The sequence below is a fragment of the Arthrobacter sp. CAN_A2 genome, from assembly GCF_015752045.1.
In the GTDB taxonomy this organism is placed as follows: Bacteria; Actinomycetota; Actinomycetes; order Actinomycetales; family Micrococcaceae; genus Arthrobacter_D.
The window spans coordinates 1-55,796 of sequence record NZ_JADOUS010000010.1 but is presented as its reverse complement, the minus strand read 5'-3'; the positions used below and the strand labels follow the sequence as shown (position 1 = coordinate 55,796).

The window sequence follows — 55,796 nt, the reverse complement described above, 5'->3', positions numbered from 1 at the left end:
CGGCGAGGGGGTTGTTCTGGTCCATGAACTGCGAGAGCTGGGAGGTTCCGAAGAACTCCTTGATCGCGGCCACAACGGGGCGGATGTTGATCAGGGTCTGCGGCGTGATCGCTTCGACGTCCTGCGTGGTCATGCGCTCGCGGACGACGCGCTCCATGCGGGACAGGCCCGTGCGGACCTGGTTCTCGATGAGCTCGCCCACTGCGCGGATGCGGCGGTTGCCGAAGTGGTCGATGTCGTCGACCTCCACGCGCAGCTCGACCTCCCCGCCGTCGCGCTTGCCGCCGAGGGTCTTCTCGCCGGCGTGCAGCGCGACCAGGAACTTGATCATCGCGACGATGTCGTCGATGTTCAGGACCGACGCGTCGGAATCCGTGAGAGCCTTGTCGATGCCGAGCTTCCGGTTGATCTTGTACCGGCCGACCTTCGCGAGGTCGTAGCGCTTCGGGTTGAAGTACAGGTTGTCCAGGAGGGTCTGGGCAGCCTCGACCGTGGGGGGCTCTCCCGGTCGCAGCTTGCGGTAGATGTCCAGGAGGGCGTCCTCGCGGGTCTCCGTGGCGTCCTTCTCCATGGTGGCGCGGATGGAGTCGTACTGGCCGAACTCCTCGAGGATCTGGCCCTCGGTCCAGCCGAGCGCCTTGAGGAGCACGGTGACGGACTGCTTGCGCTTGCGGTCGAGGCGGACGCCGACCTGGTCGCGCTTGTCGATCTCGAGCTCGAACCAGGCACCACGCGACGGGATGATCTTCGCGCTGAAGATGTCCTTGTCGCTGGTCTTGTCGGCGGTGCGCTCGAAGTAGGCACCCGGCGAACGGACGAGCTGCGACACGACGACACGCTCGGTGCCGTTGATGACGAAGGTGCCCTTGTCGGTCATGAGGGGGAAGTCACCCATGAACACGGTCTGCTGCTTGATCTCACCCGTGTTGTTGTTCATGAACTCGGCCTTGACGTACAGCGGGGCGGAGTAGGTCGCGTCGCGATCCTTGCACTCGGCCATCGTGTACTTGGGGTCGGCGAACTCGGGCTCGGAAAAACTCAGGGACATGGTGCCCTGGAAGTCCTCGATCGGGGAGATCTCCTCGAAGATGTCCGCGAGGCCGGACGTGGTGGCGAAGCCCTGCAGCCCCTTCTCGAGCGCTTCCTCTACGCGGGCCTTCCAGCGCTCGTTGCCGACGAGCCAGTCGAAACTGTCCGTCTGGAGCGCGAGGAGATTGGGAACGTCAAGCGGTTCGTGAATCTTTGCGAATGAGAGCCGTGGTGCGGCGCCGTCGGCGTCGACCTGGCTGGTAGCGGTTGCATTATTAGAGGTGCTCGGGGCGACCAAGAGGGGATCCTTCCACAGACCGTCAGGCTTGTCAGCGCTTTCACCTCAGCACCGCCACCGCAGGATGCTGCGGGGATCTCAGTGCTCACCCGAGTCTGCTCACATCCGTCCCAACCGTGTGGCCAGGTTAAACGACGAGAGCAGAGCAAAGCCCACCGCTATATGAAGGCTGAGGTTAGAGGGAAGACGCAAAGACCTACATTACGGGAACGGCAGGGGAAAGTCCAATAGCCCCTCTCCCCCTTTTCCGTCAAGCCCGCCGCGCCCGCCTTCTTGAAACAGGTGCCCAGGGAAGTCGGTGCGTGGAGACGCCGGTGCATGACCCGGTCCCGTCGGGTGGCCTCCGTCCCCGGACAGGATCCCTAGCCAGCGGCGGGCTCGGGCAGCGGCCCCGTGCTCACGTCGCCGCGCAGCCTCTTGACGATCAGTTCGGCACTGATCAGGCACATCGGGATGCCGATGCCCGGCACGGTGGAACTGCCTGCGTAGAACAGGTTCCCGACCTTCGCGCTGCGGTTGGAGCCGCGGAAGAACGCGCTCTGCTTCAGGATGTGCGCAGGCCCGAGGGAGGTCCCCCGCCAGGCGTTGAGGTCGTCCGCGAAGTCCTGCGGGCCGTAGCTCCGCCGGACGACGATGCGCTCGGCGAGATCGGGGATGCCCGCCCATTCGGAGATCTGGCCGATGACGGCGTCGGCGAGATCCTCGACCCGCGGGTCTCCCCCGCGCTCGAGCCCGCCCTTGCCGATCCCGACGTCCGCCGGGATGGGCACGAGCACGAAGACGTTCTCGTGGCCTTCCGGCGCCACGGAGTCGTCCGTCGCGCTGGGACGGCAGACGTAGAGCGACGCCGGAGAGGGCACCGAGGTCTCCTTGCCGAAGATCCGCCCGAAGTTGTCCCGCCAGTCCGTGGTGAACAGCAGCGTGTGGTGTTCGAGCTGCGGGAGGGCACCGCGCACGCCCAGGTACAGCAGCAGCGCGCTCGGTCCGGGGACGCGCTTCTGCCAGTACTTCTCCGGGTAGGTCTGCAGGTTCTCCGGCAGGAGGGTGGTCTCCGTGTGGTGGAGGTCCGCTGCGGAAACCACGATGTCGGCGGCGATCGACGTCGTCGTGCCCGCGGTGCGGTAGGTGACCGCCCGCACCGTCGCCACCTGACGATCCAGTGGCGACCGCCCGGGCGTGCGTGCGTCGGTGTCGATCGAGACGACGCTCGCGCCGGTGCGGATCTCGACGCCGGCTTCCGTGGCGACGCGGCGCATCGCCTCGATGAGCGTCGTGAAGCCGCCCATCGGGTACAGCACGCCGTCGTCGAGGTCGAGGTGGCTCATCAGGTGGTACATGCTCGGGGCGTCGAAGGGCGAGCTGCCGAGGAAGACCGCCGGGTACCCGAGGATCTGCTGGATGCGGGGATCCTTGAACTGCTTCTCGACGAACGACTGCAGCGGCTGCAGGAGGAGTGTCCCGATGCGGGGCAGTCGCTTGAGGACGTCGGGACGGATGAACGGGAGGAAGGACTGGAAGGTCGAGTAGAGGAAGCGCTTCTTGGCGATCTCGTAGGCGTCCTCGGCGGAGTCGAGGTACTTCGAGAGCTGCGCCCCGGCCCCTTCCTCCATGGACTCGAAGAGCTTGGTGACGGCCTCGCGGTCCGCAGGGACGTCGACGGCGTCGAAGCCCTCCTCGAAGATCACGCGGTAGCCGGGGTCGAGCCTGACCAGCTCGAGCTGCTCGGCGGCACTCGTCCCCATGAGGGTGAAGAAGTGGTCGATCACCTCGGGCATCAGGTACCAGGACGGGCCGGTGTCGAAACGGAAGCCGTCCTGCTCCCAGGACCCCGCCCGGCCGCCGACCTCGTCCTGCTTCTCCAGCAGGGTGACACGGTGGCCCTCCCGCGCCAGCAGGGCCGACGTCGCCAACCCCCCGATCCCGCCGCCGATCACGACGACGTCCTTCGCCCCCACGCGTGCGCGCCTGCTGTGCTGTGCGGTCATGCCGTCCTCTCCTGCGCGGCTGGTTCCGGTACCGCGCGACCGGTGAAGGCTTGCGCCATGATGCGGAACTTCACCGGGTTGGGAACCCGGATCCGTGCCCGCAGGAGTTCGTCGGCGGGTGTGCGCCGGAGGCGCGCCGCGAGGTCGGTGAACAGGCCCTGGGCGAGGGCGACGGCGCGGCGCGGCGTCGGGGGCAGCCCCGGCAGCGCGACGGCCGAGATCCGCAGGTCCTCGTCGATGTCGTCCAGCAGGCGGTTCTTGTCCGCCTCGGTGAAATTGCCGGGCCGGATGCCCGGGAAGTAGCTGCGTCCGAGGGTCGTGAAGTCCTCGGCGAGGTCGCGCAGGAAGTTGATCTTCTGGAAGGCCGCGCCCAGGTGCCGGGCGCCGTCCACCAGGACGGCGTCCTCCTCGGGTGTGACGGCCCGGCCCACCAAAAAGGTCTTCAGGCACATGAGTCCGACGACCTCGGCGGAGCCGTAGACGTACAGGTCGAAGGATTCCTGGGTGTGTTCCTGCTGGGTGATGTCGGCGCGCATCGAGGCGAAGAAGGGCCGGGTGAGATCGACGTCGATCCCGGTGCTCCTGGCCGTGATCGCGAACGCGTGCACCACGAGGTTGGTGCTGTAGCCCGTGGCCATCGCGGTCTCGGTGTCCCGCTCCAGGTCGTCGAGCAACCGCTCGACGTCCGCGTCGGAGAGGCCGGCCCCGGCAGCGGCGCCGTCGACGATCTCGTCCGCCACGCGCACGAGGGCGTAAACGGCTTCGATGGAGCTGCGCGTGGTGCGGTCGAGGATCCGTGAGGCCAGGCCGAAGGAGGTCGAGTAGCTGCGGATGACCTCGGCGGAGGTCTTCAGCGCGGCGTCACTGTAGCGCGCGAGCGAATCGTCCACGCCCACTCAGTGCACCCTGTCCACGACGGCCGTCACCACGGGTTCGAGCGCGGAGCGCAGCGCGTCCGGCACCGCGGCGGAATCGAGGTGCATGCGGGCCCGGGACGCGTACTGGGCGGCGAGATCGGCGGAGTAGTCCCTCGCCCCGCTGTCGACCAGGATGCGCCGGACGAAATCGGCGTCGGACGCCGACATGCCGGGGCTACCGACGAGCGAGGAGATGCTCTCCCACTCGGGGCGCGCGGACACGTAGGACAGGAGCGCCGTGCGCTTGCCCTCGCGGAGGTCGCCCCAGTTCGTCTTCCCGGTGCGGGTCTCGCTGCCGAAGACGCCGAGCAGGTCGTCGGCGATCTGGTAGGCGATCCCGGCGTCGCGCCCGAAGTCGCCGAGCCGTTCGACCACTTCCTCATCCGCTCCGGCGAGGACGGCGCCGGCCTGGAGCGGTCCCTCGAACGAGTACACCGAGGTCTTGAGGCGGGCCATCTGGACGATGTCCTCGAGCGGGGGGACGTCGGCGCTGAGGGAGGTCTCGACGTCGAGGAACTCCCCGGCCGCCGAGGCGAACACCGCCTCGTCGAGGATGTGCCCCAGCCGGCGTCGCGTGACGGGCGCGGCCGTGACCCGGTCGAGCAGGCGGTAGGCGTTGGACAGGGCGAGGTCGCCGGCGATGACCCCCGCGGAGAGGCCCACGTGACGGGCGCCGTCCGGGGACAGGCCGGCTGCCTCGGCCACGCTGCGGTAGCGGCCGGACACGTTCGGGATGCCTCGGCGGACGAAGTCGCGGTCGATCACGTCGTCGTGCACGATCAGGGCCGTGTGGAGGAGCTCGAACGCCGCGCCGAGCTCGGCCGCGTTGTCGAGGTCACGTCCGCCGAGCATCTGATACGCGGACATCACCAGGCGGGGGCGGAAGCGCTTGCCGCCCGTGGTGCAGCGCTCGAGGGTCTCCCACAGGGCGTGGTAGCCGGGGCCGATCTTCGCGGCGCGGTTCTTGGACTCCTCGAAGAACCTCCCGAGGGCATCCTCGACCTGTTCCAGCCCGGCGGGCTCGACCAGCAGAGTGTCCATGTCCATAGGTAAAGTAAACAACGGAAAGTGCGCCGTTGACGACACGCGAGGGCGGATGCAGCCGGACCGGACACCCGGCGACGCCGCGCCCTGCGGGGCGCGCGGACAACCAGCGGAAAGAGAGCCATCATGGCGAGCGAAACAGGAACCATTCAGCAGGGTGGGGCCGAAGGGGGCCGGACGCGCGGGGACGCAGAACTCGTCGTGCTGCTGGCGGAGGACGGCACGCCGCTCGGGACGCAGGAGAAATCGACCGTCCACACCCTCGACACGCCGCTCCACCTGGCGTTCTCGACCCACGTGTTCGACGCCGAGGGGCGAATCCTCGTGACGCGGCGCGCGCTCGGCAAGAAAGCCTGGCCCGGCGTGTGGACCAACTCCTTCTGCGGGCACCCCGCTCCGGGGGAGGATTTCGAGGACGCGGTGCATCGCCGTGCCGCGCAGGAGCTCGGATTCAGCGTCCGTGACATCCGGGCCGCACTGCCGGACTTCCGCTACCGGGCCGTGGATGCCGGCGGGATCGTCGAGAACGAGATCTGCCCCGTCTACACGGCGGTCGCCGACAGCGCCGTCGCTCCCCTGCCCGAGGAGGTCATGGACTACCAGTGGGTCGACGCAGCCGGGCTGGTGCGCGCCGTGACGGCGACCCCCTGGGCGTTCAGCCCCTGGCTGACGCTGCAGCTCCCGCTGCTCTACCCGCAGGGCGTGGACGGTCCGGGTCCGCTCGACCGCGGCTGAGCCCGGTCGGGGGCGGAGGGGCCAGGCCCTAATCTGGTAGCGGCACCATTTCAACGACGAAAGAGAGTTTCGCCATGGCGACACCCACGCCAACCCCCGACGACGTCGTTCTCGTCGGCGGAGCCCGCACACCCCTCGGGCGCCTCAACGGACAGCTCGCCTCCTTCACCGCCGTCGACCTCGGTGCGCTGGCCATCGCCGGTGCGCTGGAGCGGGCGGGGGTCGACCCCTCCGCCGTGGATGCCGTCATCATGGGCCACGTGGTGCAGGCCGGGTGCGGGCAGAATCCCGCACGGCAGTCGGCCGTCAAGGCGGGGATCCCCTGGAACGTCCCTGCGGTCACCCTGAACAAGGTGTGCCTCTCCGGTCTCACGGCCGTGATCGACGCCGCGCGGCTGGTCCGCAGCGGAGAGGCGCGTGTCGTCGTCGCCGGCGGGCAGGAGTCCATGACGCGCGGGCCGCACCTGCTGCCGGGCTCCCGCCAGGGCTGGACCTACGGGTCCCTCCAGGCCCTGGACTCCGTGGCCCACGACGGCCTGACCGATGCGTTCGACCAGGAGTCGATGGGAGCCTCGACCGAACGCGGCAACGTGCGGCTCGAGATCGACCGCACGGCCCAGGACTCGGTCGCGGCAGCCTCGCACCAGCGGGCGGCCGCCGCGACGGACAGCGGGGTCCTCGCGGAGGAGATCGTCCCGGTGACCGTGCGGCAGCGCAAGGGCGACGACGTCGTCCTCACGGCCGACGAAGGCATCCGCCCGACGACGAGCGTGGAGTCGCTCGCGAAACTGCGTCCGGCGTTCAACCCGGACGGCGCGATCACGGCCGGCAATTCCTCCCCGCTCTCCGACGGCGCAGCAGCGCTCGTCGTCACCACCCGGGCCTATGCCGAGGAGCTCGGGCTCACGGTGCTCGCGGTCGTCGGGCGCCCCGGCCAGGTGGCGGGGCCGGACAACTCGCTCCACTCGCAGCCCTCGGCCGCCATCAGGCAGGCCCTCGACCGCGCTGGCTGGTCCGCGGCCGACCTGGACTTCATCGAGATCAACGAGGCGTTCGGTTCGGTCGCCGTGCAGTCGCTCAAGGACCTCGACTATCCGCTCGAGAAGTGCAACATCCACGGCGGGGCCATCGCGCTCGGCCACCCCATCGGGGCCTCGGGTGCCAGGCTGGCCCTCCATGCAGCCATGGAGCTCACCCGCCGCGGCACGGGGAAGTCCGCGGTCAGCCTCTGCGGCGGAGGCGGCCAGGGCGAGGCCCTCCTCCTCTGGCGCTGACCCGTTCCCCCGCGGATCTCCGCGCAGAACACGAAAGAGCCCCGCTTCGCGAGAAGCGGGGCTCTTTCGTCCTGCGGAGGGTCCGGCGTGAACCGGACCCGGGCGCAGCGGGTGTTACTTGAGGGTGACGGTGGCGCCGGCGGCCTCGAGGGCCTCCTTGGCCTTCTCTGCGGCTTCCTTGGTGGCGCCTTCGAGGACGGCCTTGGGGGCGCTGTCGACGACGTCCTTGGCTTCCTTCAGGCCCAGCGAGGTGAGCGCGCGAACTTCCTTGATCACTGCGATCTTCTTGTCGCCTGCAGCCTCGAGGACGACGTCGAATGCGGTCTGCTCCTCTTCGACGGCCTCTGCGGCACCGGCGGGGCCGGCAACTGCAACGGCGGCAGCGGTGACATCGAAGGTCTCCTCGAACAGCTTCACGAAGTCCGAGAGTTCAATGATGGACAGTTCCTTGAAAGCTTCAATGAGCTCTTCGTTGGTGAGCTTCGCCATGGGTGGCGTCCTTCCTTTAGTGGTGCGATGCACCGGAGTGTGTGGGGCGAGGCGAAACTAGTTCGCTTCGGGTGCTGCGGCTTCCTCGACGGGAGCCTCCGGGGCAGCTTCTGCGGGAGCAGCGGCTTCCTCGGTGGCAGCGGGAGCGTCGGCATCGGCTGCAGGTGCAGCGTCGCTTCCCTCCTCGAGCTTGATGCGCAGGGCATCGACCGTGCGTGCCAGGGAGGACATCGGTGCCTTGAGGACACCTGCCACCCGGGCGAGCTGGAGTTCACGGGACTCGAGGGCCGCCAGGGCGATGACCTCGGAGGCGTTGAGTGCCTTGCCCTCGAAGATTCCGGTCTTGATGATCAGCTTCGGGTTGGCTTTCGCGAAATCCGTGAGGCTCTTTGCTGCAGCAACGGCGTCACCCTTGATGAAAGCGATCGCGGTGGGTCCGGAGAGCTGACCATCGAACGCGTCGATGCCCGCTTCCTTCGCCGCGATGCCGGTCAGGGTGTTCTTGACGACGGAGAACTTGTTGTCGGTGCCGAGTGCACGACGCAGGTCCTTCAGCTGAGCAACAGTGAGCCCGCGGTATTCGGTCAGGACAGCGGCGGTGGAATCCTTGAAATCGGTGGCGATCTCATCCACTGCAGAAACCTTTGTTGGCGTTGCCATAACCCTCCTTCCGGGGGAATATGCGCCGGCTTTCCAGCTCCCATAAAAAACGCCCCGCGCAGATGCACGGGGCTTTGCTCGACACGGGCCGTAACCGGTGGAGAGGAGCTTCGTTCACCTACGTAGGCCGTCCCTCACGGGAACTTTCGGATCCTGATCCTTCTTCCCTGCCGCACACGGGTGAGCAGCTGGGAAGTGGAGGTGGATCGACCGACGGTCTTTGGTACCACCAGCCTACGCGACGGCGGGAGGCTCTCCAAATCGGCCTCGACGCAGCACCCGTGGGCAGCCAGTCGGAGGGATCGTCGGGCCGTCGTCGGCCGGGAGGAGCCTGTCGCAGGCCGTCCCTGACGGCCGTGTGTCGCTCGAGGACAGGATCATCGCGGGACTCCTCTGCGGCCACCGTGGCCGGACATGAAGAAGCCCCGCGGCTGACGCCGCGGGGCTTCTTCATGATCGACACTCAGACGGCGAAGACCTTGGTGACGTTCGGGTCGACGGAGATGCCGGGACCGAAGGTGGTCGAGACGGTCGCCTTCTGGATGTAGCGGCCCTTCGAAGCGGAGGGCTTCAGGCGGAGGATCTCCTCGAGCGCAGCGGCGTAGTTCTCGCCCAGCTTCTGCTCGTCGAAGGACACCTTGCCGATGATGAAGTGGAGGTTCGAGTGCTTGTCGACGCGGAAGTCGATCTTGCCACCCTTGATGTCGGTGACGGCCTTCGCGACGTCGGCCGTGACCGTTCCGGTCTTCGGGTTGGGCATCAGGTTGCGGGGGCCCAGGATCTTTCCGAGGCGTCCCACCTTGCCCATGAGGTCAGGCGTCGCGACGGCTGCGTCGAAATCGGTCCAGCCGCCGGAGACCTTCTCGATCATGTCGTCGGAGCCCACGAAGTCGGCGCCGGCCGCGATGGCAGCCTCTGCCTTCTCGCCGGTCGCGAAGACCAGGACACGGGCGGTCTTGCCGGTGCCGTGGGGGAGGTTCACGGTGCCGCGGACCATCTGGTCCGCCTTGCGGGGGTCCACTCCGAGACGGAAGGACACCTCGACCGTGGCGTCGAACGTGGAAGGGTTGGTCGCCTTCGCGAGGACTACTGCGTCGAAGGGGGCGTACTGCTTGTCCGCCTCGATCTTCGCGGCAGCTCCCTTGTATGCTTTGCTGCGCTGTGCCATCTGCTTGTTCTCCTTATGCAGTCGTGGTCTGCGGACCGCGCTGGGCCCTGCCACTCACGACGTCGTCCGCGGGAGCGTCGCCGTCGTGCCTTGAAATGGTGGTGTGCCCTGTCCGTCGGGGACGGACCGGGCGGGGTGGGGCTGGTCAGCCCTCGACCGTGATGCCCATGGACCGGGCGGTGCCGGCGATGATCTTCGCGGCTGCCTGGACGTCGTTGGCGTTGAGGTCTTCCATCTTCATGGTGGCGATCTCTTCGACCTGGGCGTTGGTCAGCTTGGCGACCTTGACCGTGTGGGGCGTTCCCGAACCCTTGGCGACTCCGGCCGCCTTCTTGATCAGTTCGGCTGCCGGCGGGGTCTTGGTGATGAACGTGAACGAGCGGTCCTCGTACACCGTGATCTCCACGGGGATGACGTTGCCGCGCTGGGATTCCGTGGCGGCGTTGTATGCCTTGCAGAATTCCATGATGTTGACACCGTGCTGGCCAAGTGCGGGACCGATGGGAGGAGCCGGGTTGGCGGCACCTGCATTGATCTGCAGCTTGATGAGGCCGGTGACCTTTTTCTTGGGGGCCATGAAAGGGTCCTTCTCTTGCATTGCGATCCCGCGGACAGGAGCGTCCTGCGGGGTGGTGGCCGTCATGGCGTGACGGCCTTCACGGTACTTCCCGGCCAAGCACGCCGGGCCGCACCGAAGCTTTACTGGATCTTGGTGACCTGGCTGTAGGACAGCGTGACCGGGGTCTCGCGCTCGAAGATCGAGACGAGCACGACGAGCTGCTGCGACTCGTGCTTGATCTCGGAGATCGTCGCCGGGAGGGTCTCGAAGGGGCCCTCGTTGACGGTGACGGACTCGCCGACCTCGAAGTTGACCGTGGCGGGGGTGAACTGCGGCTGGACGGGCTTGCCCGACACCGCATCCGTGTGCACGATGGTGTGCTCGAGCATCGAGAAGACCTCGGAGAGGCTCAGCGGGACCGGGTTGTGGGCGTTGCCCACGAAGCCGGTGACACCGGGAGTGTGGCGCACGGCGCCCCAGGACTCGTCGGTCAGTTCCATGCGGACCAGCACGTAGCCCGGGATACGCACGCGGTTGACGATCTTCCGCGTGGTGTTCTTGATCTCGACGACCTCTTCCATCGGGACCTGGATCTCGAAGATGAAATCTTCCATGTCCAGTGTCTGGATGCGGGTCTCGAGGTTCGCCTTCACGCGGTTCTCGTAACCGGCGTAGGAGTGGATGACGAACCAGTCACCCTCCTGGCGGCGGAGCTTCGCCTTGAAGTCGGCCACGGGGTCCTCGGCGGGAGCCTCCTCGGCGGCATCGGCGTCCTCGTCGGTCGATGCGGAAGCATCGGCGTCCTCGTCGGTCGGCTCGGAAGCATCGGCGTCCTCGGGGACGGTAGCTGCGTCGGCAGCGTCGTCACCATCTGCGGTGTCGGCGTCGGAAGCGGCAGCCTCGTCGATGGCATCGACGGCCGTGGCCTCGATGGCGGGATCAGCCTCGTCGGAGTCGGTCCCGGCGGAGTCCTCGACAGCGTCGGAGCCGTCAGCAGGCACGTCGATGTCGGCGGAGTCTGCCTCCGTCCCGTACTCCTCGTTCTCCAGACCATCTTCGGGAGTGATCTGCCGTTCGAGTTCTTGCTCGGACACCTAGCCGCCTGCTTTCTGACATTCTTCGAAGGTTGTTCTGCTTGCCTGCACTCCGCGCGATGTACCGACTCCGGCACATCGGCGGGGCATTCCCCGGGGCAGCGTCAGCTGCCGGCGAAGACCCACAGCGCGCCGGCCCCGAACAGGAGGTCCAGGCCGGTCACGATGAGCATCATGATGACCACGAAGACGAGGACGGTGATGGTGAAGCGGACCAGTTCGCGACGGGTCGGCGTAACGACCTTCCCGAGTTCCGCGAGGACCTGGCGGATGAACAGCATGATGCGTCCGAAGAAGCCGCGCTCGGGAGCCTTCTTCTCGGAGGGGCTTCCCTTGGAGCTGCTCGCAGCCGTATCGGTCACCGTCAACCTCATCAATCTGTGTGGTGTTCCAGCCGGACCACCAGTGGCGCGTCCAGCTGATCATGTTTACCGCCGCGCGGAACCGATGCCTGCGCCGGGACTTCGTGATCTGTTTCTGCCGTGCCTTCGCCGTCGTTCTGCGAAGGCCACGCGCAGGGCAGACAGGACTCGAACCTGCAACCTGCGGTTTTGGAGACCGCTGCGCTACCAATTGCGCCACTACCCTTTGGTCTTGAACCGGTACAGCCCCACTCCGGACGGCCCGGGGAGGGCACGAACCATCATGGTGTTTCAACACCGAGGATAAAGTCTACGCATTCACCGCCGGAACGTCGAACCGGCTGCGGAGAGCCCTCCTGCACGGCGTCGTCCGGGCGGGGTGGGCGGTGCGTCCGCATCCGCGTTACGGCGTCGCCGCGCCCCTGTTCGGGTGCGGGCAGGTGCCACCGCCTAAACTCGGAAGAGACACTTGCCCCCCACGGAACGGGACCCGATGAACGCGACGACCGATGACTCCGCCCGCGCAGCACTCCCCCGGATCTCCCGACGGATCGGCTCGATCGCGGAGTCCGCGACACTCGCCGTGGACGCCAAGGCCAAGGCCCTGAAAGCAGCCGGGCGCCCCGTGATCGGCTTCGGCGCGGGCGAGCCCGACTTCCCCACACCGGACTACATCGTCGAAGCTGCCATCGCGGCTGCCCGTCAGCCGCGATTCCACCGCTACTCCCCTGCGGCGGGCCTGCCGGAACTGAGGGAAGCGATCGCCGCCAAGACGCTGCGCGATTCGGGCTACGCCGTCGATCCCTCCCAGGTGCTGGTGACGAACGGCGGCAAGCAGGCCGTGTACCAATCCCTCGCCGCGCTCCTCGACCCCGGGGACGAGGTCCTCGTCCCCACTCCGTTCTGGACCACCTACCCCGAGGCCATCCGCCTCGCCGGCGGCGTGCCGGTCGAGGTCTTCGCCGGCCCCGAGCAGGGCTACCTCGTGACGGTCGACCAGCTGGCGGCGGCCCTGACGCCGCGCACCAAGGTGCTCCTCTTCGTCTCGCCGTCCAACCCCACCGGCGCGGTGTACGGCCCGGAGTCCGTGCGGGAGATCGGAGAATGGGCCGCGGCGCGCGGACTGTGGGTCGTCACGGACGAGATCTACGAGCACCTGACATACGACGGCGTCCCGTTCACCTCGATCGCGACGGCGGCCCCCGCCCTCGGCGACAAGGTGGTGATCCTCAACGGCGTCGCGAAGACGTACGCGATGACCGGGTGGCGCGTGGGCTGGATGATCGGGCCGAACGATCTCGTGAAGGCGGCGACCAACCTCCAGTCCCACGCGACGTCGAACGTCTCCAACGTGCCGCAGATGGCCGCCCTCGCCGCGGTATCGGGTCCGTTGACGGCGGTCGACGAGATGAAGGTGGCGTTCGACCGACGGCGCCGTGCCATGGTCTCGGGGCTCAACGCGATCGAGGGCGTCGAATGTCCCACGCCGCACGGCGCCTTCTACGCCTACGCGGATGTCCGGGGCCTGCTCGGTAGGAGCTTCGACGGCGCCACGCCCACCACGTCCGCCGAACTCGCCGCGCTGATCCTCGAGAAGGTGGAGGTCGCCGTCGTTCCCGGCGAGGCCTTCGGACCCAGCGGTTTCCTCCGGTTGTCCTACGCCCTCGGGGACGAGGATCTCGCGACGGGCGTGCGTCGACTGCAGGAGTTCCTTGGCTCCGCCCGCTGACGGTACTGCGAACCGTCCGGGCCGCGCGGGCGCACGGCCGGCGGCTGGTCAGAGCAGGCGGCGTTCCGTGGCCCAGCGCGTGAGTTCGTGGCGGGAGGACAGCTGCAGCTTGCGGAGGACCGCGGACACGTGGGTCTCGACGGTCTTGACGGAGATGAACAGCTCCTTGGCCGTCTCCTTGTAGCTGTAGCCCCGGGCGATCAGCCTCATGACCTCCAGTTCGCGGGCGGACAGACGATCGAGCTCGTCGTCGACGGCAACCGACGCCGTCCCGAACGCATCCAGGACGAAGCCGGCGAGACGCGGCGAGAAGACGGCGTCGCCCGAGGCGATGCGCTGCACGGCATCGGTGATCTCCGGGGCGGAGATGGTCTTGGTGACGTACCCGCGGGCCCCCGCGCGGATGACGGCGACGACGTCCTCCGCCGAGTCCGACACGCTGAGGGCCAGGAAACGGGAAGGGACACCGAGCCGGGAACACCGGTGGATGACCTCCGCGCCCCCTCCGCCGCGACCGCCCGGCAGGTGCACGTCGAGGAGGACGACGTCGGGCCGCGTGGCATCGATCACGGCTTCCGCCTCCTCGACCGTCGCCGCTTCACCGAGGACGCGGATCACGGGTCCGAGCGCCGCGCGGAGCCCTGCGCGGAAGATCCCGTGGTCATCGACGATGACCACGGAGACGGTTCCCGGCGCTGATGCCTCCATCAGTGCGTTCTCGCGGTCCATGTGTCTCCCCTCCGGCCGTCGGCCGTCCGTCCTGCCGTCGTCGTACTGGGCTGTGGTCCCATCGTGCCGGATCCTGCCGCCGGGCGGCCCGGGAACCCGGCGGAGGGCAGCGTCCTCATGCGGGGATGCCGGTGGCCCGGGGCAGGCGGAGCCGCACCTCGGTGCCATCGGCGTCGCTGCGGAGTTCCGCCGTTCCGCCGTGGCGCTGCATCCTGCTGTGGATCGACTCCCGGATGCCCAGGCGGTCCGCCGGGACGTCCGCCGGGTCGAAGCCCGGGCCGCGGTCCCGCACGAAGACCTCAACGGTCTCCGGCCCCGCCTCGAGGTACACCGACACGGCGACCCCCGCGTGCTTCGCCGCGTTCAGCATGGCTTCCCGTGCCGCCTGGGCGAGGGCGTCCTCGGCGGGACCCAGGCCGGCGTCGCCCACGGCGACGACGGTGACCGGGTGCCCGTACAGGTCCTCGATCTCGCCGGCCATGGCGCGGAGCCGCTCGGCGAGGCTGACGGGGTCCCGCCCGGGATCCGCGAACAGCCACTGGCGCAACTCGCGCTCCTGGGCCCGGGCCAGGCGCAGCACGTCCGTCTCCGAGTCCGCCCGGTTCTGGATGAGCGCCAGGGTCTGCAGCACCGAATCGTGGAGGTGGGCGGCGATCTCGGCACGCTCCGTCTCCCGGACGCGGGCTGCCTGCTCGCTTTCCAGGTCGCGCCAGAACTTGAGGCCCCACGGGGCGAGGACCAGCCCCACCCCCGCGAGGACGGCGAGGACGGCGACGAGGGTGGCCATGGTCAGGGTCCACGAACCGCTGCTGGAGAGAGCGACGAGGACCCCCGCGATGACGAGGACCATGCCCGCGAACAGGCGCAGCGCGCCGCCCGCCCGCTCGGCACCGGCCCGGTTCATCACCCGTGCCCGGCGGACGTCGTCGAGCTGGGACCAGGCGAGGGCAGCGCCCGTGGCGACGACCGCGATCGGGACGAGGAAGCCCCAGTCGACCCGGACACCGAGCAGTTGCACCACGACGACGGCCGCTGCGACCAAGAGCGCGGTCCCGAACAGGATCTCCCGGTGCCCCGAGCGCTCCGTCCTGTCACGCCAGGAGTCCGTGCCGAACGGGTCGGCGTCGACGGGCAGTGCTCCCGCTGGGACCGGGCCCGAGGGATTGGTGTCGGAGGGGGCCGCTCCCGGGCCGGCTCGCCCGGCGAGGGAGTCCGTGGTCCGGCCCGCACCGTCGGCACCAGCCTGCGGACCCGTCGCGCCGACGTCGTGCATGAACGCGGCGGGACCCCTCCGGCGTCCCGCCGCCGCGGCCCTGTCCGACGCCGTCGGGACGAAGATCCAGAGCCATGCGTACAGGAAGACGCCGGCGCCCGAGGCGAGGGTCAGGACCGCCATGCCGACCCGGACCCAGGACCGGGGAATCCCCAGATGAACTGCGAGGCCCGCACAGACGCCGGCGATGACGCCGTCGGACGTGCGGAGCAGCGGGGGTCTCATGCCCTCATCAAAGCACGCTGCGGTCCGCTCCGGGACGGTCCCGGAGCAGATTCAGGGCACACTCAGGGTTCGATCAGGGTAGGCCCCGATAGCCCTGTCCCGGCGGCGGCGGGAAGGATGGGGGCATGACCTCAGAACCACCACCAGGCGGGCCGTCCTGGCACGAAGAACCGGCCGCATCGCACCCTGCGGGACCTCCCGACTCGTCGTCGTTCTTCCGCTGGTTGCGGGGCCTCGACATCACCCGGGCCCCCGACCGATGGGTCGGCGGAGTCGCCGGCGGCGTGGCCCTGCGCACGGGCCTGGACATCGCACTCGTCCGCGGACTGATCGTGATCCTCGCAGTCTTCGGCGGTATCGGCGTGCTGCTGTACGGGCTCGCCTGGGCACTGCTCCCCGAGCCCGACGGGCGCATCCATGTGGAGCAGGCCGGCCGTGGCTCCTGGACCTCGGGCCTGACCGGCGCGGCAGCGTTCGTGGCGATCGGCCTCTGGCGGCCGAACCTGCCCTTCCTCGATGGCGGCGGCACGGGTGGCCTGCTGTGGACCCTCTTCTGGATCGGCGCCGTCGTCCTCTTCGTCTACTGGATCATCAACCGCTCCGCGGGAGGACAGGCCCGCCGGGACCTCCGCGGCGGCCCGTCGGACCCCGACAGGCCGGGGAGGGGACCAGTGCCACCGCCAGGACCCGGACCGACGCCGGGCACGCCGGGCCGTCCGGCCCCCACCGGACCGCCCTCGGCTGGCCCCGACGGTGAAGGACCCGCGGGCCCCCCTGCGGATATCGGCGGACCTGCAGCACCTTCCGATGCGCACTCGCCGAGGGACGGCTCCCCCGGCTCCCCCGGCTCTTCCGCATCGTCCGCCGGCCGCATCGGATCCGTCCCGGAGCGCGTCGGCGGAACGGACGGGGCCGGGGATGACGGGGCCGGCGACCGCGCTTCCGACGCTTCCGACGCTTCCGACGCTTCCGACGCTTCCGTGCACCGCACCGTCCCCCTGCCGTACCGGCCCCGCACCTGGGCCACGGCGGACCCGTGGACGGAGCAGGCGCACGCGACGCCGCCGTTGCCCTACGAGCCCGGCGCATCGTCCTGGTCCGGCTCCACCTATCCGGTGTCCTACCCCGGTCCCGTCACCGGCCCCCCACCGGTCGGCCGGTTCCGGCCGCCCCGGCCTTCCGGTCCGGCCACCGCACTCCTGGTCGGCGGCGCCCTCATCGCCGGGACGACCCTCCTCGCCCTCGACTACGTCGGCATGCTGAACCTCGCCGATCCGGTCGTCGTCGCCCTCGCAGCGGCCTCCATCGTCCTCGCCCTCGGCGTCATCGGGCTCGGTATCCGCGGGCGGACCTCCGGGTTCGTGGGATTCACGGCGGCACTCGCCGTCATCGGCGCACTGGTCGCGTCCTTCACGATCGGCGGCGGCGCGTGGATCATCACGCAGGAGTCGAGGATCGGGCCGGCTTCGCCGCAGACCGCCTCGAACGGTTACAGCGTCCTCGCCGCGCAGGCCACCATCGACCTCACCCGTATGCCCCCTCTGTCCGGGGATCTCGTGGTGCCGGTGAACTCGCTCGCCGGCGCCGTCACCGTGGTGGTGCCCTACGACGTCCCCGTCGAAGTCCGCACGCGGATGGCACTCGGCAGCGTCGGCACAGGCGGCACCCTGGAAGGGCCTGACGGCTCGTCCGCGGAGCCACAGAGCGACGGCGGTGTCCTGCAGGTGCAGAACGGGACACTGAACCCCGATGCCACCGGATCCGCGATCATCCTCGACGTGCGGGGCGCGATGAGCGACGTCAGGATCGTCACCGCACCCGGGACCGACGACACCTCACCGAACGGCCGTCCTACCCCGACCGGAGACACACCATGAGCACCGCCCTGAACGGACCGAAACGCCGTCCCCGCCTCGTGACGATCGTCTGGGGGTCGGTGATCCTCGCCATCGCCTCCCTCCTCCTGGTCAGCCAGTTCGTGCAGCTGTCCGTCGACCCGGTGATCGTGGCCCTGGGCCTGCTCGTCGGCGTCGGCCTGGCGCTCGTCACCGGCGGCATCCTGTCCCTGCGCTCCGGGCCGACCGAGAACGGCCTGGACGAACGTCACGACGACACCCTGTCCGGATACTGATCCCAGCCGGAATACTGATCACGACCTACCCATTCGCCCCAGAACCGAAAGGCATGCCATGCAGTCCTTCTACCGTATCCTCCGCTCCTCGCCCATCAAACGCGCTCCCGGGGGCCTCCTCGGGGGGATCGCTGCCGGCATCGCACTGCAGTACGGCTGGCGCGTGACCTACGTCCGCATCGCGATCCTGCTGAGCTTCCTGCTCCCCTTCATCGGCCTGCCGCTCTACCTCGTCCTCTGGCTCCTGCTCCCCACGACGGAAGGCAGCATCGCCCTCGAGAAGCTCCTCGCCGGAGGCTAGGAGCGGCCGGCCATCAAGGGGCACCCGCCGCACAGCGGGTGCCCCTTCCTGCTGCCTGACCTGCAAGGATGGATGACGTGCCGAAGACTCCCGCTACCCGTAGCTTCCCCCGCCTGCTCATCGCGTCCTGCGCCTTCCTGTTCGTCTCCGGCTACTTCGTGGTGCGGTTCCCGGACGTCGAGGGCGCGAGTTACGCGTCCTACGGCTTCAACCTCCTGATCGCCCTGCCGGCGTTCGTCGCGCTCGTGCACCAGCTCGGTGCCGCGCGGGGCGCCGCGGCCCTCGCGGCCGTGTCCGTCTTCGGCTACCTGATCGAGGGCTTCGGCGTCGCGACCGGCATGCCGTACGGCGAGTTCTACTACGGCGAACCGCTGGGCCCCACCATCCTCGGGCTCGTCCCCTACCTGCTGCCCCTCTCCTACGTACCGCTGGTCATCGGCGCGGTGGCCGTCGTCTCGGGCGGCGGGAGCGCCCTGCGGAGGATCCTGCTCGGCGGGCTGCTGCTGGTGGTCATCGACGGCGTCCTCGATCCCGGGGCGGTGTCCCTCGGCTTCTGGATCTGGCCGGGCGGCGGCCCCTACTACGGGGTCCCGCTCTCGAACTACGGCGGCTGGCTCATCTCCGGGCTCGTCGCCTCCGCCCTGGTGACCTGGATCGGCGGGCGACGCCTGACCGATCGCCCGCTCCGCCCGGGCCTGCTCGACAGCCTGCTCGTCTCCATGTTCCTGTGGCTCGGCGTCTGCATCTTCTCGGGACTCGTCTTCCCGGCGGTGCTCGCCGCTGCCCTGATCGTCCTCGTGGCGCGCCGACGGCTGCAGCTCACGCGAGCCGCGATGTCGTCCGCGCCGGCCACGGGCGACACGACGGTGGACGCCGCACAGCAGGCCTGAGCCCCTCCGCCCGAAGACGACGGCCGGGCGGCCGGGAGTCAGGCGTCAGGCGGTCCGGCAGCCAGGCCGACCAGCAATCAGGCGGTGGGCCCCAGGCGGGTCAGCAGTTTCTGCGTGGACATCATCGCGCCTCCGAGGACCGCGGGCAGGCCGCCGCCGGGGTGGACGGACGCCCCGACGCGCCACAGCCACGGTCGTAACGGATCCGAGTAGGGCGGGAGGTGGAACGGCCCGCTCATCCACGTCGGCCGCACGGCTCCGTAGAGCGCCCCGCCGGCCGAGCCGCGCTCGCCGAAGTAGCCGGGGTCGAGGATCTCGTGGCCGGCGAAATAGTCCTCGATGGGGTCGGGCAGCCCGAGGACGCGCGTCGTCCGATCGAGCTCACGTCGCACGAACGGGTCGTCGAGCGAGTACTTCCTGCCGTTGGCCGGCGCCGTGAGGAGCAGTGCGAGCGTCGCCGACTCGTTGGGGTAGACGCCGTGCGCGGGGTAGTAGTTCGCGAAGGCCATGGTCTGCTCGGGCTCGTGCCCGGCCTCCAGGCTCGCGTAGAGCGCCGCCGGGTCGTCCGGCATGACCACGCCGTGGCGGGCCGTCCCCTCGGGAAGGGGCCGGGCCAGGACGGCGTAGATCCCGACTGCCGAGCAGGTGAGCTTCCGCGGCGTCCGTGGGGTGCGCCCGGCGAGGAGCCCCGACAGGCGGTGCGCGTCGAGGCCGCTGACGACGGCGTCGGCCGGGTAGCTGCCCTCGGTCGTGGTGACCCGCCGTCGTCCGATGCCCTGGACGGGCTCGCCCGTGCGGATCTCCACGCCGGCGTCCTCGGCGAGGCGCTGGAGTGCCAGCACGAGTTCGTAGATGCCGCCCTCGGGGATCCAGACGCCGTCGTGGGCCATGATGGCGGGCATGCTCGCGTAGAGGGCCGGCGTCCGGGTGGGGCTGACGCCCGCGTTGAGCGTGTGGATCGCGATGACCTCGCGGAGGCCCTCGGGCAGCCACGACAGGCTGTTCAGATAGCTCCGCGTGGTGAGCCGGCGCCCGTACAGCCCGCCGAGTTTCGCCAGCGCGGGGTAGGAGGACTTCTCGAGCGGTCCCGTGGTCAGCAGGCGCGACACGTCGTCCCCGAGGACGCCGTGCTCAGCCGCGAAGCGCGTCCAGGCCGGGTGCCACGGGTGTCCCTCAGGCACCGGCAGGGCGCACGCCTCGCCGCGGTAGTAGTAGGTCCCGACCTCGGGGAGCCGTTCGAGCCGGAGGCGCGCGATGTCCGCGGCGGGCGTCGCGTCGGTGGGTGCGACGGCGTCGAGGAGGCGGAGGAGTTCCTGCCACACGCTCGGGAAGGTGAAGAGCGACGGCCCTGTATCCATCCGCTGCCCCGAGACCTCGACGCGGCGGCTCTTGCCGCCTACGTGGTCCGACGCCTCCACCAGCGTCACGCCATGGCCTGCACGCCCGAGGAGCGCGGCCGCCGTCAGGCCGCCGATCCCCCCACCGACGACGACGATCCGGCTCATCGGTAGAGTCCCAGCGTCAGGGCGACGACCAGTTGGACGCCCGCGACCGTCCCGGCCACGTAGGGGAAGGCGATCGAGTACCGGTACAACCGGTGGCCCGTCTCCGGGCGGGGATCCCGGTACAGGCCCAGCAGCAGCCAGCCCGCGATCAGGGTGTTCACGACCGCGACCGGGATGTTGACCACGGCGAAGCAGGCCGTCGAGACAGCCCACCAGGCGCCGCTCCAGGCGACGACCCCGCGGGGCCCGAGCCGCACCGCCGTCGTCGTGATGCCCACTCCCCGGTCCTCGTCGATGTCCTGGACTGCGTCGTAGGTGTGCTTCGCCGCACTCCAGGCCATCAGGCCCAGCGCGGCGGCCCAGACCGGCGTGTCACCGAGGGCGTAGGGGACGAAGACGAGCGGGAACGCATACGCCGCGTTGCTCAGGGAGTCGAGGTACGGCCGGGCCTTGAAGCGCAGCGGCGGCGCGGAGTAGAAGACGAAGACGAGGGCGTACAACGCGATCCAGGCGAGGGCCGTCGGCGGGAGGGTGGCCGCGAACCATGCGAGGAACGGCAGGTTCGTGACGAGTACGGCGATCCAGATGGCTCGGACCTCCGAGGCCCTGATCCTGGCACCCTCGAGCGATCCCTTGCGGGGGTTCAGGGCATCGGTGTCCTGGTCGAAGATGTCGTTCACGCCGTAGATGAGCAGGTTGAACGGCAGGGTCAGCCAGACCAGCAGGGCCAGGGCCTCCCACTGCCAGAACGTCCCGGTGAGCCACATGCCGACGACGCCGGTGCCGAGGGTGTTGATCCAGAGGACCGGCCGGGAGATGTGGACCATGCGCAGCGCCGCTGGCGCAAAACCTGCCTGGGGCACTGCTGGTGTCCTCCTCGGACGGGCGACGCGCACCCAGGGGGCTGAGGCCCTCGTGCGCTGGATGGTCCCAGCCTACGTGGTCACCGACCTGCCCGGTGCCGGGCCCGGGGCGGTCGCAGCCTGTGAGAAGGGCGGCCCGTGTGTGTCTAGAATCATAGGCGGGCCCGACGGCGTGCTCCTGTTGCACCACCACACCCTCCTCGAAGGAACCCCACGCCATATGAAGATCGGAATCCTCACCAGCGGCGGCGACTGCCCCGGACTCAACGCGGTCATCCGCGGCGCTGTCCTCAAGGGCATCAAGGTCCATGACCAGGAGTTCGTCGGATTCCGGGATGGCTGGCGCGGCGTCGTCGAGGGCAACGTCGTCGGCCTCCCCCGGCATGCGGTCCGTGGCATCTCCAAGCAGGGCGGCACGATCCTCGGGACCTCGCGCACCAACCCGTTCGAGGGCAACGGCGGCGCGGACGTCGTCAAGGCGAACATGGAGCGCCTCGGCATCGACGCCATGATCGCGATCGGCGGCGAGGGCACGCTCGCTGCGGCGAAGCGGCTCACGGACCTCGGCCTGAAGATCGTCGGCGTCCCGAAGACGGTCGACAACGACCTCGACGCCACCGATTACACCTTCGGTTTCGACACCGCGGTGCAGATCGCCACCGAGGCCATCGACCGCCTGCGCACAACGGGCGAATCCCACAGCCGCTGCATGATCGCCGAGGTCATGGGCCGCCACGTCGGGTGGATCGCCCTGCACGCCGGCATGGCTTCCGGCGCCCACGCCATCCTGATCCCCGAGCAGCAGACCAGTGTGGAGCAGATCGCCGAGTGGGTGTCCACGGCCAACGCCCGCGGGCGCGCGCCCCTCGTCGTCGTCGCCGAGGGCTTCGTCCCCTCGCACATGGAGCAGGCGCACTCGGAGCGCGGCCTCGACACCTTCGGCCGCCCGCGGCTGGGCGGGATCGCGGACCAGCTCGCGCCGGAACTCGAGGCACGCACGGGCATCGAGACCCGCGCCACGATCCTCGGCCACATCCAGCGGGGTGGAGTCCCCTCGTCCTTCGACCGCGTGCTCGCCACGCGCCTCGGGATGGCCGCCGTGGACTCGGTGCGGGACGAGCTGTGGGGCACCATGGTGGCCCTCAACGGCACGGAGATCGCCCACGTGGGCTTCGATGCGGCGCTCGGCAACCTCAAGCGGGTCCCGCAGCACCGCTACGACGAAGCCTCCATCCTGTTCGGCTGACCCGTGGAACTCGATCCCGGCACGGTCTCGATCATCCAGCTCGCCTGGTCGCGGCTGCTCGGGCTCGACGACGGCACCATCGCCGAGGGCTCCGACCGCCTGTACTCGATCGACGACGACGCCCCGGTCCTGACCTTCGTGACCCTGTTCGGCCGCGAGGTGCTCCGGGGACCCGGCTGGGCCATCGACGCGGGACGCAGTATGTCCGGGACGGAGCTGCGCAGCCACTCGACGCTGCTCACGCTCAGCCGGGAGCATGGCGGACGCGGGCTCGGTGAGGCCCAGCTGTACTTCTGCGACGACCTGCCGCGGTTCGAGGGACCGCCTGCCGTCGTGTCCGGGGAGGCTTCGCTCGTCCGCGAGCTCGAGCGCCGGTGCCCGCCCGACGACGTCGCCGAAGCAGGCCTGGCCGCGGTGGACCACCCGTTCGTACTGGTCGACGAGGGCGCCGACCCCGACGCCCGGCCCACTCCTCTCGCCGGTGCCGGCTACGACATCTGGCAGGGCATCCTGGCGCACATCGCGGTCATCACCCCGCCCGAGGAACGGCGTAAGGGCTATGCCGGGCGGGTGGCCGCCGTCGCGGTCGAGGACGCCATGGCCGCGGGACTCGTGCCGCAGTGGCGCGCGAGGACGGACAACACGGCCTCCCAGCGGACCGCGCGCCGGGCCGGCTTCGCCTTCGCGGGTACGCAGACGTCGGTCCTCCTGGGCGCCTGAGGGCTTCCGTCCGCTCCTGCCTGCGTCCGGAGTACGGGGCCCGGCTGCTCCTCGCCTGCGTCCGGCGTGCGGAACCGGGGGCTTCGACGCCGCCCGCGCCGCGTCCTGTCGCGACACGCCGCCGCGGGACGGCATCCGACGGCACAGTCCCCGAATCCGGTCCGGGCAGATGAACGCGGGGCGGACTGTGGGCAGGGCGGGTACAGGCGCCGGGTAGGGCTGCCTAGCCGAGCAGCTCCAGGAGTTCCGTCCGCCCGAACATCTCGGCCGCGGCCCGGGCCGAGGGTGTCCCGGCGTCGGCGTCAGCGCCCGCCTCGACCAGCAGCCGCACGACGTCGTCGTGCCCTTTGAAGACGGCACCCGCGAGGGGGGTCTGCCCTCGGTCGTTGACCTGGTCCGCTTCCGCCCCGCGCGCCAGGAGGTCACGGACGATCGCCGGATGGCCGTTGTACGCGGCGAGCATCAGGAGGCTGTCGCCCGCGGTGTTCGTCAGGGTGAAGGGCACCCCGGCATCGAGGTACCGCACCAGCGTGGCGTTGTCGCCTGCCCGTGCGGAGTCGAAGAGGGCGTGTGCGAGGGCGATCGCGGCGGCCGCACCGGCGTCGTCCGCTGCCGCGGCGTCGTCCGTGAGGCCCTGACCGCCGTCGTTCCCGGCGCTCATCGCGGAGCCTTCAGGAATCCCGCGGCCCGGCCGACGACCTGCCCGGCATCCGGTGCCACGATGACCTCCTGGCCGGCGGCGTAGGCCTCGTCCCCGTCCTGCACGAGCAGATCGGCGGACGCATCGACGGAGCGCTTGAGCACGGCGAGGGCGATCGGGCCCATCTCGTAATGGTGGCCGACGGACGTCACCCTGCCCACCGTGCGCCCCTCGCTGAGGACCGGGCTACCGGGCGCAGGAAGGGTGTGCTGGCTGCCGTCGAGGTGCAGGAAGGTGAGCCGGCGCGGCGGATGCCCGAGGTTGTGCACACGGGCGATCGTCTCCTGGCCCTTGTAACAGCCTTTCGCGAGGTGGACGGCCGTCCGCATGAGGTCGAGCTCGTGGGGGATGGTCTTCTCGTCGGTCTCGAAACCGGGTCGCGGACGCCAGGCGGCGATGCGCAGTGCCTCGCCGGCCAGCGAACCGGCCAGGCCCAGTCCCGTGGCGGACACCGCGGCTTCGAGTTCTCCGCGCGGGACGAGGTATTCGAACCAGGGCCGCTCGCGACCCGGGTGCCCGCCTTCGTCGACGACCGCATACGAGTAGCCGCCGGGGGCGACGGCGGGCCACGGGTCCTCCCACACGACGGCGTCGTCCGCCAGCCCAGGCAGGGCCCGCGTCGCGCCGAGCACCGCCCAGGCCTCCGTGGCGTCGGTGACCTCCACGCGGAGCATGAACTTCATGCGCTCCAGCCAGGCGGCCAGCGGCGCCGCCTCGCCTCCCTCGGTGATGAGCCAGGTGGTCGCGCCGTCGTCGACGACATGGGCCGCATACTCGATCCGGCCCTGCACGGTGAGGAGCAGCGTCTCGGAGCTCCGGCCGGGCCGGAGGTCGAGGAGCAGCTGGGAGGAGAGCGTGTTCAGCCAGCTCAGGCGGTCGGGTCCGGAGACGGTGACCACGCCGCGCTGCGACAGGTCGACGACGGCCTCGCCTGCCGCCAGGAGCCGCTGCTCGCGGAACGGGTCGCCGTAATGGGATGCCACGGCGGCGTCGGCTCCGCCGCCCTCGACGGCACCGGGTCGGTTCAGCAGGGGGCTTCGTGAGGTCATGACGATACAACGCCTTCCAGGCGGGACTATTCCGGGGTGTCGCCCGAACGGGCTACAGCTGCTTCAGGAGATCTTCTTCAGGATCGCGGAGGCGTGGGCCTCGAGGGAGTTGCCCTGGGCCGCGACGTCCCAGCGCCAGTACAGGTTGCCTTCGACCAGACCGAACAGGCGGGTGGCGGCCGCGTACTCCTTGGAATGCTGGCCGCGCATCACGAGGTCCGTGCTGAGCTGGATCTGCGGTCCCTTGATGCTCCCGTAGTAGAGCTCGGCAATGCCGCCGGGGTGCACCACGGTGGCCGTGATGTCGAAGCCGCCGGTGTCGTTGCGGAACTCCTCGACCTCGTCGGCGGTCTTGAGGGCCGGGACGATGTCCGCGGGGCTGAGACCGGGCCCGACGTCGGAGTCGTTGAGCTTGCGGTCGAGCGCCCAGAAACCGGTCTCGACCGACAGGGGGCGCAGTTGCGCGCCCTGCTCATCGATGAGCCAGGATTCGGCGCTGTACTGCAGGTACGGCAGACCGTGCTGTGAGAACACGACGCGCTGCGAGAAGCGCTCCGAGTCGGCGGTACCTTCACCGAGCATCCCCGTCCCCTCCCAGGTTCCGAGGAGCCACGACAGTGGGACGAGCTCGGGTGTCAGGTCGGTGGGCAGGTCGATCGACATAGGGCCTCCGGGGTCAGTCGGCTACTTCTGGCCCTTGTACAGGCGCGTGATGACGAGGGCCGCGAAACCGGCCATGCCGAGACCGGCGACGACCAGCAGCGAGATGAAGAAGATTTCAAGGGCAAGGATGGACATGCTCCCATCCTAACGCCCGGTCCGGACAGCAGGGGAACGTGCGCGGGGGTCGCCCGCCCTGCCCGGTCGCACGGCACGCCCCCGGGCTCGGAGGCCCCGCTCAGGCCAGGAACAGCGTGTCGAGGAAGTACACGACGGCGCCGATCGCGAGGACGGGGGTGACTCCGGCCGCGATGGCTGCGATCCGGTTGATCGGTGCCTCCCGGGCGACGAGCAGCCGCCGGGTCCCTGCGATCACGGCGCCGCAGGCAAGCCCCACGACCGCGGCGGCGAGCGCCGGCACATCGGTGAAGAGCAGCGCACCGAGCGGGCCGGCGAGCGCGCCGAGCACGACGGCGGCGGGGGCGACGAGCCGGTCCGGCAGGGGCAGCAGGCACACGGCGATCGCAACAAGGATGCTGACTCCCGTCACGAGCGTCATGCCGGAGTCGGCCGCGTTGACGGCCAGCCGATCCGTGGCCACCCAGCCCGAGCCCATGCTCACGGCCACGACGCCGGAGCTCGCCCCGAGGGTCGATTCCAGCCGCAGGCTCTGGCCGGTCCCCCGCAGGAGCTGGATCATGAAGACCCCACCGACGCCGAGTGCCACGGACGCCGGGAACCAGGCCAGGAAGAACGGCCCGGGGACGGTGGCGGAGAGGACGACGGCGAGCAGTGCGGCGAGTCCGATCGCAGCCGACAGGCTCTTCTTGGCCGGTACGCGGAGAATGTGGGGCCACCCGACGGCGGCTAGGACGCAGAGCACGCCGACGGTCACCGCGACGGCCGTCTGGGAGATATAGGAGGACGCGACGATCGCCCCGGTCGCGATGGCCGCGGCACCGGCCGCTGCGGCCACACTCGTCCTCTTCACCCCAGCAATACTGCCCTACCCGCGCGGGTGCGGGAAAAGGCCGCGCTGCCCGGGGTCACCGGTCGTGTGGTGCATCACAGGCCGGAGGCTATACTTGACCAAATTTCGACCGCACCCGCCTCCCCGTCCGGGGGGAGGGCGCAGCTGCCCGATGATGCGCATCCCCGACCCGTGGAGGACACATGCCGCACATCCTGATGCTCACCAACACCACCGGCTCGTCCGTGGACATCCTGCCGGCCCTGGAACTGCTCAATCACAAGGTGCACATCCTCGCGGCGGAACCCACCGCACTCCTCGAGACGGAACCCTGCGACGTCGTTCTCGTCGATGCCCGGAAGGACCTCGTCGGTGCGCGGTCCCTCACCCAGCTCCTGAAGGCCACCGGGCTCAGCGCCCCGCTCGTCCTCGTGCTCACCGAGGGTGGCATGGCGGCGGTCGCCGCGAACTGGCTGGCGGACGACGTCGTCCTCGATTCGGCGGGCCCGGCGGAGGTGGAGGCACGCCTGCGTCTGGTGATCGCGCGTTCGACGGCGGCCAGCGAGGAGACGAGTACCGAGATCCATGCGTCCGGCGTGGTGATCGACGAGGCGAGCTATACGGCGCGGGTGGGCGGCGAGCCACTGAACCTGACCTACAAGGAGTTCGAACTCCTCAAGTACCTCGCGCAGCACCCAGGGCGGGTGTTCACCCGCGACCAGCTCCTGCACGAGGTATGGGGGTACGACTACTACGGGGGCACGCGCACCGTCGACGTCCATGTGCGGCGGCTGCGGGCGAAACTCGGCTCCGACCACGAGCAGCTGATCGGCACCGTCCGGAACGTCGGGTACCGCTTCACCCTGACCCGCCTGCCCGAGGACCGCAGCCCGGTCAACCAGGACGCCTGACCACACGCGAAAGCCCCCTCCACCCGCGGGTGGAGGGGGCTTTCGGTGTTTCCGGCCGGGCCGGCAAGAGTGGAGGACATACGGGTCGAACGTATCGCGGGCGCCCCACTGGCGCATCCCCCTCGAGCAGTTCCCGACACTACCGCACCCGGAGGGCGACTGCCAAACCGGACGGCCGGCGCAGGACTAGGCTGGGCGCATGACCGCCGCTCAGCACGCCCCCACCTGGTCCGTCGGCAGGATCACCGGCGCCCCGCCCACGGACGTCGTTGACGAGGTACGTCGTCTCGCCGCGTCAGCCGCCGAGGCCGACGGCAACCCGCCGCTGTCCGAACAGACCCTCCTCACCCTGCGCGCCCACGACGCCGCCGACCGCCTGCTCGTCCTCACGGCCCGCACCTCCGAGGCGCCGGACAGCGAACTCGCCGGGGTCGCCGTCGTCACGCACGGCGCCGAGGACGGCGCCGTGCTCGAACTCGTCGTCCGGCCCGACTGCCGCGGCGAGGGCGCCGGGACGGCCCTGATCGAGGCGGTCCTCGCCGAGGGGATCTCCGACCTCCGCGGCTGGTCGCACGGGAACCATTCCGCCGCAGCAGACCTGGCCGACCGCTTCGGCTACGGCCCGGTGCGCGAACTGTGGAGGATGCGCCTGACACGCGCCGCCGTCACGGAATCGGTCCCCGCACTCCGGCTGCCCGACGGCGTCGTCCTGCGGGCGTTCGTCCGCGGACAGGACGAGGGGGCGTGGCTCGCGGCCAACGCGGCGGCCTTCGTGCACCACCCCGAACAGGGCGCCACCACGCGCGCCGACCTGGACGCGCGGATGGACGAGGACTGGTTCGACGCCGCCGGTTTCATCCTCGCCGTCCGCGAGGACGACGGCGCCCTGCTCGGCTTCCACTGGACCAAGGTCCACCCCGCGGTGGGTGCCCACCCGGCGATGGGAGAGGTGTACGTGGTCGGCGTGACCCCGGAAGCGCAGGGCATGGGCCTCGGCAAGGCTCTGACGATCGCCGGCATCGAGCACCTCCACGCCCGGGGCCTGCAGGCGATCATGCTGTATGTCGACGCCGACAACACCGCCGCCGTGGCGCTCTACCGTACGCTCGGGTTCACGCGCTGGGACGTCGATGTCATGTATGCGGCCAAGGCGGCGCAACCCACCTTGTAAGGTTGTTTTCGAGGTGTCCCCGGCCGGTCGGAGCGGGGTTCCCGTGACCATGACCGCCCACGCTGCAGGAGACGCAATGGATTCAGGAATCAAACGCCGGGGTGCGTCACTGTACGGGTCCTCCGAGACGGCTCCGGCCCGGGCCACCCAGGACCGCATCGACATCCCGGAGTTCGCGCCCAGCCTCCTGCCGTCCGGCGATATCCGGGCCGACCGTTTCCTCGACCGCGAGATCAGCTGGCTCGATTTCAATGCCCGCGTCCTCGAGCTCGCGGAGGACCCTGAGCTCTTCCTCCTGGAGCGGGTCGGTTTCCTGTCGATCTTCGCGTCGAACCTCGACGAGTTCTTCATGGTGCGGGTCGCCGGCCTCAAGCGCCGGATCGCCACGGGGCTCGCGGTACCCTCGGCTGCGGGCCTCAGCCCCATCGAGCAGCTCGAGAAGATCATGCAGGACGGCTATCAGCTCCAGCAGCGCCACGCCGCCGTCTTCGCCGACCACATCCGGCCCGCCCTCGCCCAGGAGCAGATCCACCTCACGACCTGGGAGGAGCTGGACGACGCCGCACGCGCCGAGCTGCACAAGATCTTCGCGGAGAAGGTCTTCCCGATCCTCACGCCGCTCGCCGTCGACCCCGCCCACCCGTTCCCCTACATCTCGGGGCTGTCCCTCAATCTCGCCGTCGTGGTCCGTAACCCGGTCAGCGAGAAGGAACTCTTCGCCCGCGTGAAGGTGCCCGACCAGCTTCCGCGCCTCATCTCCGTGGACGGGCCGCGCGCGGGCAACGTCGCCGGGCGCATCGCCCGCTTCATCCCGCTCGAGGAAGTCATCGCCGTCCACCTGGACCAGCTCTTCCCCGGCATGGAGGTGCTCGAGCACCACCTCTTCCGGGTCACGCGCAACGAGGACCTGGAGGTGGAGGAGGACGACGCCGAGAACCTGCTGCAGGCCCTCGAGAAGGAACTGCTGCGCCGGCGGTTCGGGCCGCCCGTCCGCCTCGAGGTCACCACGGACATCAACCCCAGCATCAGGGCGTTGCTGTCACGGGAACTCGGCGTGGAGGAGGACGAGGTCTACAACCTCCCGGCGCCCCTGGACCTGCGGGGCCTCAGCGTGATCGCGGGGATCGACCGTGGCGACCTGCACTTCCCCAAGCACGTCCCGCACACCAGCCGCTACCTCAACGAGAGCGAGACGTCGAAGGCCGCGAACGTCTTCGCCGCGATGCGCCGACGGGACATCCTGCTGCACCACCCGTACGACTCGTTCTCCACCTCCGTGCAGGCGTTCCTGGAACAGGCGGCCGCCGACCCCAAGGTGCAGGCGATCAAGCAGACGCTGTACCGGACGTCGGGCGACTCCCCCATCGTCGACGCCCTGATCGACGCCGCCGAGGCGGGCAAGCAGGTTCTGGCGCTCGTGGAGATCAAGGCGCGCTTCGACGAGCAGGCCAACATCTCCTGGGCCCGGAAGCTGGAACAGGCCGGCGTGCATGTGGTGTACGGCATCGTGGGGCTCAAGACGCACTGCAAGCTCTCGCTCGTGGTGCGGCAGGAGATCGACGGCCTGCGGCGCTACTGCCACATCGGCACCGGGAACTACCACCCGCGCACGGCCCGCTACTATGAGGACCTCGGCCTGCTCACCTCCAACGAGCAGGTGGGCGAGGACCTCTCGCGCCTGTTCAACCAGCTCTCCGGGTACGCCCCGAAGTCCACGTTCAAGCGCCTGCTGGTGGCACCGCGGTCCGTCCGCTCGGGCCTGATCGATCGCATCGAGCGGGAGATCGCGAACAAGAAGGCCGGGCTGGCCGCCCGCGTGATCATCAAGGTGAACTCCATGGTGGACGAGGCGATCATCGATTCGCTCTACCGTGCATCGCAGGCGGGCGTCCGGGTGGACGTGATCGTGCGTGGCATCTGCTCCGTGCGGCCCGGGGTCCCCGGGCTGAGCGAGAACGTCACCGTGCGCTCCGTGCTCGGCCGCTTCCTCGAGCACTCGCGGGTCTTCGCCTTCGCGAACGGCGGAGAGCCTGCCGTATTCATCGGCTCTGCGGACATGATGCACCGCAACCTCGACCGCCGGGTCGAGGCACTCGTGCAGCTCAGTTCGGCCGAGGACATCTCCTACCTGATGAACCTGATGGACCGGTACATGGACCCGAAGGTCTCCAGCTGGCACCTCGACGAGACCGGCTGCTGGACCCGGCACCACAAGGACGCCGACGGCACGCTGCTCGAGGACATCCAGTCGTCGCTGCTCGCCTCCCGCGCCCGCCAGCGGGCAGTGTCGCGCCGCTGATGGCCCCACCCACGAAGGACGCCACCACCGCCACGACGGCGACCGGCGGCACGGCGGTCGTCGCTGCCGGCACGCTGTGCTGGCGGATCGAGAAGGGCGCCCTCGAGGTCCTGATCATCCACCGCCCCCGCTACCACGACTGGTCCTGGCCGAAGGGCAAGCTCGATCCGGGAGAGACGACGCCCGAGTGCGCCGTCCGCGAGACCTTCGAGGAAGTGGGACTGAGCGTGAGGCTCGGCATCCCGCTGGCGACGATCACGTACCCGGTGAACTCCAGCGACAAGACGGTGTACTACTGGGCGGCGAGGATCGAACGGGCAACCCCCGTGCCGGACGGCAGCGAGGTGGACGGCGTGCGGTGGGTGTCCCCCGAGGAGGCGCGCTCCGTGCTGAGCAACCCGACCGACGTCGTGCCCCTCGATTCGCTCATCGAGGCGCACCGCGCGAGGAATCTCCAGACATGGCCCCTGATCGTGGTCCGCCATGCGAAGGCCAAGCCCCGTTCGTCGTGGAGCAGGGCCGAGGGCGAGAGGCCCCTCGCCGCCACCGGGCGCCGGCAGGCCACGGCGGTGAGCCGCCTGCTCCAGGCATGGACCCCCGAGCGCGTGGTGAGCAGCCCCTGGGTGCGGTGCGTCCAGACCATCTCGCCGTACGTCAAGCAGCGCAGCGCGAAGCTCAAGCTCATCGACGCCCTGACGGAGCACGACGCCAAGAGGAAACCCGCACGCACGCGGGCCGCCATCGAGCGGCTGCTGGACAAGCGCAGGCCCGTGGCCATCTGCACCCACCGACCGGTGCTCCCACTCGTCCTCTCGGTGTTGAGCGGACGCATGCCGGACCACCTTCAGGAGCTCCTGCCCGTCGATGAACCGCACCTCGCTCCCGGTGAGGCAGTCATCTGCCAGGTGAGCAGCGCCAACCAGGGTCGTATCGTCTCGGTGGAACAGTTCCGCGCCTACGACGACTGACCGCCTGGCCCGGTTCCTCACCGGGCGAGGATGGACAGTTCACCCGGCGTCAGCGGCCTGATCGCCCGCGTTCACGCCTCGTTCACCCGGAGTGCCTAGTGTCGGACCCTCACGCAGCGACCGGCACCGACGAGAGGAACGCTCCCATGGCCGATGTGAAGGGTCTCGTACGGGCACTCGCGCCGCACGAGATCGAGCAGATCCACCGGATAGGACCCTCCGGGCCGCTCACGCCGAAGCTCATGCACGCGATCGACCGCGCCGCCGGCGGGCCCGGCGAGGGCCGCGGGTACTACATCTACGGTCGACCTGCCGACCCCGATCGTCCGCGGCCGTTCGTCCTGCGCGACGACGTCTGCGCCGAGCTGTTCGGCGGCCACTAGGACGACCGTCGCCCCACTGGCTCCCGACATATTTCCAAGGCCGGATGGCCTCACGGCCCGGTCCTCGGGGACGATGGTGGCGTGAAGCGACTTCCCGGCACTCCGGCACTCGGCACGCCGTTCCCCGGCATGCCGGCCACGGCCGCTGAGCTTGGCACTCCGGCTCCCGGCAGGTTCCCCAGCATGCCGGCCACCGCGGCCGATCCTGCCGGCCTGCCACCACGCCCCGTCCTCCGGCTGCGACGGATCGGTCCCGGTTCCGACCTCCCGCCGACCAGCGTCATGCTCAGGCTCCTCGACGACGTCGAACGCGCGCGGGCAGCCCGGACCGTCGATCCCGCGCAGGCCGCGGCGTTCGTCGCGGGCAGGTTCCTCCTGCGTGCCCTCGCCGCCGACCTCCTCGGGACCCGAACCGGCCTTCTCATCTCCTGCTTCGCCTGCCCGGCCTGCGGACCGGACGGCGTGTCCGATCACGGCCGTCCGGAGTACCTGCTGTGCGGCGAACGCATACCGCTGGCACTCAGCCTGTCCCGGTCCGGCGGCTTCGCCCTGCTCGGGGCGCTCGGACCGCACGGAACGGGCGCTCCGGGCGCTCCGCACGCACCGGGCGCCCGTTCCGGACTCGGCGTGGATCTCGCCGAGATCGCCGCAGTCGACTTCGACGGCTTCGACGACGTGGCACTGACTCCTCGAGAGCGGCACACGCTCGGTCGGCTCCCGGTCGGCGATCGGAGTGCGGCCCGTGCACGCCTGTGGGCTCGCAAGGAAGCTCTGGTCAAAGCACTGGGCACGGGCTTCGCCGATCGCGGTCCGGACACGGTGGAGGTACTGCGGGAGCGCAGTATCACCGATCTTCCCTCCGTCGACGGGGTGCCACTGGAGCCCCTGGGCCTCGTGGCCGCTGTCGCCGTGGGACCTGGAGGACCTGGAGGAACCGCTCAGCCCTGAGGAACAGCTGGGCGCTGAGGAGCCGCCCGGCCCCCGGAGGACACGACCTTGGCGGGGCGATCGGCGCTGAGGAGCCGCCCGACCCCCGGAGGACACGATCCTCCGGCCGGGACCGGCTTGCCGTCGTCCGGGTGTCGGACGGCGCGCCTCACAGGGCGGGCAGTGCCTTCGAGAGCAGCCATGGCACCAGGAGGTCCCCGACGCCGGCACCGGGAAGCGTCCGCACCGCGAACGCGATGAAGTCCGCCGTGGTGGCCGTCCCGAAGCGGTGCTCACTGGACCAGGAACGCAGCAGGGCGAAGAAGGCGTCGTCGCCCGCGGCCTTCCGGAGCGCATGCAGCGTCAGGGCACCACGCTTGTAGACGCGGTCGTCGAACATGTCGGCGGCACCGGGGTCGGCCAGGACGAGGTCCTGGGGTGCCCGGCCCAGGCGCTGGTGGGTGGACCGCGCGTGGGCGTCCGCCGTCGTCGACCCGCTGGCCTCGGACCAGATCCATTCGGCATAGCAGGCGAAGCCCTCGTGCAGCCAGATGTCCTGCCAGCGCGCCGCCGTGACGGAGTTGCCGAACCACTGGTGCGCGAGCTCGTGGGCGATCAGCCGCTGCGCCTCCCAGTCCTGGTCGAGGTGGTTGCGCCCGACGATCGAGAGCGTCTGTGCCTCGAGGGGGATCTCGAGGTCGTCATCGGCCACGACCACCAGGTACTGCGGATAGGGGTAGGGGCCGAAGCTCTGTTCGAACACCGACATCATCTCGTGCTGCCGCGCCAGCGATGCCCTGGCCGAGGGGGCGAGGGCCGGCGGCACCGCGGCGTACTGGGGCACGGGGGTTCCCGGCTCGCGGGGCGCACCTGGGGCGGGCAGGCCGACGGCGGGCCTCGCGGGATCATTCAGCGCCATGAGGGAATAGCGACCGATCTGCACCGTCGCGAGGTAGGTGGCCATCGGTTCCGCCTGCTCGTAGGTCCAGGTGGTCCGGCTGGATCTGTCGATCCGTGAGACGAGGACGCCGTTGCAGATGGCCCGGTACCCGGCATTGGTGGTCACCGCGATCCGGTAGACCGCCTTCTGCGAGGGGTGGTCGTTGCACGGGAACCACGACGGCGCACCGACGGGCTGTCCGGCGACGAGGACGCCGTCGGTCAGTTCCTCCCACCCGATCTCGCCCCAGATCCCGGTAAGGGGCCGGGGGTTGCCCTCGTACCGGATGTCGAGCCGGAACGTGGAACCGGCCGGCACGGGGTCGCGGAACGCGATGACGAGCTTGCCTGCGCGGTCCTTGAAGGACCGGATGCGGGCGGTATCGGAGGTGATCCTGGTGGTACGGAGCCCTCGGAGGTCGAGTTCGAGCTGGTGCAGGCCCCGGTGCGCGGTCACGGTCAGGACGGCACGACCGCCCAGGCGGTTGCTCGAGAGCCGGTAGTCGAGGGCGAGGTCGTAGTGGTCGACCCGGTAGGAGGTGCTGCCGTTGGTCGGGGTGTACGGGTCAGGCGCAAAACTCTCGGAACTGGTGCTCACGCACCGTCTCCCGGACCCGACCAGGAGCTGACCGGGTTCCCCATCCAGTAGGTCCCTGCCGGGACGGTCTCGCCGCGCATCACGAGGGACGCCGGCCCCACGGTGGCGCCCGGGTCGATACGCGCTGCGGGCAGGATCACGCTGTGCGGGCCGAGGGTTGCGCCTGCGGCGAGCTCCACGGTGTCCATGCTCATGATCCTGTCATGGAAGAGATGGGTCTGCACGACGCATCCGCGGTTGACAGTGGACCCGGTGCCGAGAGTCACCAGATCGGCTTCGGGCAGCCAGTAGCTCTCGCACCAGACACCGTGTCCGATCTTCGAGCCCAGGGCCCGCAGCCACCAGACCAGCGACGGGGTTCCGCTGGCGGCCCGGGCGAACCACGGGGCGCTGACGCTCTCGATGAAGGTGTCCACCACTTCGTTGCGCCAGATGAAGGAGCTCCACAGCGGGTGCTCGCCCGCCCTGATCCGCCCCACCAGCAGCCACTTCGCGACGACGGCGCTCGCAGCGGCGACCGCACCCAGCACCGTGAACACGACGCCGCTCAGCAGGGCCGCCACGAGGTAGCCGCCCCACAGGGCGAGCGCGTCGAAGGCCACGAAAGCTGCGGCGGCGATCGTGACGGTGAGGATGACCGGCACCACGCGGCACAGTTCCCAGAACGCACGCGCCGCCTTCAGGTGGCCGGGTGGCTGGAACGTGCGGCTCTGGTCCCCCGTGACGGCGAGCCGGCGCAGGCGGGAAGGTGGGCTGCCCAACCAGGAGCTGCCGGCCTTGGCCTTCGCCGGCGTGGCCGACAGCACCGCGACGAGCGAGTTCTTCGGTACGCGACGTCCCGCCGACGTCATGCCCGAATTGCCGAGGAAGGCGCGCCGGCCGATCTTCGCGGGCGCGATGCGCAGGTATCCCCCGCCGAGCTCGTAGGAGGCGACCATGGTGTCGTCCGCGAGGAAGGCACCCTCGCCGATCGTGGTCATCTTCGGGATGAGGAGCACCGTGGACGCCTCGACGTTCCGGCCCACCCGCGCACCGAGGAGTCGCAGCCACACGGGTGTGAACAGGCTCGCGTAGAGCGGGAAGAGGAGGTCCCGTGCCATGTCGAGGGTGCGCTCCGTGGCCCAGATCTGCCAGCCGATGCGGCTGCGCGCAGGGTAGTGGCCCTCCTGCAGGCCGATGCCCAGCATCCGGACCGTGGCGAGCACGAGGGCTGCGTTCACGACGAGCCAGAGGACGGCGGCGAGCGCCACCGGTCCTGCGAGGGACGGCCACGCCGAGGACAGGGAGGACGCGCCGCGCAGCGCGATCACGACGGGCAGCGAGGCGACGACGGCGGCGGAGTACGGGATGAGCGCGAGCGCGCCCGAGGCAGCGGCGAATGCGACGAAGGACAGGCGGTTGCGCAGGCGGGAGCGGGCCGGTGGGGCGTCGGGCCAGTCCTGCTTGGCCCGGCCCACCCGGGTGGCGGGCGAACCCGCGAAGAGCTGCCCGGGTCGGACGGCACCCTGCACCGCCGAGCCTGGCGCGACCTCGGCCCCGCTGCCGATCCTCGCTCCCGGCATCAGCGTGCTGCGGGCTCCGACCACGGCGCCCGCGCCCACGGTGATCCCGCCGATGTGGATGCGGTCGCCGTCGATCCACCAGCCCGAGAGGTCCACCTCCGGTTCCACGGATGCGCCGGCTCCGAGGGTGAGCAGACCCGTGACGGGCGGGACGGAGTGGAGATCGACGTCGGGCCCGATGCGCGCTCCCAGCGCCCGCGCGTACAACTGCACCCAGGGCGCGCTCGCGAGGCTGACCGCCCCGACGCTGTCCGAGATCTGTTCGGCGAGCCAGAGCCTCAGGTGCACCCTGCCGGACCGCGGGTAGACACCGGGCTCCACGCCGCCCAGCAGGAGCCGGGCCGCGAGGACGGACAGGCCCATGCGCCCGAACGGGCTGACGAAGACGAGCCAGGACAGCGCCACCCACCACCAGGACAGCGTCGCCGGAGCCGTGAGGACCCCGAGCCCGGCGAGGAAGTTGCTCGCGATCATCGCGTAGGTGAGCCAGCGCATGCCTGCGAGGAACTGCAGCGGGATGCCCATGACGGTCTGGAAGACCTGCGACCTGCGCGCCGTGCGCCGGACGGCGCGTTCAGGGGTGGGTGGCTGTTCGCCGCCGTCGCCCGTCCCTGCGGCAAAGGAGGCGAGCGCACCGAGCCGCGGATGGGCATAGATGTCGGCGACGGTGACGACCGGGTAGCGGGTGCGGATCAGCGACACGAGCCGGGCGGCGGCGAGGGAGCCGCCGCCGTGCAGGAAGAAGTCCGCGTCCTCGTCGGCCGGGACGGTGCCGAGGACGGCTGCCCACTGGTCCGCAATCCACCGGACGCGGGGGTCGAGGTCCTCCAGGCTGCCGGGCCCGCCGGGATCGCCGACGCCGGCGAGCGGCCAGGGCAGGGCGTTCCGGTCCACCTTGCCGCTGGTCTTCGTGGGCAGGGCGTCGGTGACGGTCAGCAGCGGGACGAGCGCGGCCGGCAGCTCGTCGGCAAGCAACGCGCGCAGCGCCGGGAGGTCGGGGGCGTCGCCGACCGGGACGAGGTACCCGACGAGGAGCTGGTTGCCCGACGGCGTGGTCCGCACGGCTGCGGCGGCGCCGGCGATCCCGGGCAGCGCCTGGAGTGCCGCATCCACTTCACCGAGCTCGATGCGGCGGCCGCCGAGTTTTACCTGGTCGTCGGCCCGGCCCACGAAGACCAGCCCGGCCGCCTGCAGCTGCACGAGGTCGCCCGAACGGTAGGCGCGGCGCCACCCGAGCGTGGGCATCGGCGCGTACTTCTCGGCGTCCTTGGCCGGGTCGAGGTAGCGGGCCAGTCCCACGCCCCCGATGATGAGCTCGCCCGTGCCGCCCTCCTGCACGGGGATCCCTGACTCGTCGACGACGGCGAGGTCCCAGCCGTCCAGGGGCAGGCCGATGCGTACCGGCCCCTCCGCGCCGAGGCGTGCGGCGCAGGCGACGACGGTCGCCTCGGTGGGGCCGTAGGTGTTCCAGACCTCGCGGTCGTGGACGGCAAGGCGCTGCGCGAGGTCCGGAGGGCATGCCTCCCCGCCGAAAATGAGGAGACGGACATTCTCGAGGGAGTCGGCGGGCCACAGCGCAGCCAGTGTGGGCACGGTGGACACCGCGGTGATCCCTCGGGCGATCAGCCAGGGACCGAGGTCGACGCCGGTGCGGACGAGGGCGCGGGGCGCCGGCACGAGGCACGCGCCGTGCCGCCAGGCCAGCCACATCTCCTCGCAGGAGGCGTCGAACGCGACGGAGAGACCGGCCAGGACCCGGTCGGCGGGCCCGAGGGGTTCGTGCTGCAGGAACAGGCGCGCTTCGGCGTCGACGAAGGCGGCTGCCGAGCGGTGCGAGACGGCGACGCCCTTCGGCGTGCCCGTGGAGCCGGACGTGAAGATGATCCAGGCGTCGTCGTCCGGGGTGGGGTCTCCGGTGCCTCTCCGGCGTCCGCCCGGTCCGGCCACCACCGACAGGCCGTGGCCGACGACGGCGGCGGCGCCCGCCTCCGCGAAGACGACGCGGGCGCGCTCCTCCGGATCGTCGGCATCGACCGGCACGTAGGCCGCACCCGCCGAGAGCACGCCGAGGATCGCGATGTACAGCTCGTTGGTGCCCGAGGGGAGGCGTACCCCGACGGTGTCGCCGCGGCCCACTCCGGCGTCGCGCAGGATCGCGGCGAAGCGGTCGGTGGCCGTCACCAGCTCCGCGTAGCTGAGGCTCTCGATGCCGTCGTCGAGCGCGGAAGCGCTCGGGTGTTCAGCGGCCGTGGCCCGCAGGACGTCGAGGAGGGTTCGGGGCGCCGGCGCCCGCCCGGACGCTGCGAACCGCGCGTCAGGGGGCGCGGTGTCGGTCTCGGGCGAGGGTATGGTCACGGCTGGATTCTTCCGGTACGAAATGAACAGCAGGTGAGCGGCGACGCCGTCATCTGCACGAGCCCGGGGACAGTCTACCCGTGCCGGCTCCGGCGGCTCGGGGCGGGCGTGACGTCCTAGACTGGCCGGGTGAGCACTCCCATCCCCACCCCCTACGAGGACCTGCTGCGCGACGTCATGGCGAACGGCGCGGCCAAGAGCGACAGGACGGGCACCGGTACCCGGAGCGTGTTCGGACGGCAGCTCCGCTTCGATCTCAGCGATTCCTTCCCGCTCGTCACCACCAAGCGCGTGCACTTCAAGTCCGTGGCGCTCGAACTGCTCTGGTTCCTCCGCGGCGATTCGAACGTGCGCTGGCTGCAGGAGCGCGGCGTGTCCATCTGGAACGAGTGGGCGGACGGTGAGGGCGAGCTCGGCCCCGTCTACGGCGTCCAGTGGCGTTCGTGGCCCACGCCCGACGGCGGCCACATCGACCAGATCGCCCAAGTAGTCGAGGCACTCAGGACGAACCCCGACTCCCGCCGCCACCTGGTCTCGGCCTGGAACGTCTCCGAGCTGCACAACATGGCGCTGCCGCCCTGCCACGTGTTCTTCCAGTTCTACGTGACCCCCGGCGTGGACGGCGGTCCCGGCAGGCTCTCCTGCCAGCTGTACCAGCGGTCCGCGGACACGTTCCTCGGGGTCCCGTTCAACATCGCCTCCTACGCCCTGCTCACCCTGATGGTCGCCCAGCAGACCGGCCTCGAGCCCGGCGAGTTCATCTGGACCGGCGGCGACGTCCACGTCTACGACAACCACGTGGAGCAGGTCGCCGAGCAGCTGTCCCGTGCGCCCTACCCGTACCCTCGCATCGAGCTGAAGCGGAAACCGGAGAGCATCTTCGACTACACCCTGGAGGACTTCGACGTGATCGACTACCGGCACCACCCGACCATCAAGGCACCGGTCGCCGTATGAGCGCGACGGTCTCCCCCCGCCCCCTGAGCGTGCACGACGCCGTCGGGTCCCATCCCGTGATCGGCATGATCTGGGCGCAGACCGAGGACGGCGTGATCGGCAGGGACGGTGGCATCCCCTGGCACGTGCCGGAGGACCTGGCGCACTTCAAGGCCACCACGACGGGCCACCCCGTGATCATGGGCCGACGCACCTGGGAGTCCTTCCCCTCGACGTTCCGTCCCCTGCCGGACCGCACCAATATCGTCATCTCCGGGTCCGGCGTGGACCTGCCGGGCGCCGTCGTCGTCGGTTCGCTCGACGCCGCCTTCGAGGCCGCCCGCGCCAGTCCCGGCGCGGAGGAGATCTGGGTCATCGGCGGCGGCCGCGTGTACGCCGACGCGATGCCGCACGCCAACGCGGCCCTCGTCACCGTGGTCGAGTCGGCGGCGGAGGGCGACACCCTGGCACCCCTGCTGGGAACGGACTGGGCGCTGGCGGCCCTGACCCCCGAGGCCGGGTGGCTGGAGTCCACGAAGGGCACCCGCTACCGTGTCAGCCTCTGGACGAAGCAGGGCTGACGCGGGAGGGATCGGTCACAAACCGGCGCGTCCCGGGGCCTCCGCCTAAACTGGAGGGATGACTTCAGCACCCGACAGTTCAGCCCTGCCCACCGTCGGTTTCGTGGGCTGGCGTGGCATGGTGGGCTCCGTCCTCATGCAGCGCCTCCAGGACGAGGGCGACTTCGCCAGGATCAACCCCGTGTTCTTCTCGACCTCGGCCGCCGGGGGTGCCGCACCGCAGTTCGCGGAGGGCACGGCAACACTGCAGGACGCGTACGACGTCGAGACGCTCGCCAAGCTGCCCATCATCGTCACCGCCCAGGGCGGCGACTACACCGCCGAGGTCTACCCCAAGCTGCGCGACAGCGGGTGGCAGGGCCTCTGGCTCGACGCCGCTTCCACGCTACGGATGGAGCAGGACAGCATCATCGTCCTCGATCCGGTCAACCGCGACGCCATCGACGCCGGACTGGCGAACGGTGTCCGCGACTTCATCGGCGGCAACTGCACGGTCTCCTGCATGCTCATGGGGCTGGGTGGGCTCTTCCGCAACGGCCTCGTGGAGTGGGGTACATCGATGACCTACCAGGCGGCCTCCGGTGGCGGCGCCCGCCACATGCGGGAACTGCTCAACCAGTTCGGTGCGCTCCACGGCACCGTGGCCGCCAATCTCGACGACCCCGCCTCGGCGATCCTCGACATCGACCGTGCGATCCTCGCCAAGCAGCGGCATCCGAGCCTCGAAGCGAGCCAGTTCGGCGTCCCGCTGGCCGGGTCCGTCATCCCCTGGATCGACAGCGACCTCGGCAACGGCGTCTCCCGGGAGGAGTGGAAGGCGGGGGCGGAGACCAACAAGATCCTCGGCACCGCCACGCGCATCCCCTTCGACGGCCTGTGCGTCCGTGTGGGTGCCATGCGCTCGCACTCGCAGGCGCTGACCCTGAAGCTGACGCAGGACCTGCCGGTCAGCGAGATCGAGTCGATCCTGGCGGCGGACAACGAATGGGTGCGCGTCATCCCGAACACGAAGGCGGACACAGTCGCCGGCCTGACGCCGGTAGCGGCCACCGGCTCGCTGGAGATCCCCGTCGGCCGGATCCGGAAACTCGAGATGGGCCCGGAGTACATCAGTTCGTTCACAGTGGGCGACCAGCTGTTGTGGGGAGCGGCCGAGCCGCTCCGCAGGATGCTGATGATCGCCATCGGCAACCTCTGAGGTTCATGTCTTCTCCTCACCACCTGACGTTGACTCCCCGACGCCGCCATAACGGATCGGATCCAGCCTCGAGCGATGATCGCCGCGACCGACGACGGGGGTGATTCTCTGGTGGGACCCTGATGCAGAAGATCGATGATGCAGAAGATCAGGGGCTGATCGTGTGGTGATGAAGGACCGGCACATCAGGAGACCGGCGGCGGTCCTCCCGCGTCCTCGGCCCGGTCGACTGGTGGGTGCGGGGCCCTGCGACCGAAGGTCCGCAGCAGGATGTGCAGGCTGACGAGCAGCACCCACGCCGGGAAGACCAGCGTGGCCCAAAGACTCAGGGTCGAGATGACGAGAAGCGTTGTCGCAGCGACGTACGTGATGATCGCCAGCCACTTCGGCATGGAACCGGTGCGAAGCCAGATCGTCCCGAGGGAGATCATGAAGACACCGGCCATGCGCAAGGCGTAGCCATTGCTGATCTGCAGCATCACGGCACGCCCGAAATAGGCGATCTCCTCCGTGGAGGCTGGGTCCGGGCTGGTCCGGGCGGAGGCGAGGATGCCGCCGGCAACCGCCATCGATATGAAGATCATGGCCAGGAACAACAGGCCACTGCCGAAGAAGACGGAGGCGAAGAACCTGTCTTCCGCGTCCCCGAGCCGGTCACGGATGACCCCGATGAACCACAGGAACGAGATGCCTGCGAAAGGCATGATGGTCACGGCAGCCGACAGCGCGGGGGTGCCCTCTTCGAGCCAGTCGGTGCCCCGCGCGGATTCCCCGGGAATCGCTACGCGGAGGAGGACGAGGCTGCCTGCGAAGAGCACGGCGAAGAGCACACCTGCGATGGCAGCCGATCGGGGCGTGGTCAGCCGGCGGAACTCGGACGGGCCTGCTGGTGTGGCCATGATCAGCACCCGCCGTTCCTGGGCATACTGACGATCACGGCCGTGGCGGCCGGGACCACGATGGCTGTGAGGGCGGCGGCCGCGTGGGCTGCATCCCGCACCTCACCCCTGTCCCCGGCGGTCCTCCGGCGAGGTTCGTCGTCGATTTCCTCTCCGGCGGCCATGGTTCACTCCCCCTCCCCTGCCGTGCCCTCATCGAGCAGTTCCCGCGCACTGTCCAGCGCACGCGTCAGTGCCTCCCCGACCCTCGGCGTGGCCGCGAAGGCGTTGTCGCGTCCAATCGCGTCCAGCGCACCGGTCGCTGAGAGCTGGCCCAGGATGCGCGTCCCGATCCCCGCGAGCAGTAGGTGGCCTCCGACGGCGTGAAGTTCGTCGGCGTACCGGGTGAACACCTGGATGAACGTGCTCCCGAGGTCCTCCTTGCCCCGCAGCCGCAGCACGACGACGGATCCGTGCGAAGCGGCGGTCACCGTGGGAAGCTGCTGCTCGAAGACCGCGGCGGAGGCAAAAAAGAGGCTGCCATAGGCCGTGAGGACCACGATCTCGTGCGGGGGCAGCTCCCGTGGGGGTGCCGTTTCCCGGGGGAAGTCCGTTCCGTCAGTGAAGATCCAGCGGGATACGACGATCTTGTTGGATTGGCGGGCGACGAACAGGATCGCCGAGGTGCCGACGCCGATCAGCACCGCGTATTGCAGCGGGATGAGCACCGTCAGGATGAATGTCATGGTCATGACAAGCGCCTGCGTCGGACCTGTCCGCCACACCATCTTCACCAGCTCGGGTTTGAAGGTCCGGATGCCGACCAGGATGAGCAGGGCGGCCAGCGCGGGCATGACGATGAATCCGGCGAGATCGCCCAGGAGCAGGATGACAAGGACCATGACCGCTCCGGCCGTGAGGTTCACCAGTCGGCTCCTGCCACCCGCTGGGGTCACCAGGGCGGTCGCCGACATCGAGCCGGCAACAGGCATGCCCTGCAGCATCCCGGAGGCGACATTCGCGATACCCTGGCCCCGGAAATCCCCCGACACGTCCGGGTACGAGCCGTCCGGGTTCGGCACCGACTGACTGATGGCAGCGCCCTGCACCAGGCCGACGAACGCCAGCGACAGCGCCGGAACGAGAAGCGGCAGGAACAGCGCCGCCGAAGGGAAAACGGGCCCAGGAAGGCTCTACGGGATCTCGGCGATGTCCCGTAGTTGCTGAACCGATTCCAGCGGTACCAGTGCCACCGCTGCCGAGGAGACAACGACGGCGGCGAACAGGCCCAAAGGACCCAGCGGGGTCTTCTCAAGGATGAGGATCAGTCCGATCGTGGCCAGGCCGACGAGGAACGTCGGCCCATCGAAAGCGGCCACATGGATCACTGTGTCGACGGCCCGCCCCAGACGGTTGGAGGCGTCGCTGGTGTAGCCGGTGATGCCGCCCAGTTGGCCCAGGACGATGTTGACCGCCACTGCGCTGATGAACCCGGTGAGCACCGCGTTGGGCACGAAGCGCACCAGCGTGCCGAGCTTGAACACTCCGAGAATCAGCATGACCGCCCCCGTCATGACGGCCAGGGTCACGAGGGCAGACTCCGCCGTCGCCGGTGAGCGGATCTCGGGTACGTCCGCGATGAGCACAGCCATGGCACCCGTGGCCTGCACCGACATCAGCACCGAGCTCGTGGTCAGGGCGCCGGTCACTGTGCCGACCAGATATCCGTACAGGCCGGCCAATGGACTGACGCCCGTCAGTATTCCGGCCGCCAGCCCGTCGGGGATGCTGACGAGCCCGAGGGAGATCCCGGCTCCGGCGTCCCGTCTGATTGCACGCGAGCTAGGAAGCCCGAGCTTCCACTTCCGCTTTCGCTGCTGCATCGGCATCATGCCCACCCGGCCGGGACGGGTCGCTCACGGGGTGACGATCGGGAATGAGGGATCGCCCGGCTGCAGAACTCCGAGAAGCGCTTCCAGGGCCGCGGGATCCCCTCGACCGCGGCACCGGCAGCGCCGGCAGCAGCCGACGAGCCACCGATGAACAGGGGCAGGACGGCCTTGGTCAAGGTCACTGTCGCATCGGCATCGGGGGCGGCCGGCTTCTGAACCGTGATGAGCACGCCGTTACGCAGTCTCGCCCGGTAGTTACGGCCACATCCGTGAAGGTCCAGTCGATGGCGACATCCAGGTCCCAGGCCTTCGGTCCGTCGATTCGAATGGCGATGGCGTCGAAGAACTGCTCAATACTGAGTTGCCCGAGCATGTCCGGGGAAACGACCGTGGGGGAACCGAAGTTCTGGCCGCGCAGTTCGGCCGCGCCGGAGAGGAAGAAGTTACGCCAGGTGCCGTTCTCCGAGCCGTAGCCCAGCTGTTCCAGGGTGTCGGCGAGCAGGCCCTTGGCCTCCCCGTTGGCGGGATCGGCGAACACCGCGTGGTCCAGCAGCATAGCCGCCCAGCGGAAGTCCCCGCCGTCGAATGCGGTCCTGGCCTGGCCGATGACCGCATCGAGACCGCCCATGGCGGCCACGTAGCGTGGGGCCGCCTGCTCCGGCACATGCGGCCAGAGCCGGGCCGGGTTGCCATCGAACCAGCCCATGTAGCGCTGATAGATGGCCTTCACGTTGTGATTCACCGACCCGTAGTATCCGCGGGCGTTCCACGCGTTCTCGAGGGAGGGCGGCAGTGTGATCTCTTCGGCGATCTCGGCGCCGTTCAATCCCCGGTTGATCAGGCGCAGCGTCTGGTCATGCAGGTACGCATAGAGATCACGCTGGGTGCAGAGAAAGTCCACGATCTCGTCCCGACCCCAGGTGGGCCAATGGTGCGAGCCGAATTCGACGTCGGTACGGTCGCTGAAAAGCTCGACGGCTTCCGTGAGGTACTGCACCCAAACCCGCGGGTCGCGTACCAGCGCGCCGCGCAGCGTCAGCAGGTTGTGCAGGGTGTGGTTGGCATTCTCCGCCATACACAGGGCGCGGTAGCGGGGGAAGTAGAAATGCATCTCGGCCGGGGCTTCCGTGCCCGGCGCTAGCTGGAACTCGATCTCCACCCCGTCGACCGTGAGAGTCTGACCCGTCGAGGTGATGTCGATGGTCGGCACGATCAGCGTGACCTCACCGGTGGGCAGCGTCTGTCCCAGTCCTGCCCCGACCTGGCCCTCCGTCCCCCGGTCCAATGCCGCTCCGAACATGTAGGCGGCTCGCCGGGACATGGCTGTTCCCGCGTACACGTTCTCGGCCACCGCGTGCCCGGTGAATCCCTCGGGAGCGATGACGGCGACACGTCCGCCGTCGACCTCGTCCTGGGTGGTCACCCCCTTCACCCCGCCGAAGTGGTCCCCGTGGCTGTGCGTGTAGATGACCGCGCGCACGTCCCGCGCGCCCCGGTGCTGCCGATACAGCTCGAAAGCGGCACGGGCCGTTTCCACACAGGTCAGGGGGTCGATGATGATGACACCCGTGTCCCCCTCCACGAACGTGACGTTCGCGAGGTCGAACCCACGCACCTGGTAGATGCCCTCGACCACCTCGTACAGTCCCTGCATGGCGTTCAGCTGGGACTGACGCCACAGGCTCGGATGCACCGTTGCGGGGGCGTCCCCGGAGAGGAAGGCGTAGCTGTCGTTGTCCCACACCACCGCGCCGTCGGCGGCGTGAATAGCGCCGGGCTCGCGTCTTCCCATGAAGCCACGCTGTGCATTGGTGAAATCGCGCCGGTCCTTGAAGGGCAGGGACGCCAGCGCCTCTCCGTGGGCTCCCGCGACTGCTGCCGATGCTCCCGAATCGTCCACGTCAGACGCCTTTCTCATGACCGCACCCCGGATCGGGCACGGTGTCTGTCCAGTCATGGTAGGAAACCCGGCTGTCGCGCACATGGGTCGAAAGCCTCACCTGACGTACTCAGGAGAAAGCAGGACCCGGTGGCGGCATCCGCCACAGCCCGGGACTGGCCTCCACCCAGGTGGATGACCCTGAAAGTGATTCAGCGCCGTGACTTCGGGACGTTCGCGGGGATAGTCGGGGGAAGCGGAATCATGGACCGTGCCCCAGGGACGTACCTCGTCGGGGGTGGATGATCCGTGCGTTTCGAGGCGCTCCCGGTTCACACCATACGTGGCCGTGAACCCCCGCTAGGTGCAGATGACCCCGGGCTGGGCGTGCCAGTACCGGTTGCGTCGCGCGCTGGTCCCGTGTCGACCGTGTCGACCGAGGTGGGGCGGTGGGGTGAACCAGGGGATGCCGTTGTGCGATGCCACCGTCCAGCGGCCGTCATGGACGATGTGGTGGTGATGCGCACACAGCAGGACTCCGTTGTCGATGCCGGTTGTGCCCCCGTGGGACCACGGCGTCATGTGATGGGCCTCGCACCAAGGGGCCGGGATGGTGCAGTCCGGGAAGGCGCAGCCCCGGTCCCGGGCGACCAGTGCTCGACGCAGATGCGGCGGGAAGAGCCTGCCCGCACGGCCGATGTCGAGGACCTGCCCGTCACCGCCGAGCACGAGCGGGATGAGATCGGCGTCGCAGGCGATCCGCCGGATAGTGCGCGCACTCAGCTGCTCGGTGAAGACGGCACGGCCGGTCCCGCTTCCACCCCTCGGGCCGGCGGTGAGGGCATCACCGGAAGTGTCCCGGCTACTGGTGTCCCGGCTACTGGTGTCCAGGAAGCTGGTGGTGCGGAGATCGCCGAGGAGGTCCCGGTAGTCGATGGTGACCATGACCTGGGGCCGGTGGCCACCGGCAGCCGGTAGGAGGGACGTGGACAGAGCGATCCGGCACGCGCCCACCAGCCCGTCGAGCAGGCTCTGCGCCCGCGTAGGATCTTCCAGTCGGTCCGCCGGCAAGGATCCGCTACCCACACCATCCGTCGTGGCTTCTGCACCGCGGAGGCACTGAGGATGGTCCGGGGTGCGATCGGTACTGGGCGTCCGCGGGTTCGTAGCGGTGTTCATCGCCGTGACAAGGTGCTCGAACTGCTCGTCGGTGGCCCCGATCTCGAGGATGCGCAGTCCGTTGCGCCGGCCCCGGAAGAATACGCCCTGACGATTTCGCAGCACCTTCTCCGAGGGTTCCTGACCGTCCTGGTCCAGGACGGTCTCCCAACGACGGGCGAGGACGCGCAGGACATCCTCATCGGACTCCAGCGCCTGCCTGGTGAGGTGATGCTCCATCGATTCCAACTGCTCGGGGGCGGCAACGCAGCGGACCCGTTCCACTGAAGAACAGATGACCGTCGCTGCCCGCCCGCTCAAGGTGCCTGAAGCGAACGCAACGCTGACGGCCGCCGACTGCGGCTCGACGAGCGCACCTGAGGGAGCGACCACGGGCAGTACGGTGTGCGCCAGGTCGAGCCTTCGCTTCGCCTCGGCCAGGCTGATACCCAGCCTCACCCGCAGGTAGTCCGCACAGGTACGGAATCGAATCCCGCTCGCATCATCACCTGATTGCTCACCGGAAGCCCTCACCCCGGCCGCGCCGACCGTTCCTGGCCTTCCGAGTGGCTGTTCCGCCCGCGTCTGGAGAGAACCGACGGCACGAGGCCTGTCACCCGATGCCAGCTCCTGCGCCTCCGCCATGCCCGCGGCGAATACCTGAAGATAGTCGACGACCCGCGAGATGTCCTCGATCTCGACGAGCGTCCGCATTGCCGCGCTCCGTGAGAGCGTCCGGCCACGGTCGGTCAGTAAGCCGGCCACCTGCACGAGTGCGGCACGCACGGATCCCAGAGAAAGGTCCTGGTCACTCGGATCCTCCATCGGTGCATTGGTCATACCTGATTTTATCGAACACACGTACTATTTCCGAGTGCGCGATGTCAATGTGGAGGACAAGTCGGCAACGACTTATCCACATGTCGAGCACGGTGGCGGCGACCGCGCGCGGGCCCTGATCCCGGAACCGACTCTACCGAACAGCCGGCCCCAAAAGGTCGGAGGGTGCCGGGAGGATGGGCGCATGGATCCCGTGAACGCAGACATCATCCTCCGGCGCTTCTTCGCGGCCAGCGGCCATACGCGGCACCCGGCGAGCCTGCTGCGGTACGAGCGCGTCCAGGACCACCTCAGGCACTACCTCGAGCACATCGCCGCGGACGGGCTGGCAGTCGGCGACCGGGAGCTGCTCGCCCTGGAACGCCAGTTCGGGACCGAGGACCCCTACGTCGGGGTCATGGGCGCACGGCAGTTGCTGCACGCCCTGCCCGAGTTCCTGGCTGCACCACAGCTCCTCCCGGACTTCCACGACCGCCTCGCACAGATCAGCGTCGCCTCACGCCTCGCGCAGTGGCTGTGCTCGCGGCAACTCGTGCAGCGCGAGGACAGCTGGAACGACGTCGTCCTCACCCGCGCCGCTGCCGAGCAAGCGCGCCGCTCCCCCGCCCGCTGACGGGACCGGGCAGCCAAACCCCGGGCAACCGCGGGACCTGGCAGACGGGCAGACGAAGTACGGGCAAACCCTGAACGGTCAGAGGACGCAGTTGATGAGCAGCGGCTCGGGCTCCAACCGGATGCCGAAGGCCCGCTCCACCCCGTCCCGCACGAGCCGGGCCACGGACAGCAGGTCCGACGCCGAGGCACCACCCCTGTTCGTGAGGGCGAGCGTGTGCTTCGTCGACAGCGAGGCCCGGCCACCGGCAGCGGCGAACCCGTCGTCGTCCGCGAGGCCGAACCCCTTGGAGAACCCGGCGTGCTCGATGAGCCAGGCGGCACTGAGCTTCACGCGGCCGTCCTCACCCGACGGATAGCGGGGAGCGTCGTCGGGCAGCCGCTCCGCGACGTCCTGCGGGACGATCGGGTTGGTGAAGAACGATCCCGTGCTCCAGGTGTCCGGGTCCGGCGCCTCCAGCACCATGCCCTTGCCTGCACGCAGCCTGAGCACCTCACGGCGCACGTCGTTGGCGTAGGCACGCGCCCCGACCTCGACGCCGAGCGCACGGGCGAGCTCGGCGTACCGGATCGGGGTGCTCATGCGTCCGAGTCCGAGCTGGAATTCGACCGTCAGCACCACGTAGCGCGGTGACCCGTCGACGGTGCTGCGCTTGAGCAGGGAATCACGGTAGCCGAACTGCAGCTCGAAGTTGGTGAAGCTTCTGATGCTGTCCGTCTCGCGGTCGAAAGTCCGGACGGTGGCGATGGTGTGGGACACGTCCGAGCCGTAGGCCCCGACATTCTGGACCGGCGTCGCACCCGTGGACCCCGGGATGCCCGAGAGGGCCTCAAGGCCCGTGAACGCGTGGAGGACGGTGTACCTGACAAGGTCGTCCCAGTCGTGTCCGGCCTGGACCTTGACCATGACGCCGCCGCAGGTGGCGTCGTCGTCGTTGACGGTGAAACCGCTCGAGGTGATGCGGAGGACGGTGCCTGCGAAGCCGTCGTCGCCGATCAGCAGGTTCGAACCGCCACTGATGATGAGCAGCGGCTCACCGGAGGCATCGGCGGCCCGGACGGCCTCCACGATCTCCTCCTCGGTCGACGCCTCCACGAACGTACGTGCGAGTCCTCCGACCCGCGCCGTTGTGACGTCGGCCAGGAGAGTGCCGGTCAGGGGCACGGTCATGACAGTTTCACCACGGCCTGCGCCTTCACGAGCACCTTCTGCCCGGCGAACGTCACGGTGAGGTCGATCCTCGCCATCGACCGCTCGGCGTCGATCGCGCCGACGACGCCCGTCACCTCCACCACGGCTCCGGGCTCCCCGGGATGCGCCGTGGTGTCCTCGACGACGACGGGCTTGGTGAAACGCGTCTGGTAGTCGATGACTGCGGCGGGGTCGCCCGCCCAGTCGGTGACGAGCTGGACGACGGCACCCATGGTGAACATGCCATGCGCGATCACGCCGGGAAGCCCGACACCCTCGGCGAACGCCTGGTTCCAGTGGATGGGGTTGAAGTCCCCCGACGCGCCCGCGTACCGGACGAGGTCCTGGCGGGTGATGTCGATGGTGGTGGAGCCGATCTGCCGGCCCACTTCGAGCGTGCTGATGGATACGGTCATGGCTACTGGTCCTGTCCACGAACGAGGAGGGACGACGTCGTGGTGGCCGTCGGCTCGCCGTCGATGGTCGAGATCTCCGCACGCGTGGTGATCATCGCGCCGCCGCCCATGGCCCTGACCTGGTCCACATGGAGTTCGGCGACGAGCTGGTCGCCGGCGAGGATCGGGCGGTGGTGGACGAAACGCTGGTCTGCGTGGACGACACGGGTGAAATCGATCCCCGCACCCGGGTCATTGATGAGCTGCGCATCGGCACGCTGGGCGACGACGATCGCGAAGGTGGGCGGGGCCACGAGGTCCCGGTGCCCGAGCGCCGCCGCGGCGTCGACGTCGTAGTGCGCCGGGTGGGTCGCCTTGACGGCGCGGGCAAAATCGCGGATCGCCTCACGGCCCACGGAGTAGGTCTCTCCTGCGGGGTAGCTGCGCCCCTGCAGGTCTGGGTCGATGGTCATGGTTCCTCCGATGGAAACGGCGTCGGGCGGGCGGGAGATCCTGGCTGAAGGCATGGGGAGGGGACGGCGTCCGCCGTCGGGCCGGGCGTGCTCAGCGCCTGTCCCGGAGGCGGCGCCGGGTGTCGCGCGAGCGCACCACCATGCCGGCGAGGTGGCACACCATACCGACCACGATGATCGGGATGCCGGTGAGGACGAGCGTGCGCTGGTCCGTGACGGCTCCCACCACGGCGATGAGGATGCCGAGCGCCGTGGTCACCAGGGCGGAGACCACCAGCTTGCGGTACAGGTCCGAGCCGGTCTCCCAGGGCGTATTCAGCATTCCCCGATTCTACTGCCGTCTGCCCAGCGGTCATCAGAAGAGGGCTTCCTGGACGGCCGGCACCGGAGTGCTGAAGTCACCGGCCCGCAGCCGCCGACCCTTGAGCTGGGAGAGATCGGCGACGAACACGAGGTCCGCGCCGTCGATGGAGACCAGCGCCGACGAGCCGAGCACCTCTCGGACGGTGACGCCGTGCCGGCCGCGGCCCAGCGGCACCGGATACGGCTGCAGCCCCCGCAGGCCGAGGACGGCGGACCACGACGGTGGCGGCTCGAACTCCTCGTGCACCACCTCGAAGCCCTCGATGCCCATGCCCCCGCCCAGCAGTCCCCGGGCCGCCAGGGCGAACCCGTCGTTGAGGTGCTGGAGCTCGACCGGGGGCAGCGGTGCGCACAGGGACGCGGCCTTGGTGGCGGATCGTACGGCCTGCGGCAGGCCGACCGTGCGGGTGACCTCGTCCTCGAGGACCCGGACGACCCGCCCGTCCCGGGCGTACGCGACGAATTGCGCCACGATGGCGCCCTGCTCCACCAGGCGCGCCCGCTTCCGCGGGTGCGACGCCGTCCCGACCTTCGTCGAGCCGTCCGCGAAGGTCGCCACGTAGAGCCAGTGGGGCTGGTCGAGGTAGCGCTTCAGCCCCGCGGGGGCGATCCCGGAGCGATGGATGTCGTGCATGAAGCGGACGTCGTCCTGCGCGAAGCACCGCCCGCACTGGTGGCCGCGCTCCGCCGGCGCCTGATCAGCGCACCGCACCCAGGTGCGATCGTCCCGTCCATGGACGCGGTGGAAGCCGAGGCAGTACTTCTCCTCCGCGGTGACCTCGAAGGCCAGTCTCGTGCCGGGCGTGAGCTGCAACTCGCGCAGCCCCTCATCGTCGCCATCGGAGTCCCCGCGCAGCGCCGACACCGCCCACATGGACAGGGCAGGCCCTGCCTCGTGCCAGGTCACGCCGCTGCAGAGATAGGTGGGTTCCACGGATCCAGCGTAGGGGCCGGCGCCGACAACGACGGCGGGCCATGCGGGCATCGGCGCTGATCGGCCGGCCAGGGGTCCCGGGCATTGGGGCCACCGGACTCTGGTGTCCGCAGCGGACGTCGGGGAAACTGATGCCGCACGACCCGCGCGTCCGCCCGGCCGGACGCCACGACGCCCAGGAGGATCACGCCATGGAAAGCGACGAACGACCCGGAACCATCCTGTCTGACGCCGAAGCATGGGACATGCTGAAACACTGTGAGTACGGTCGCCTCGCCGTGAGCGTGCTGGGCGAGCCGGACATCTACCCGCTCAACTTCGTCACCCACAACGGCGCGCTGTTCATGCGGACGAATCCCGGCACGAAGCTGGCCGAAATCACGGTGAACGAGCGCGTCGCCTTCGAGGTGGACGAGGTGAACAAGGACGAAGCCTGGAGCGTGGTCATCAAGGGCACGGCCCGGGTGATCGTGTCGCAGTCCGAGGTGGATGAGGCGGACACGCTACCGCTCAAGCCCTGGATCCCGACACGGAAGTACACGTATGTGGAGATCACGCCCACCTACATCCATGGGCGCCACTTCGAACTGGGCGAGGAACCGGAGCGGTACTGACCTGCCGGGGATCATCCCGGCGTCCCTCCCCCGCCCGCGAGCACGCGGCTGAGGTCGTAGGCCGCCGGGATGTCGAGCTGGTCGAACGTGCAGGAGCGGGCCTCCCGGTCCGGCCGCCACCGTTCGAACTGGACGGTGTGGCGGAAGCGGTCACCCTCCATCTGGTCGTACCGCACCTCGACCACGCGCCGCGGATGGAGCCGGATGTAGGACACGTCCTTCGCGGGGGCGAAGCGGCTCCGCTCGGTGGCACCGAGTTCTGCCGCGCCGTCGTCGTCGCGCATCACGTCCTGCTCCAGCTCGCCGACCAGTTCCAGCCGGCGCGTGTCCGAGAACGCGGAGATACCGCCGACGTTCCGTAGCCCACCGTCATCGTCGTACAGACCGAGCAGCAGCGACCCCACTCCCTGCCCCGACTTGTGGACACGGTAGCCGAGCACCACGGTGTCGGCGCTGCGGTGGTGCTTCACCTTGAGCATGCGCCGCTTGTTCGGCTCGTAGCCGGCGGCCAGCGGCTTCGCGACGACGCCGTCGAGGCCGGCACCCTCGAACTCCACGAGCCAGCGGCGCGCGAGCTCGACGTCGTGCGTGACCTGCGAGAGGTGGACCGGCTGCGCGAAGGACTCACCGACACCCTCCAGTGCTTTCCGGCGCTCGCCGAACGGGACACCCGTCAGGTCGGCCCCGTCCAGGGCGAGGAGGTCGAAGGCGACGAACGACGACGGCGTCTGCCCCGCCAGGAGCCGCACCCGGCTCTCCGCCGGATGGATCCGCTGCGACAGGGCGTCCCAGTCGAGCCGCTCGGCACCGGGTTCCCCCTTCCGCACCACGATCTCGCCGTCGACGACGCAGCGCTCGGGAAGGTTCTCGAGCAGTGCCTCGACGAGTTCCGGGAAGTACCGGGTGAGCATCTTCGAACCACGGCTGCCGATATCGCAGGTGCCGTCCGCGATCCGCACGATCGCCCGGAACCCGTCCCACTTGGGCTCGTAGACCAGACCTCCGGGCACGCTGTCCGGCTCAGGGACGGCAGCGACGGCCTTGGCGAGCATGGGCTGGACGGGGAACGGGAGGTCGGTCATCCTCTGATCCTGTCGTATCGGCCCGGGCTTGGCCATGAATGCCCCTGCCACGCGGACTCCCTCGACGACACTGCAGGGCCCGCCGGACGGCGGACCCTGCAGTGTCGTCGAGGCTTCGTCTCCGGACGTACCCGGATTTACGGGGTCTGTCCCTCGTGGGGGCCTTCCTCGATCTCCTCGAGGAGCTTGTCGTTGAACGCCTCGAGATCGTCAGGGGTGCGGCTGGTGACCAGTCCCTGATCCACCACGACCTCCTCGTCGCTCCAATTGGCGCCCGCGTTCTTCAGGTCCGTGGCGAGCGTGTGGTAGGACGTCATGTCCCGGCCGCTCACCACGCCGGCCTCGATGAGCAGCCACGGGCCGTGGCAGATGGAGGCGACAGGCTTGTGCTGCTCGAAGAAGGCCCGGGTGAACGCCTGGGCGTCCTTGTCGACGCGCAGGAAGTCGGCATTCACGACGCCGCCCGGGAGGACCAGGGCGTCGTAGTCGTCGGCCTTCGCCTCTGCCACGGCGAGGTCCGCCTCGAACGTGTCGCCCTTGTCCATCCCGTCGAAGCCCTGGAGGGTCCCCGTCCTGGGTGCGATCAGCGTGGGGACTCCGCCCGCCTGCTCGACGGCGTTCCAGGGGCTCGTGAGCTCGATCTGCTCCACCCCGTCCGTCAGCAGGAATGCGACCTTCTTACCGGAAATGTCGTGCTGGGACATGCTGTTCTCCCTTGCCTAGAGCGTGGCTGTCATGCCAGGTCCAGCCTAGGAATGCGCCGGGTCATAAGCAAGCTGAGCATCTGCCTGCCACGGGGAGCCGGCGGCGTCCGAGGCCGAGATCTCGGACGTGTCCTTGGTGTTCACCGCCGGGGGCTGGATGATGGGCTGGCGACGGGTGCCTCCGCACCCGCCGGCTCGAAGCGTCGGGAAGAGGTACGCCATAGTGACTGACTACACACAAGAGTTCTGGGACGACCGCTACCGGCAGCACGCGTCGAGGATCTGGAGCGGCAACCCGAACCGGCAGCTTGTCGCCGCGGCGGAGGCCCTGACGCCCGGCCGTGCGCTCGACGTCGGTTGCGGAGAGGGCGCCGACGCCGTCTGGCTCGCCTCCCGGGGATGGACCGTCCTCGGCGTCGATGTCTCGGAGGTGGCCCTCACCCGTGCCCGCACCCACGCCCGGGAGCTCGAAGGTCCGATCGCGGACCGCCTGGAGTGGCGGCACGTGGACCTCCTGGCCTCGCCGGAACTGCCTGGAGGACAGGACCTCGTGTCGGTCCAGTTCATGCACCTCCCGGATCCGGACCGTTCGCGGGTCTTCCGGGAGCTCGCGACGCTCGTCGGCGTCGGCGGTACCCTCCTGATCGTCGCCCACGATCCGTCGGACCGGCACGCCGGGGTCGGACGGCCGCCGCACGCCGAGGTGTTCTACACCCCGGAGCAGATCGCCGCACTGCTCGACGACTCCTGGGACATCCTCGCCTGCGAAGCACGGCCGAGGACGCAGCGCACCCCGGACGGCCGTGACGTGGCGATCAAGGACGCCGTCCTTCAGGCCGTACGGCTCCGCTGAAGCAGGCGCAGACCGACACCCCTGCACACGCAGAAGGCCCCGGAGCCGAAGCTCCGGGGCCTTCTCTGTGGTTCGTCCTGTAGCGGTGGTGGGACTCGATCCCACGACCTCACGATTATGAGTCGTGCGCTCTAACCAGCTGAGCTACACCGCCCCAAATGAGTCTGCCCGCACCGATCAAATGATCGTCACGGGCCCCCTCATTTGCGAGCCCCCCACCGGAATCGATCCGGTGACCTCGTTCTTACCAAGAACGCGCTCTACCACTGAGCTAGGGGGGCAACAGCAAGAAACTTTACCAGTTCCGGGCCGCTGGTGCGAAATCGGCAGCCGCTCCACGGCGGCTGCCGGATTCCGCGCCGGACCCGCGCAGAGCGCGGGTCCGGCGGGGTTCGGTCAGCTAGGGCGTGTCTCCTAACCGTTTGAGCCAGAGGGTAATCGCGCGTAGTACGGCGCCGCCGCGGTAGGTGAGGGCGAGTTTGTCGTAGCGGGTC

General features: G+C 69.5%; 53 protein-coding genes, 3 tRNA genes and 1 pseudogene (1 of these 57 running past the window's edge). 21 read left to right on the top strand and 36 right to left on the bottom strand.

Annotation, left to right across the window (positions count from 1 at the left end):
* The 4 genes from rpoB to IWX63_RS13575 all read right to left on the bottom strand — a co-directional run.
* Positions 1-1,327 carry the 5' portion of a DNA-directed RNA polymerase subunit beta gene (gene rpoB / locus IWX63_RS13590; protein WP_199278699.1) on the bottom strand. The gene continues 2,183 nt to the left of window position 1, outside the view, so the window shows 1,327 of its 3,510 coding nt (coding positions 1-1,327); it begins with the start codon at positions 1,325-1,327; its stop codon lies off the left edge, out of view.
* Positions 1,328-1,689: 362 nt separating this feature from the next.
* A complete protein-coding gene (crtI, locus tag IWX63_RS13585; protein WP_199278698.1) occupies positions 1,690-3,312 on the bottom strand; it encodes a phytoene desaturase family protein in 1,623 nt (540 codons plus the stop codon).
* A complete protein-coding gene (locus tag IWX63_RS13580) occupies positions 3,309-4,202 on the bottom strand; it encodes a phytoene/squalene synthase family protein (protein WP_334685875.1) in 894 nt (297 codons plus the stop codon). Before IWX63_RS13580 ends, crtI begins: the two co-directional genes overlap by 4 nt.
* A gap of 6 nt (positions 4,203-4,208) precedes the next feature.
* Positions 4,209-5,276, bottom strand: coding sequence for a polyprenyl synthetase family protein (locus IWX63_RS13575; protein WP_199278696.1), 1,068 nt, complete (start codon positions 5,274-5,276; stop codon positions 4,209-4,211).
* A 123-nt stretch (positions 5,277-5,399) separates the two neighbouring features.
* Here IWX63_RS13575 and idi point away from each other — a divergent pair, with 123 nt between their 5' ends.
* Both idi and IWX63_RS13565 read left to right on the top strand, forming a co-directional pair.
* Complete coding sequence (gene idi, locus IWX63_RS13570; protein ID WP_199278695.1) at positions 5,400-6,008, top strand: isopentenyl-diphosphate Delta-isomerase; 609 nt, start codon at positions 5,400-5,402, stop codon at positions 6,006-6,008.
* Positions 6,009-6,082: 74 nt separating this feature from the next.
* Entirely contained in the window at positions 6,083-7,282 is a 1,200-nt protein-coding gene (locus IWX63_RS13565; protein ID WP_199278694.1) for an acetyl-CoA C-acetyltransferase, read from the top strand.
* A 114-nt stretch (positions 7,283-7,396) separates the two neighbouring features.
* Here the strand turns inward: IWX63_RS13565 and rplL are convergent, their stop codons facing one another.
* From rplL to IWX63_RS13530, 7 genes are all read right to left on the bottom strand, one after another.
* Positions 7,397-7,771, bottom strand: coding sequence for a 50S ribosomal protein L7/L12 (gene rplL, locus IWX63_RS13560; protein ID WP_199278693.1), 375 nt, complete (start codon positions 7,769-7,771; stop codon positions 7,397-7,399).
* A gap of 57 nt (positions 7,772-7,828) precedes the next feature.
* Positions 7,829-8,431: a 50S ribosomal protein L10 gene (rplJ, locus tag IWX63_RS13555; protein WP_199278692.1), complete on the bottom strand. Its 603-nt coding sequence runs from the start codon at positions 8,429-8,431 to the stop codon at positions 7,829-7,831.
* A 463-nt stretch (positions 8,432-8,894) separates the two neighbouring features.
* Positions 8,895-9,599 (bottom strand): 50S ribosomal protein L1, encoded by a 705-nt coding sequence (gene rplA / locus IWX63_RS13550; protein WP_199278691.1) that lies wholly within the window; start codon positions 9,597-9,599, stop codon positions 8,895-8,897.
* A 145-nt stretch (positions 9,600-9,744) separates the two neighbouring features.
* The gene (rplK, locus tag IWX63_RS13545; protein WP_087030133.1) at positions 9,745-10,176 is read right to left on the bottom strand and encodes a 50S ribosomal protein L11; all 432 of its coding nucleotides are present in this window, start codon (positions 10,174-10,176) and stop codon (positions 9,745-9,747) included.
* Between the two features lie 122 nt (positions 10,177-10,298).
* Positions 10,299-11,252 (bottom strand): transcription termination/antitermination protein NusG, encoded by a 954-nt coding sequence (nusG, locus tag IWX63_RS13540; RefSeq protein ID WP_442859132.1) that lies wholly within the window; start codon positions 11,250-11,252, stop codon positions 10,299-10,301.
* Between the two features lie 104 nt (positions 11,253-11,356).
* On the bottom strand, positions 11,357-11,614 hold the full coding sequence (gene secE / locus IWX63_RS13535) for a preprotein translocase subunit SecE (protein ID WP_334685874.1): 258 nt from the start codon (positions 11,612-11,614) through the stop codon (positions 11,357-11,359).
* 153 nt (positions 11,615-11,767) lie between these two features.
* Positions 11,768-11,840: transfer RNA gene (locus tag IWX63_RS13530), tRNA-Trp, on the bottom strand.
* A 267-nt stretch (positions 11,841-12,107) separates the two neighbouring features.
* Here IWX63_RS13530 and IWX63_RS13525 point away from each other — a divergent pair.
* On the top strand, positions 12,108-13,343 hold the full coding sequence (locus IWX63_RS13525; RefSeq protein ID WP_199278689.1) for a pyridoxal phosphate-dependent aminotransferase: 1,236 nt from the start codon (positions 12,108-12,110) through the stop codon (positions 13,341-13,343).
* 48 nt (positions 13,344-13,391) lie between these two features.
* Here IWX63_RS13525 and IWX63_RS13520 read toward each other — a convergent pair whose 3' ends face one another.
* Positions 13,392-14,072 (bottom strand): response regulator transcription factor, encoded by a 681-nt coding sequence (locus IWX63_RS13520; RefSeq protein ID WP_334685873.1) that lies wholly within the window; start codon positions 14,070-14,072, stop codon positions 13,392-13,394.
* A gap of 115 nt (positions 14,073-14,187) precedes the next feature.
* Complete coding sequence (locus IWX63_RS13515; protein WP_199278688.1) at positions 14,188-15,570, bottom strand: ATP-binding protein; 1,383 nt, start codon at positions 15,568-15,570, stop codon at positions 14,188-14,190.
* A 125-nt stretch (positions 15,571-15,695) separates the two neighbouring features.
* On the opposite strand from IWX63_RS13515, the gene IWX63_RS13510 reads away from it, so the two are divergent.
* The 4 genes from IWX63_RS13510 (at position 15,696) to IWX63_RS13495 (ending at position 18,892) form a co-directional block, all read left to right on the top strand.
* The gene (locus IWX63_RS13510) at positions 15,696-17,447 is read left to right on the top strand and encodes a PspC domain-containing protein (RefSeq protein ID WP_199278687.1); all 1,752 of its coding nucleotides are present in this window, start codon (positions 15,696-15,698) and stop codon (positions 17,445-17,447) included.
* The gene (locus tag IWX63_RS13505) at positions 17,444-17,701 is read left to right on the top strand and encodes a hypothetical protein (RefSeq protein ID WP_199278686.1); all 258 of its coding nucleotides are present in this window, start codon (positions 17,444-17,446) and stop codon (positions 17,699-17,701) included. Before IWX63_RS13510 ends, IWX63_RS13505 begins: the two co-directional genes overlap by 4 nt.
* A gap of 58 nt (positions 17,702-17,759) precedes the next feature.
* Positions 17,760-18,002, top strand: coding sequence for a PspC domain-containing protein (locus IWX63_RS13500; protein WP_199278685.1), 243 nt, complete (start codon positions 17,760-17,762; stop codon positions 18,000-18,002).
* A gap of 77 nt (positions 18,003-18,079) precedes the next feature.
* A complete protein-coding gene (locus IWX63_RS13495; protein WP_199278684.1) occupies positions 18,080-18,892 on the top strand; it encodes a carotenoid biosynthesis protein in 813 nt (270 codons plus the stop codon).
* Positions 18,893-18,969: 77 nt separating this feature from the next.
* Here IWX63_RS13495 and IWX63_RS13490 read toward each other — a convergent pair whose 3' ends face one another.
* The gene (locus tag IWX63_RS13490; RefSeq protein WP_199278683.1) at positions 18,970-20,397 is read right to left on the bottom strand and encodes a phytoene desaturase family protein; all 1,428 of its coding nucleotides are present in this window, start codon (positions 20,395-20,397) and stop codon (positions 18,970-18,972) included.
* Positions 20,394-21,260 carry a UbiA family prenyltransferase gene (locus IWX63_RS13485; RefSeq protein ID WP_334685872.1) on the bottom strand — a complete coding sequence of 289 codons (867 nt, stop codon included), beginning with the start codon at positions 21,258-21,260 and terminating at the stop codon, positions 20,394-20,396. The genes IWX63_RS13490 and IWX63_RS13485 overlap by 4 nt, the downstream gene beginning before the upstream one ends.
* Positions 21,261-21,480: 220 nt before the next feature.
* Between IWX63_RS13485 and IWX63_RS13480 the strand changes: the two genes are divergently transcribed.
* Entirely contained in the window at positions 21,481-22,506 is a 1,026-nt protein-coding gene (locus tag IWX63_RS13480) for a 6-phosphofructokinase (RefSeq protein ID WP_199278786.1), read from the top strand.
* 3 nt (positions 22,507-22,509) lie between these two features.
* Positions 22,510-23,226 carry a GNAT family N-acetyltransferase gene (locus IWX63_RS13475; RefSeq protein WP_199278682.1) on the top strand — a complete coding sequence of 239 codons (717 nt, stop codon included), beginning with the start codon at positions 22,510-22,512 and terminating at the stop codon, positions 23,224-23,226.
* Positions 23,227-23,449: 223 nt separating this feature from the next.
* Here the strand turns inward: IWX63_RS13475 and IWX63_RS13470 are convergent, their stop codons facing one another.
* From IWX63_RS13470 to IWX63_RS13455, 4 genes are all read right to left on the bottom strand, one after another.
* Positions 23,450-23,887, bottom strand: a complete 438-nt coding sequence (locus IWX63_RS13470; RefSeq protein WP_199278681.1) for an ankyrin repeat domain-containing protein — start codon at positions 23,885-23,887, stop codon at positions 23,450-23,452.
* Positions 23,884-24,975 carry a CAF17-like 4Fe-4S cluster assembly/insertion protein YgfZ gene (gene ygfZ, locus IWX63_RS13465; protein WP_199278680.1) on the bottom strand — a complete coding sequence of 364 codons (1,092 nt, stop codon included), beginning with the start codon at positions 24,973-24,975 and terminating at the stop codon, positions 23,884-23,886. The genes IWX63_RS13470 and ygfZ overlap by 4 nt, the downstream gene beginning before the upstream one ends.
* A 63-nt stretch (positions 24,976-25,038) precedes the next feature.
* On the bottom strand, positions 25,039-25,638 hold the full coding sequence (locus IWX63_RS13460) for an FABP family protein (protein ID WP_199278679.1): 600 nt from the start codon (positions 25,636-25,638) through the stop codon (positions 25,039-25,041).
* A 235-nt stretch (positions 25,639-25,873) separates the two neighbouring features.
* Complete coding sequence (locus tag IWX63_RS13455; protein WP_334685871.1) at positions 25,874-26,626, bottom strand: hypothetical protein; 753 nt, start codon at positions 26,624-26,626, stop codon at positions 25,874-25,876.
* Between the two features lie 182 nt (positions 26,627-26,808).
* On the opposite strand from IWX63_RS13455, the gene IWX63_RS13450 reads away from it, so the two are divergent.
* The 6 genes from IWX63_RS13450 to IWX63_RS13425 all read left to right on the top strand — a co-directional run bounded on the left by IWX63_RS13450 (position 26,809) and on the right by IWX63_RS13425 (position 33,285).
* Positions 26,809-27,516 (top strand): winged helix-turn-helix transcriptional regulator, encoded by a 708-nt coding sequence (locus IWX63_RS13450; protein WP_199278678.1) that lies wholly within the window; start codon positions 26,809-26,811, stop codon positions 27,514-27,516.
* Between the two features lie 199 nt (positions 27,517-27,715).
* On the top strand, positions 27,716-28,687 hold the full coding sequence (gene mshD / locus IWX63_RS13445) for a mycothiol synthase (protein WP_199278677.1): 972 nt from the start codon (positions 27,716-27,718) through the stop codon (positions 28,685-28,687).
* Between the two features lie 76 nt (positions 28,688-28,763).
* Complete coding sequence (locus IWX63_RS13440) at positions 28,764-30,986, top strand: RNA degradosome polyphosphate kinase (protein ID WP_199278676.1); 2,223 nt, start codon at positions 28,764-28,766, stop codon at positions 30,984-30,986.
* Positions 30,986-31,954 carry an NUDIX hydrolase gene (locus tag IWX63_RS13435; protein ID WP_199278675.1) on the top strand — a complete coding sequence of 323 codons (969 nt, stop codon included), beginning with the start codon at positions 30,986-30,988 and terminating at the stop codon, positions 31,952-31,954. Before IWX63_RS13440 ends, IWX63_RS13435 begins: the two co-directional genes overlap by 1 nt.
* Positions 31,955-32,100: 146 nt before the next feature.
* A complete protein-coding gene (locus IWX63_RS13430; protein ID WP_199278674.1) occupies positions 32,101-32,337 on the top strand; it encodes a hypothetical protein in 237 nt (78 codons plus the stop codon).
* An 81-nt stretch (positions 32,338-32,418) separates the two neighbouring features.
* Positions 32,419-33,285 carry a 4'-phosphopantetheinyl transferase family protein gene (locus IWX63_RS13425; RefSeq protein WP_334685870.1) on the top strand — a complete coding sequence of 289 codons (867 nt, stop codon included), beginning with the start codon at positions 32,419-32,421 and terminating at the stop codon, positions 33,283-33,285.
* A gap of 148 nt (positions 33,286-33,433) precedes the next feature.
* Here IWX63_RS13425 and IWX63_RS13420 read toward each other — a convergent pair whose 3' ends face one another.
* Positions 33,434-34,801: a M1 family metallopeptidase gene (locus tag IWX63_RS13420; RefSeq protein WP_334685869.1), complete on the bottom strand. Its 1,368-nt coding sequence runs from the start codon at positions 34,799-34,801 to the stop codon at positions 33,434-33,436.
* Complete coding sequence (locus tag IWX63_RS13415; protein ID WP_334685888.1) at positions 34,798-38,712, bottom strand: Pls/PosA family non-ribosomal peptide synthetase; 3,915 nt, start codon at positions 38,710-38,712, stop codon at positions 34,798-34,800. The genes IWX63_RS13420 and IWX63_RS13415 overlap by 4 nt, the downstream gene beginning before the upstream one ends.
* Positions 38,713-38,895: 183 nt before the next feature.
* Here IWX63_RS13415 and IWX63_RS13410 point away from each other — a divergent pair, with 183 nt between their 5' ends.
* From IWX63_RS13410 to asd, 3 genes are read left to right on the top strand one after another with little or no spacing between them, the layout of a single operon-like run.
* A complete protein-coding gene (locus tag IWX63_RS13410) occupies positions 38,896-39,675 on the top strand; it encodes a thymidylate synthase (protein WP_334685887.1) in 780 nt (259 codons plus the stop codon).
* Positions 39,672-40,235 (top strand): dihydrofolate reductase, encoded by a 564-nt coding sequence (locus IWX63_RS13405; protein WP_199278671.1) that lies wholly within the window; start codon positions 39,672-39,674, stop codon positions 40,233-40,235. Before IWX63_RS13410 ends, IWX63_RS13405 begins: the two co-directional genes overlap by 4 nt.
* A gap of 58 nt (positions 40,236-40,293) precedes the next feature.
* Positions 40,294-41,433 (top strand): aspartate-semialdehyde dehydrogenase, encoded by a 1,140-nt coding sequence (gene asd, locus IWX63_RS13400; protein ID WP_199278670.1) that lies wholly within the window; start codon positions 40,294-40,296, stop codon positions 41,431-41,433.
* Between the two features lie 185 nt (positions 41,434-41,618).
* Here the strand turns inward: asd and IWX63_RS13395 are convergent, their stop codons facing one another.
* From IWX63_RS13395 to IWX63_RS13370, 6 genes and pseudogenes are all read right to left on the bottom strand, one after another.
* Positions 41,619-42,332 carry a hypothetical protein gene (locus tag IWX63_RS13395; RefSeq protein WP_199278669.1) on the bottom strand — a complete coding sequence of 238 codons (714 nt, stop codon included), beginning with the start codon at positions 42,330-42,332 and terminating at the stop codon, positions 41,619-41,621.
* Between the two features lie 2 nt (positions 42,333-42,334).
* Positions 42,335-42,496: a hypothetical protein gene (locus IWX63_RS13390; RefSeq protein WP_199278668.1), complete on the bottom strand. Its 162-nt coding sequence runs from the start codon at positions 42,494-42,496 to the stop codon at positions 42,335-42,337.
* 3 nt (positions 42,497-42,499) lie between these two features.
* Positions 42,500-43,471, bottom strand: coding sequence for a SulP family inorganic anion transporter (locus tag IWX63_RS13385; protein WP_334685886.1), 972 nt, complete (start codon positions 43,469-43,471; stop codon positions 42,500-42,502).
* Between the two features lie 33 nt (positions 43,472-43,504).
* Entirely contained in the window at positions 43,505-44,194 is a 690-nt protein-coding gene (locus IWX63_RS13380; RefSeq protein ID WP_199278666.1) for a SulP family inorganic anion transporter, read from the bottom strand.
* A gap of 5 nt (positions 44,195-44,199) precedes the next feature.
* Positions 44,200-45,857 (bottom strand): annotated as a pseudogene (locus IWX63_RS13375) (alkyl/aryl-sulfatase).
* Positions 45,858-46,442: 585 nt separating this feature from the next.
* Complete coding sequence (locus IWX63_RS13370; protein ID WP_199278665.1) at positions 46,443-48,080, bottom strand: HNH endonuclease signature motif containing protein; 1,638 nt, start codon at positions 48,078-48,080, stop codon at positions 46,443-46,445.
* Positions 48,081-48,264: 184 nt separating this feature from the next.
* Between IWX63_RS13370 and IWX63_RS13365 the strand changes: the two genes are divergently transcribed.
* On the top strand, positions 48,265-48,693 hold the full coding sequence (locus IWX63_RS13365; protein ID WP_199278664.1) for a hypothetical protein: 429 nt from the start codon (positions 48,265-48,267) through the stop codon (positions 48,691-48,693).
* Between the two features lie 78 nt (positions 48,694-48,771).
* Here IWX63_RS13365 and IWX63_RS13360 read toward each other — a convergent pair whose 3' ends face one another.
* The 5 genes from IWX63_RS13360 to IWX63_RS13340 all read right to left on the bottom strand — a co-directional run bounded on the left by IWX63_RS13360 (position 48,772) and on the right by IWX63_RS13340 (position 52,049).
* Positions 48,772-49,863: a UDP-N-acetylmuramate dehydrogenase gene (locus IWX63_RS13360; protein WP_442859131.1), complete on the bottom strand. Its 1,092-nt coding sequence runs from the start codon at positions 49,861-49,863 to the stop codon at positions 48,772-48,774.
* A complete protein-coding gene (locus IWX63_RS13355) occupies positions 49,860-50,300 on the bottom strand; it encodes a MaoC family dehydratase (RefSeq protein WP_199278663.1) in 441 nt (146 codons plus the stop codon). The genes IWX63_RS13360 and IWX63_RS13355 overlap by 4 nt, the downstream gene beginning before the upstream one ends.
* A 2-nt stretch (positions 50,301-50,302) precedes the next feature.
* Positions 50,303-50,752: an FAS1-like dehydratase domain-containing protein gene (locus IWX63_RS13350; RefSeq protein WP_199278662.1), complete on the bottom strand. Its 450-nt coding sequence runs from the start codon at positions 50,750-50,752 to the stop codon at positions 50,303-50,305.
* A gap of 91 nt (positions 50,753-50,843) precedes the next feature.
* Positions 50,844-51,074, bottom strand: a complete 231-nt coding sequence (locus tag IWX63_RS13345) for a hypothetical protein (protein ID WP_199278661.1) — start codon at positions 51,072-51,074, stop codon at positions 50,844-50,846.
* 33 nt (positions 51,075-51,107) lie between these two features.
* A complete protein-coding gene (locus IWX63_RS13340; RefSeq protein WP_334685868.1) occupies positions 51,108-52,049 on the bottom strand; it encodes a DUF2797 domain-containing protein in 942 nt (313 codons plus the stop codon).
* A gap of 191 nt (positions 52,050-52,240) precedes the next feature.
* On the opposite strand from IWX63_RS13340, the gene IWX63_RS13335 reads away from it, so the two are divergent.
* The gene (locus IWX63_RS13335) at positions 52,241-52,663 is read left to right on the top strand and encodes a pyridoxamine 5'-phosphate oxidase family protein (RefSeq protein ID WP_199278659.1); all 423 of its coding nucleotides are present in this window, start codon (positions 52,241-52,243) and stop codon (positions 52,661-52,663) included.
* A gap of 11 nt (positions 52,664-52,674) precedes the next feature.
* Here the strand turns inward: IWX63_RS13335 and IWX63_RS13330 are convergent, their stop codons facing one another.
* Both IWX63_RS13330 and IWX63_RS13325 read right to left on the bottom strand, forming a co-directional pair.
* Positions 52,675-53,745, bottom strand: a complete 1,071-nt coding sequence (locus IWX63_RS13330) for an ATP-dependent DNA ligase (RefSeq protein ID WP_199278658.1) — start codon at positions 53,743-53,745, stop codon at positions 52,675-52,677.
* Between the two features lie 137 nt (positions 53,746-53,882).
* Positions 53,883-54,449, bottom strand: a complete 567-nt coding sequence (locus IWX63_RS13325; protein ID WP_199278657.1) for a type 1 glutamine amidotransferase domain-containing protein — start codon at positions 54,447-54,449, stop codon at positions 53,883-53,885.
* Between the two features lie 223 nt (positions 54,450-54,672).
* Here IWX63_RS13325 and IWX63_RS13320 point away from each other — a divergent pair, with 223 nt between their 5' ends.
* Positions 54,673-55,302, top strand: coding sequence for a class I SAM-dependent methyltransferase (locus IWX63_RS13320; protein ID WP_334685867.1), 630 nt, complete (start codon positions 54,673-54,675; stop codon positions 55,300-55,302).
* An 80-nt stretch (positions 55,303-55,382) separates the two neighbouring features.
* Here IWX63_RS13320 and IWX63_RS13315 read toward each other — a convergent pair.
* Positions 55,383-55,456: transfer RNA gene (locus IWX63_RS13315), tRNA-Met, on the bottom strand.
* Positions 55,457-55,511: 55 nt separating this feature from the next.
* A tRNA-Thr gene (locus tag IWX63_RS13310) sits at positions 55,512-55,583 on the bottom strand.
* Positions 55,584-55,796: the final 213 nt, after the last annotated feature.

What these genes read in the sequence shown, in the direction of transcription:
- crtI (WP_199278698.1), bottom strand. Translation starts at nt 3,312, where the DNA reads ATGACCGCACAGCACAGCAGGCGCGCACGCGTGGGGGCGAAGGACGTC.
- IWX63_RS13575 (WP_199278696.1), bottom strand. Translation starts at nt 5,276, where the DNA reads ATGGACATGGACACTCTGCTGGTCGAGCCCGCCGGGCTGGAACAGGTC.
- idi (WP_199278695.1), top strand. Translation starts at nt 5,400, where the DNA reads ATGGCGAGCGAAACAGGAACCATTCAGCAGGGTGGGGCCGAAGGGGGC.
- IWX63_RS13565 (WP_199278694.1), top strand. Translation starts at nt 6,083, where the DNA reads ATGGCGACACCCACGCCAACCCCCGACGACGTCGTTCTCGTCGGCGGA.
- rplL (WP_199278693.1), bottom strand. Translation starts at nt 7,771, where the DNA reads ATGGCGAAGCTCACCAACGAAGAGCTCATTGAAGCTTTCAAGGAACTG.
- rplJ (WP_199278692.1), bottom strand. Translation starts at nt 8,431, where the DNA reads ATGGCAACGCCAACAAAGGTTTCTGCAGTGGATGAGATCGCCACCGAT.
- rplA (WP_199278691.1), bottom strand. Translation starts at nt 9,599, where the DNA reads ATGGCACAGCGCAGCAAAGCATACAAGGGAGCTGCCGCGAAGATCGAG.
- rplK (WP_087030133.1), bottom strand. Translation starts at nt 10,176, where the DNA reads ATGGCCCCCAAGAAAAAGGTCACCGGCCTCATCAAGCTGCAGATCAAT.
- IWX63_RS13525 (WP_199278689.1), top strand. Translation starts at nt 12,108, where the DNA reads ATGAACGCGACGACCGATGACTCCGCCCGCGCAGCACTCCCCCGGATC.
- IWX63_RS13520 (WP_334685873.1), bottom strand. Translation starts at nt 14,072, where the DNA reads ATGGACCGCGAGAACGCACTGATGGAGGCATCAGCGCCGGGAACCGTC.
- IWX63_RS13515 (WP_199278688.1), bottom strand. Translation starts at nt 15,570, where the DNA reads ATGAGACCCCCGCTGCTCCGCACGTCCGACGGCGTCATCGCCGGCGTC.
- IWX63_RS13510 (WP_199278687.1), top strand. Translation starts at nt 15,696, where the DNA reads ATGACCTCAGAACCACCACCAGGCGGGCCGTCCTGGCACGAAGAACCG.
- IWX63_RS13505 (WP_199278686.1), top strand. Translation starts at nt 17,444, where the DNA reads ATGAGCACCGCCCTGAACGGACCGAAACGCCGTCCCCGCCTCGTGACG.
- IWX63_RS13500 (WP_199278685.1), top strand. Translation starts at nt 17,760, where the DNA reads ATGCAGTCCTTCTACCGTATCCTCCGCTCCTCGCCCATCAAACGCGCT.
- IWX63_RS13490 (WP_199278683.1), bottom strand. Translation starts at nt 20,397, where the DNA reads ATGAGCCGGATCGTCGTCGTCGGTGGGGGGATCGGCGGCCTGACGGCG.
- IWX63_RS13480 (WP_199278786.1), top strand. Translation starts at nt 21,481, where the DNA reads ATGAAGATCGGAATCCTCACCAGCGGCGGCGACTGCCCCGGACTCAAC.
- IWX63_RS13470 (WP_199278681.1), bottom strand. Translation starts at nt 23,887, where the DNA reads ATGAGCGCCGGGAACGACGGCGGTCAGGGCCTCACGGACGACGCCGCG.
- ygfZ (WP_199278680.1), bottom strand. Translation starts at nt 24,975, where the DNA reads ATGACCTCACGAAGCCCCCTGCTGAACCGACCCGGTGCCGTCGAGGGC.
- IWX63_RS13460 (WP_199278679.1), bottom strand. Translation starts at nt 25,638, where the DNA reads ATGTCGATCGACCTGCCCACCGACCTGACACCCGAGCTCGTCCCACTG.
- IWX63_RS13450 (WP_199278678.1), top strand. Translation starts at nt 26,809, where the DNA reads ATGCCGCACATCCTGATGCTCACCAACACCACCGGCTCGTCCGTGGAC.
- mshD (WP_199278677.1), top strand. Translation starts at nt 27,716, where the DNA reads ATGACCGCCGCTCAGCACGCCCCCACCTGGTCCGTCGGCAGGATCACC.
- IWX63_RS13440 (WP_199278676.1), top strand. Translation starts at nt 28,764, where the DNA reads ATGGATTCAGGAATCAAACGCCGGGGTGCGTCACTGTACGGGTCCTCC.
- IWX63_RS13435 (WP_199278675.1), top strand. Translation starts at nt 30,986, where the DNA reads ATGGCCCCACCCACGAAGGACGCCACCACCGCCACGACGGCGACCGGC.
- IWX63_RS13430 (WP_199278674.1), top strand. Translation starts at nt 32,101, where the DNA reads ATGGCCGATGTGAAGGGTCTCGTACGGGCACTCGCGCCGCACGAGATC.
- IWX63_RS13410 (WP_334685887.1), top strand. Translation starts at nt 38,896, where the DNA reads ATGGCGAACGGCGCGGCCAAGAGCGACAGGACGGGCACCGGTACCCGG.
- IWX63_RS13405 (WP_199278671.1), top strand. Translation starts at nt 39,672, where the DNA reads ATGAGCGCGACGGTCTCCCCCCGCCCCCTGAGCGTGCACGACGCCGTC.
- asd (WP_199278670.1), top strand. Translation starts at nt 40,294, where the DNA reads ATGACTTCAGCACCCGACAGTTCAGCCCTGCCCACCGTCGGTTTCGTG.
- IWX63_RS13395 (WP_199278669.1), bottom strand. Translation starts at nt 42,332, where the DNA reads ATGGCCACACCAGCAGGCCCGTCCGAGTTCCGCCGGCTGACCACGCCC.
- IWX63_RS13390 (WP_199278668.1), bottom strand. Translation starts at nt 42,496, where the DNA reads ATGGCCGCCGGAGAGGAAATCGACGACGAACCTCGCCGGAGGACCGCC.
- IWX63_RS13380 (WP_199278666.1), bottom strand. Translation starts at nt 44,194, where the DNA reads ATGCAGCAGCGAAAGCGGAAGTGGAAGCTCGGGCTTCCTAGCTCGCGT.
- IWX63_RS13370 (WP_199278665.1), bottom strand. Translation starts at nt 48,080, where the DNA reads ATGACCAATGCACCGATGGAGGATCCGAGTGACCAGGACCTTTCTCTG.
- IWX63_RS13365 (WP_199278664.1), top strand. Translation starts at nt 48,265, where the DNA reads ATGGATCCCGTGAACGCAGACATCATCCTCCGGCGCTTCTTCGCGGCC.
- IWX63_RS13360 (WP_442859131.1), bottom strand. Translation starts at nt 49,863, where the DNA reads ATGACCGTGCCCCTGACCGGCACTCTCCTGGCCGACGTCACAACGGCG.
- IWX63_RS13355 (WP_199278663.1), bottom strand. Translation starts at nt 50,300, where the DNA reads ATGACCGTATCCATCAGCACGCTCGAAGTGGGCCGGCAGATCGGCTCC.
- IWX63_RS13350 (WP_199278662.1), bottom strand. Translation starts at nt 50,752, where the DNA reads ATGACCATCGACCCAGACCTGCAGGGGCGCAGCTACCCCGCAGGAGAG.
- IWX63_RS13345 (WP_199278661.1), bottom strand. Translation starts at nt 51,074, where the DNA reads ATGCTGAATACGCCCTGGGAGACCGGCTCGGACCTGTACCGCAAGCTG.
- IWX63_RS13335 (WP_199278659.1), top strand. Translation starts at nt 52,241, where the DNA reads ATGGAAAGCGACGAACGACCCGGAACCATCCTGTCTGACGCCGAAGCA.
- IWX63_RS13330 (WP_199278658.1), bottom strand. Translation starts at nt 53,745, where the DNA reads ATGACCGACCTCCCGTTCCCCGTCCAGCCCATGCTCGCCAAGGCCGTC.
- IWX63_RS13325 (WP_199278657.1), bottom strand. Translation starts at nt 54,449, where the DNA reads ATGTCCCAGCACGACATTTCCGGTAAGAAGGTCGCATTCCTGCTGACG.